This window comes from Vibrio sp. J1-1, from assembly GCF_021728395.1.
GTDB lineage: Bacteria > Pseudomonadota > Gammaproteobacteria > Enterobacterales > Vibrionaceae > Vibrio.
In genome coordinates this window covers 1-57,671 of the sequence record NZ_JAKKCM010000003.1, presented here as the reverse complement: position 1 = coordinate 57,671, position 57,671 = coordinate 1, and the positions used below count along the sequence as shown (strand labels likewise).

At 45.4% G+C, this 57,671-nt stretch carries 50 protein-coding genes (1 of these 50 running past the window's edge); 30 read left to right on the top strand and 20 right to left on the bottom strand.

Annotation, left to right across the window (positions count from 1 at the left end; all coding sequences use genetic code 11):
• Nucleotides 1-462 carry the 3' portion of an MlaA family lipoprotein gene (locus L3V31_RS05110; RefSeq protein WP_237315055.1) on the top strand. It extends 309 nt beyond the left edge of the window, so only the last 462 of its 771 coding nucleotides appear in the window; its start codon lies off the left edge, out of view; its stop codon occupies nucleotides 460-462.
• A 76-nt stretch (nucleotides 463-538) separates the two neighbouring features.
• On the opposite strand, the gene L3V31_RS05105 is transcribed toward L3V31_RS05110, so the two are convergent.
• From L3V31_RS05105 to L3V31_RS05090, 4 genes are all read right to left on the bottom strand, one after another.
• Nucleotides 539-1,834, bottom strand: a complete 1,296-nt coding sequence (locus L3V31_RS05105; RefSeq protein ID WP_237315054.1) for an outer membrane protein transport protein — start codon at nucleotides 1,832-1,834, stop codon at nucleotides 539-541.
• Between the two features lie 308 nt (nucleotides 1,835-2,142).
• Nucleotides 2,143-3,405, bottom strand: a complete 1,263-nt coding sequence (locus tag L3V31_RS05100) for an outer membrane protein transport protein (RefSeq protein WP_237315053.1) — start codon at nucleotides 3,403-3,405, stop codon at nucleotides 2,143-2,145.
• 303 nt (nucleotides 3,406-3,708) lie between these two features.
• Nucleotides 3,709-4,437: a DUF3379 domain-containing protein gene (locus L3V31_RS05095; protein ID WP_237315052.1), complete on the bottom strand. Its 729-nt coding sequence runs from the start codon at nucleotides 4,435-4,437 to the stop codon at nucleotides 3,709-3,711.
• On the bottom strand, nucleotides 4,430-5,005 hold the full coding sequence (locus L3V31_RS05090; RefSeq protein WP_237315051.1) for a sigma-70 family RNA polymerase sigma factor: 576 nt from the start codon (nucleotides 5,003-5,005) through the stop codon (nucleotides 4,430-4,432). Before L3V31_RS05090 ends, L3V31_RS05095 begins: the two co-directional genes overlap by 8 nt.
• Before the next feature lie 750 nt (nucleotides 5,006-5,755).
• Between L3V31_RS05090 and fadI the strand changes: the two genes are divergently transcribed.
• Both fadI and fadJ read left to right on the top strand, forming a co-directional pair.
• The gene (gene fadI / locus L3V31_RS05085; protein ID WP_237315050.1) at nucleotides 5,756-7,063 is read left to right on the top strand and encodes an acetyl-CoA C-acyltransferase FadI; all 1,308 of its coding nucleotides are present in this window, start codon (nucleotides 5,756-5,758) and stop codon (nucleotides 7,061-7,063) included.
• Nucleotides 7,063-9,174 carry a fatty acid oxidation complex subunit alpha FadJ gene (fadJ, locus tag L3V31_RS05080; protein ID WP_237315049.1) on the top strand — a complete coding sequence of 704 codons (2,112 nt, stop codon included), beginning with the start codon at nucleotides 7,063-7,065 and terminating at the stop codon, nucleotides 9,172-9,174. Before fadI ends, fadJ begins: the two co-directional genes overlap by 1 nt.
• A gap of 73 nt (nucleotides 9,175-9,247) precedes the next feature.
• Here fadJ and L3V31_RS05075 read toward each other — a convergent pair whose 3' ends face one another.
• On the bottom strand, nucleotides 9,248-9,496 hold the full coding sequence (locus L3V31_RS05075) for a CG2 omega domain protein (RefSeq protein WP_237315048.1): 249 nt from the start codon (nucleotides 9,494-9,496) through the stop codon (nucleotides 9,248-9,250).
• Between the two features lie 124 nt (nucleotides 9,497-9,620).
• Nucleotides 9,621-12,398 (bottom strand): insulinase family protein, encoded by a 2,778-nt coding sequence (locus L3V31_RS05070; protein ID WP_237315047.1) that lies wholly within the window; start codon nucleotides 12,396-12,398, stop codon nucleotides 9,621-9,623.
• Nucleotides 12,399-12,774: 376 nt separating this feature from the next.
• Between L3V31_RS05070 and sixA the strand changes: the two genes are divergently transcribed.
• Nucleotides 12,775-13,239, top strand: a complete 465-nt coding sequence (gene sixA / locus L3V31_RS05065) for a phosphohistidine phosphatase SixA (protein WP_237315046.1) — start codon at nucleotides 12,775-12,777, stop codon at nucleotides 13,237-13,239.
• A gap of 64 nt (nucleotides 13,240-13,303) precedes the next feature.
• Here sixA and smrB read toward each other — a convergent pair whose 3' ends face one another.
• Nucleotides 13,304-13,834 (bottom strand): endonuclease SmrB, encoded by a 531-nt coding sequence (smrB, locus tag L3V31_RS05060; protein ID WP_065300027.1) that lies wholly within the window; start codon nucleotides 13,832-13,834, stop codon nucleotides 13,304-13,306.
• Between the two features lie 62 nt (nucleotides 13,835-13,896).
• On the opposite strand from smrB, the gene prmB reads away from it, so the two are divergent.
• Both prmB and aroC read left to right on the top strand, forming a co-directional pair.
• Nucleotides 13,897-14,829, top strand: a complete 933-nt coding sequence (gene prmB, locus L3V31_RS05055) for a 50S ribosomal protein L3 N(5)-glutamine methyltransferase (RefSeq protein WP_237315045.1) — start codon at nucleotides 13,897-13,899, stop codon at nucleotides 14,827-14,829.
• Nucleotides 14,830-15,021: 192 nt separating this feature from the next.
• Nucleotides 15,022-16,107: a chorismate synthase gene (gene aroC / locus L3V31_RS05050; RefSeq protein WP_237315044.1), complete on the top strand. Its 1,086-nt coding sequence runs from the start codon at nucleotides 15,022-15,024 to the stop codon at nucleotides 16,105-16,107.
• A gap of 63 nt (nucleotides 16,108-16,170) precedes the next feature.
• Here the strand turns inward: aroC and L3V31_RS05045 are convergent, their stop codons facing one another.
• Nucleotides 16,171-16,794, bottom strand: coding sequence for a trimeric intracellular cation channel family protein (locus tag L3V31_RS05045; RefSeq protein ID WP_237315043.1), 624 nt, complete (start codon nucleotides 16,792-16,794; stop codon nucleotides 16,171-16,173).
• A gap of 263 nt (nucleotides 16,795-17,057) precedes the next feature.
• On the opposite strand from L3V31_RS05045, the gene L3V31_RS05040 reads away from it, so the two are divergent.
• From L3V31_RS05040 to L3V31_RS05030, 3 genes are all read left to right on the top strand, one after another.
• Entirely contained in the window at nucleotides 17,058-17,588 is a 531-nt protein-coding gene (locus tag L3V31_RS05040; RefSeq protein ID WP_237315389.1) for an elongation factor P hydroxylase, read from the top strand.
• Between the two features lie 15 nt (nucleotides 17,589-17,603).
• Nucleotides 17,604-17,867: a YfcL family protein gene (locus tag L3V31_RS05035; RefSeq protein WP_237315042.1), complete on the top strand. Its 264-nt coding sequence runs from the start codon at nucleotides 17,604-17,606 to the stop codon at nucleotides 17,865-17,867.
• A 149-nt stretch (nucleotides 17,868-18,016) separates the two neighbouring features.
• On the top strand, nucleotides 18,017-18,541 hold the full coding sequence (locus L3V31_RS05030) for an NADPH-dependent FMN reductase (RefSeq protein ID WP_237315041.1): 525 nt from the start codon (nucleotides 18,017-18,019) through the stop codon (nucleotides 18,539-18,541).
• A 187-nt stretch (nucleotides 18,542-18,728) separates the two neighbouring features.
• On the opposite strand, the gene mnmC is transcribed toward L3V31_RS05030, so the two are convergent.
• A complete protein-coding gene (gene mnmC / locus L3V31_RS05025; protein WP_237315040.1) occupies nucleotides 18,729-20,747 on the bottom strand; it encodes a bifunctional tRNA (5-methylaminomethyl-2-thiouridine)(34)-methyltransferase MnmD/FAD-dependent 5-carboxymethylaminomethyl-2-thiouridine(34) oxidoreductase MnmC in 2,019 nt (672 codons plus the stop codon).
• Between the two features lie 129 nt (nucleotides 20,748-20,876).
• Between mnmC and fabB the strand changes: the two genes are divergently transcribed.
• The 10 genes from fabB to purF all read left to right on the top strand — a co-directional run bounded on the left by fabB (nucleotide 20,877) and on the right by purF (nucleotide 34,952).
• Nucleotides 20,877-22,088 (top strand): beta-ketoacyl-ACP synthase I, encoded by a 1,212-nt coding sequence (gene fabB, locus L3V31_RS05020; RefSeq protein WP_237315039.1) that lies wholly within the window; start codon nucleotides 20,877-20,879, stop codon nucleotides 22,086-22,088.
• 340 nt (nucleotides 22,089-22,428) lie between these two features.
• Nucleotides 22,429-23,562, top strand: coding sequence for a 4-phosphoerythronate dehydrogenase (locus L3V31_RS05015; RefSeq protein ID WP_237315038.1), 1,134 nt, complete (start codon nucleotides 22,429-22,431; stop codon nucleotides 23,560-23,562).
• Complete coding sequence (locus tag L3V31_RS05010; protein WP_237315037.1) at nucleotides 23,559-24,572, top strand: aspartate-semialdehyde dehydrogenase; 1,014 nt, start codon at nucleotides 23,559-23,561, stop codon at nucleotides 24,570-24,572. Before L3V31_RS05015 ends, L3V31_RS05010 begins: the two co-directional genes overlap by 4 nt.
• A 218-nt stretch (nucleotides 24,573-24,790) precedes the next feature.
• The gene (locus tag L3V31_RS05005; protein WP_237315036.1) at nucleotides 24,791-28,885 is read left to right on the top strand and encodes a FimV/HubP family polar landmark protein; all 4,095 of its coding nucleotides are present in this window, start codon (nucleotides 24,791-24,793) and stop codon (nucleotides 28,883-28,885) included.
• 124 nt (nucleotides 28,886-29,009) lie between these two features.
• Nucleotides 29,010-29,804: a tRNA pseudouridine(38-40) synthase TruA gene (truA, locus tag L3V31_RS05000; RefSeq protein ID WP_237315035.1), complete on the top strand. Its 795-nt coding sequence runs from the start codon at nucleotides 29,010-29,012 to the stop codon at nucleotides 29,802-29,804.
• Between the two features lie 195 nt (nucleotides 29,805-29,999).
• The gene (gene accD, locus L3V31_RS04995; protein ID WP_237315034.1) at nucleotides 30,000-30,926 is read left to right on the top strand and encodes an acetyl-CoA carboxylase, carboxyltransferase subunit beta; all 927 of its coding nucleotides are present in this window, start codon (nucleotides 30,000-30,002) and stop codon (nucleotides 30,924-30,926) included.
• Between the two features lie 45 nt (nucleotides 30,927-30,971).
• Nucleotides 30,972-32,234 carry a bifunctional tetrahydrofolate synthase/dihydrofolate synthase gene (gene folC / locus L3V31_RS04990; protein WP_237315033.1) on the top strand — a complete coding sequence of 421 codons (1,263 nt, stop codon included), beginning with the start codon at nucleotides 30,972-30,974 and terminating at the stop codon, nucleotides 32,232-32,234.
• Between the two features lie 14 nt (nucleotides 32,235-32,248).
• Complete coding sequence (locus L3V31_RS04985; RefSeq protein WP_237315032.1) at nucleotides 32,249-32,848, top strand: SPOR domain-containing protein; 600 nt, start codon at nucleotides 32,249-32,251, stop codon at nucleotides 32,846-32,848.
• A 61-nt stretch (nucleotides 32,849-32,909) separates the two neighbouring features.
• Complete coding sequence (locus tag L3V31_RS04980) at nucleotides 32,910-33,401, top strand: CvpA family protein (protein ID WP_237315031.1); 492 nt, start codon at nucleotides 32,910-32,912, stop codon at nucleotides 33,399-33,401.
• A 36-nt stretch (nucleotides 33,402-33,437) separates the two neighbouring features.
• Complete coding sequence (gene purF, locus L3V31_RS04975) at nucleotides 33,438-34,952, top strand: amidophosphoribosyltransferase (protein ID WP_237315030.1); 1,515 nt, start codon at nucleotides 33,438-33,440, stop codon at nucleotides 34,950-34,952.
• 174 nt (nucleotides 34,953-35,126) lie between these two features.
• On the opposite strand, the gene L3V31_RS04970 is transcribed toward purF, so the two are convergent.
• The gene (locus tag L3V31_RS04970; RefSeq protein WP_237315029.1) at nucleotides 35,127-35,438 is read right to left on the bottom strand and encodes a hypothetical protein; all 312 of its coding nucleotides are present in this window, start codon (nucleotides 35,436-35,438) and stop codon (nucleotides 35,127-35,129) included.
• 357 nt (nucleotides 35,439-35,795) lie between these two features.
• Between L3V31_RS04970 and L3V31_RS04965 the strand changes: the two genes are divergently transcribed.
• The gene (locus L3V31_RS04965; protein WP_237315028.1) at nucleotides 35,796-38,699 is read left to right on the top strand and encodes a polysaccharide lyase family 8 super-sandwich domain-containing protein; all 2,904 of its coding nucleotides are present in this window, start codon (nucleotides 35,796-35,798) and stop codon (nucleotides 38,697-38,699) included.
• A 110-nt stretch (nucleotides 38,700-38,809) separates the two neighbouring features.
• Here the strand turns inward: L3V31_RS04965 and L3V31_RS04960 are convergent, their stop codons facing one another.
• A complete protein-coding gene (locus L3V31_RS04960; protein WP_237315027.1) occupies nucleotides 38,810-39,685 on the bottom strand; it encodes a LysR family transcriptional regulator in 876 nt (291 codons plus the stop codon).
• Between the two features lie 297 nt (nucleotides 39,686-39,982).
• On the opposite strand from L3V31_RS04960, the gene L3V31_RS04955 reads away from it, so the two are divergent.
• From L3V31_RS04955 to recR, 7 genes are all read left to right on the top strand, one after another.
• Nucleotides 39,983-41,080, top strand: a complete 1,098-nt coding sequence (locus L3V31_RS04955; RefSeq protein ID WP_237315026.1) for a response regulator — start codon at nucleotides 39,983-39,985, stop codon at nucleotides 41,078-41,080.
• A gap of 230 nt (nucleotides 41,081-41,310) precedes the next feature.
• Nucleotides 41,311-41,439, top strand: a complete 129-nt coding sequence (locus tag L3V31_RS22020) for a hypothetical protein (RefSeq protein WP_267135896.1) — start codon at nucleotides 41,311-41,313, stop codon at nucleotides 41,437-41,439.
• A 35-nt stretch (nucleotides 41,440-41,474) separates the two neighbouring features.
• A complete protein-coding gene (locus L3V31_RS04950) occupies nucleotides 41,475-41,861 on the top strand; it encodes a YbaN family protein (protein ID WP_237315025.1) in 387 nt (128 codons plus the stop codon).
• A gap of 163 nt (nucleotides 41,862-42,024) precedes the next feature.
• Entirely contained in the window at nucleotides 42,025-42,570 is a 546-nt protein-coding gene (gene apt, locus L3V31_RS04945; RefSeq protein WP_237315024.1) for an adenine phosphoribosyltransferase, read from the top strand.
• An 8-nt stretch (nucleotides 42,571-42,578) separates the two neighbouring features.
• Complete coding sequence (dnaX, locus tag L3V31_RS04940; RefSeq protein ID WP_237315023.1) at nucleotides 42,579-44,738, top strand: DNA polymerase III subunit gamma/tau; 2,160 nt, start codon at nucleotides 42,579-42,581, stop codon at nucleotides 44,736-44,738.
• Nucleotides 44,739-44,998: 260 nt separating this feature from the next.
• Nucleotides 44,999-45,328: a YbaB/EbfC family nucleoid-associated protein gene (locus tag L3V31_RS04935; protein ID WP_237315022.1), complete on the top strand. Its 330-nt coding sequence runs from the start codon at nucleotides 44,999-45,001 to the stop codon at nucleotides 45,326-45,328.
• 30 nt (nucleotides 45,329-45,358) lie between these two features.
• Nucleotides 45,359-45,958: a recombination mediator RecR gene (gene recR / locus L3V31_RS04930; protein WP_237315021.1), complete on the top strand. Its 600-nt coding sequence runs from the start codon at nucleotides 45,359-45,361 to the stop codon at nucleotides 45,956-45,958.
• A gap of 81 nt (nucleotides 45,959-46,039) precedes the next feature.
• Here the strand turns inward: recR and aqpZ are convergent, their stop codons facing one another.
• From aqpZ to L3V31_RS04915, 3 genes are all read right to left on the bottom strand, one after another.
• On the bottom strand, nucleotides 46,040-46,738 hold the full coding sequence (aqpZ, locus tag L3V31_RS04925) for an aquaporin Z (protein WP_237315020.1): 699 nt from the start codon (nucleotides 46,736-46,738) through the stop codon (nucleotides 46,040-46,042).
• 180 nt (nucleotides 46,739-46,918) lie between these two features.
• A complete protein-coding gene (locus L3V31_RS04920; RefSeq protein WP_014232593.1) occupies nucleotides 46,919-47,167 on the bottom strand; it encodes a YkgJ family cysteine cluster protein in 249 nt (82 codons plus the stop codon).
• 125 nt (nucleotides 47,168-47,292) lie between these two features.
• The gene (locus L3V31_RS04915; RefSeq protein ID WP_237315019.1) at nucleotides 47,293-47,541 is read right to left on the bottom strand and encodes a GlsB/YeaQ/YmgE family stress response membrane protein; all 249 of its coding nucleotides are present in this window, start codon (nucleotides 47,539-47,541) and stop codon (nucleotides 47,293-47,295) included.
• Nucleotides 47,542-47,727: 186 nt separating this feature from the next.
• Here L3V31_RS04915 and L3V31_RS04910 point away from each other — a divergent pair, with 186 nt between their 5' ends.
• A complete protein-coding gene (locus tag L3V31_RS04910; RefSeq protein WP_237315018.1) occupies nucleotides 47,728-48,168 on the top strand; it encodes a YcgN family cysteine cluster protein in 441 nt (146 codons plus the stop codon).
• Between the two features lie 363 nt (nucleotides 48,169-48,531).
• A complete protein-coding gene (locus L3V31_RS04905; protein ID WP_237315017.1) occupies nucleotides 48,532-50,211 on the top strand; it encodes a mechanosensitive ion channel domain-containing protein in 1,680 nt (559 codons plus the stop codon).
• Nucleotides 50,212-50,273: 62 nt separating this feature from the next.
• Here L3V31_RS04905 and L3V31_RS04900 read toward each other — a convergent pair whose 3' ends face one another.
• The 6 genes from L3V31_RS04900 to gap all read right to left on the bottom strand — a co-directional run bounded on the left by L3V31_RS04900 (nucleotide 50,274) and on the right by gap (nucleotide 56,695).
• Nucleotides 50,274-51,851, bottom strand: a complete 1,578-nt coding sequence (locus L3V31_RS04900; protein WP_237315016.1) for an alkaline phosphatase — start codon at nucleotides 51,849-51,851, stop codon at nucleotides 50,274-50,276.
• A 148-nt stretch (nucleotides 51,852-51,999) separates the two neighbouring features.
• Nucleotides 52,000-52,359: a hypothetical protein gene (locus L3V31_RS04895; protein ID WP_237315015.1), complete on the bottom strand. Its 360-nt coding sequence runs from the start codon at nucleotides 52,357-52,359 to the stop codon at nucleotides 52,000-52,002.
• A 239-nt stretch (nucleotides 52,360-52,598) separates the two neighbouring features.
• Nucleotides 52,599-53,546 carry a ChaN family lipoprotein gene (locus tag L3V31_RS04890; protein WP_237315014.1) on the bottom strand — a complete coding sequence of 316 codons (948 nt, stop codon included), beginning with the start codon at nucleotides 53,544-53,546 and terminating at the stop codon, nucleotides 52,599-52,601.
• 97 nt (nucleotides 53,547-53,643) lie between these two features.
• Nucleotides 53,644-54,468: a 23S rRNA (guanine(745)-N(1))-methyltransferase gene (rlmA, locus tag L3V31_RS04885; RefSeq protein ID WP_237315013.1), complete on the bottom strand. Its 825-nt coding sequence runs from the start codon at nucleotides 54,466-54,468 to the stop codon at nucleotides 53,644-53,646.
• Nucleotides 54,469-54,667: 199 nt separating this feature from the next.
• The gene (locus L3V31_RS04880; RefSeq protein WP_237315012.1) at nucleotides 54,668-55,552 is read right to left on the bottom strand and encodes a D-hexose-6-phosphate mutarotase; all 885 of its coding nucleotides are present in this window, start codon (nucleotides 55,550-55,552) and stop codon (nucleotides 54,668-54,670) included.
• Nucleotides 55,553-55,699: 147 nt separating this feature from the next.
• On the bottom strand, nucleotides 55,700-56,695 hold the full coding sequence (gap, locus tag L3V31_RS04875; protein ID WP_237315011.1) for a type I glyceraldehyde-3-phosphate dehydrogenase: 996 nt from the start codon (nucleotides 56,693-56,695) through the stop codon (nucleotides 55,700-55,702).
• 358 nt (nucleotides 56,696-57,053) lie between these two features.
• Between gap and msrB the strand changes: the two genes are divergently transcribed.
• Nucleotides 57,054-57,443 (top strand): peptide-methionine (R)-S-oxide reductase MsrB, encoded by a 390-nt coding sequence (gene msrB / locus L3V31_RS04870; RefSeq protein WP_237315010.1) that lies wholly within the window; start codon nucleotides 57,054-57,056, stop codon nucleotides 57,441-57,443.
• The last annotated feature ends 228 nt before the right edge of the window (nucleotides 57,444-57,671 follow it).

Here is a 57,671-nt window from a genome sequence, read left to right as displayed (position 1 = left end):
GGCGGTAAGGCTGTGGATCACTTTAACCGATTCTGGCTTAACTCCACATTTGGTCTCCTCGGTCTGGTTGACGTTGCAACCGCCGCCGGGATTACAAAATACGATGAAAAAGTTTTCAGCGACGCTGTCGGCCATTACGGTGTAGGCAACGGTCCTTATTTTATGGTTCCGGGATACGGTCCTTATACACTACGTGAAGTCACCGATACGGTAGACAGTATGTATGTACCACTAACCTACCTAAACATTTGGGCGAGTCTTGGTAAATGGGCTTTCGAAGGTATGGAAAAACGCGCGTTGCTTGTTTCTCAGGAAGCGCAGTTAGACAACTCGCCGGACCCTTATGTTTTGACTCGTGATATTTATATCCAGCGCCAAAACTTTAAAGCAGAAGTGGAGACTGTCAAAGAAGTCAACGCAGAAGAAGAAGCTTATTTGGACGAATATTTAGAAGACTTTTAAATCTCTTTAAGTTTAAACAACAGATACGAAAAAGGCTTAGCAACTGCTAAGCCTTTTTCTTCAATGATGTATTCGATTAGAAACGGTAGTTTGCCTGAAGACCAATCAACCACACATTACCGGTTGTTTCACCCACGAACTGACCTCCAACTTGCTCCGCAGCATCGTCAGAATCATAACCACGTGACTCTTTAATAGAGGCATCTTTCGCGATGATGTAGGTGAAGCCTGCATCTAAGCTGAAATCTTTTGTCCAGTCATACGTTGCACCGATGCTCAGCCAGGTACGATCGGTTTCTGGAATAGTGATGGTACGGTTTTTATCGCTAACGGCTGATGTGTCGTACGCCATACCTGTTCTTAACGCCAGTTTTGGCTGAAGCTGGTAAGTCGCACCTAGAGCAAAGCGGTAGTTATCTTCCCAGTTTTCCACTTTAACCATGTGCGTACCTGCGGTAGCAAGGTGCGCTTCTAACTTCTCGAATGAGCTCCAGTCAGTCCAGTTAAAGCTTGCGTGCAGGGCAAGCTGCTCAGTAACCTGGTGATAACTGGCCAGTTCCGCAGTCGCTGGAAGTGTCAGGTACATGTAACCGTTGTCGCGAGTTTGCGGTAACTGAGTACCGAAGCCAAAACCAATGCCTTCAGCATGGCCCTGAAGCTTCAGTTCTACTTCTGATTTGTATGCGAAGCCTAAGCGGTGGTCGTCGTTGATCTGCCATGCAGTACCTACCTGCCAGCCCCAAGCCGTATCATCACCTTCCATGTATTTCAGCGTAGTATCTTGAGGAAGACCCAATGCGTTATTTGCTGGTGTTGTTGCGCCAAAGCTACCTTCACCAAGAATATAGCGAACGCCACCGCCAATACTTACAGCTTCGTTAATCTTGTAGGCTGCATTGAGGTTTGCTTCCATTGTGGTCACGCTGGCTTCGTTACCGAAGTGTGACGCCGCAAAGCCAGTACCAAGATCCGTTTCCATGCCGTAGTTTGTTCCTAGTGCCAAGCCGACCGCGAACTTATCGCTGTAACGATGCGATAAGTAGAAGTTCGGAATGATGGCATCGTGAGCGAAGTCATCTGAAGACGCTGGAATATTCTTACCATAGAAATCGACGTCACCGTCTACATCAAGATTTGGATTCACATAGATAGCACCAACAGAGACTTGTGTGCCTTCCAAGTAAGTGAGCATCGCTGGGTTTCGCCACTGTGCACTCGCATTATCTGCCATTGCTGCTTCACCGGCGTAGGCACGGCCTAAGCCTGTTGCAGAGAACTCCGCAAGTTGGAAACCGGCTGCATGAGTTGCGCTTGCTGTGCCCAGTAGGCTGAGTGCTACTGTCATAGAAAGAAGGGTCTTGTTGGTTTTCATTTTTTGTTCGCTGAATTATTTAAAACGTGGGGTGAAATTTTAAAGATAGAGCTTTTACTTTAGAAATGAAAATCCGGAATAGGTACGCTTTTAGTATTAAATTCTAATGAAGTCTTTAATGGAAGGTTAAAAGTCTGGCTGTAAAAGAGTCGTGAAAGATGCTCAGCGTACAGTTGTGCGTCCTAATGTCGGTATTTAGATACACGTGTTCACTGAAATAGAGCGTAGAATAAATCGTAGGCAAGAAAAAAGGCTGGAAATCCAGCCTTTTATATAGAAAGTGTTTGCAATAGCGACTAGTGCGTCAATTAGAAGCTACGGCTATATTGTAAGCCGACTAGAATCGCGTCTGCGTGAGTTGTTGCACTTACACCCGTAGACAGCATGCCAGGGACGATAGTAGTGCTCTCGTTCACTTTGATATCGTCACCCAGTAGGTAGGTGAAACCAAAGTCGATATTAGCCTTGTTGTCAAGATGGTACGTGAAACCAGTCGAGAACCACTGACGATCGGAATCTGGTACAGAAATAGATGTCACATTATCTTGTGCACTGGTGTCGTACATGTAACCAGCACGAAGCGTCCAGTCATTGTTTAGGAAGTAGGTACCACCAATCGCGTAGTGCCAGCCGTCTTGCCACTGGTAGTTTTTAGCGTAGCTACCAGTGATCATTCCTTGGTCTAGATTTTTAAAATCAATCTGGTCAAAGTCTTTCCAACCAATGTATTGCACGCTGTAGTGCACAGCAAATTGGGTGTCTTTGACTTTGTGGTAGCCAGAGAACTCAGCCATATCTGGTAGCGGTAGAGTGATCTTTTGGCCTTTGTCGTCTTTTGCTTCAAACTCTGGGCTGTAGTGGTATGCAAAACCAAAACGGTTGTTTTCGTCTAACTCGTAAACCGTGCCTACGTTGAAACCAAGGGCCCAGCCGTCAGCAGAATCTACATCGAGAAGCGTTGCACCGCCTAGAGCCGGGTTTACTGCAGCAAGCGCAGCGCTTGTTACGCGCTTCATTGTGCCTTTACCGTAAACTACATCAAGGCCAGCACCAAAGCTCCATTGATCATTCAGGCGGTAAGAACCAGCCAAACCAAAGTTAGCACTCTTTACGTCAGTCAGGCCGCCGTATTCAGCCGCTACGTAGCTGTCAGAGAATTCAGTCTTTGTACCGAAGTTAGAGTAGGCATTGACACCCCAAGCAAACTTGTCGTTTACCGGTACAATCAGGTGAATGTTTGGTGCGATAGCTGTGTCACCTACGTCGTCAACGTCTCCAACAGAGAAGCTATTGCCGTTAATGTTGTAAGTTGCATCTTTCACTTCAATCAGTGAAGTAATGGTTTCAAAACCTACAGACAGTTCCATTCTATCAAACAGCGCCATTGCTGCTGGGTTACGCGCCATTACTGATGCGTTGTCAGCGATTACAGCATCACCTGCAAAAGCGCGGCCAAGGCCTGTAGCCGATTGGGCATTAATTTGGAAACCTGCTGCCATCGATTGACCTGAGGCAAAAGCTACCGTTACTGCTAAGAGAGTCTTTTTGAACAGACGCTTATTATAAGTCATGTTTTTTCCTTATTAGATTCGTCTCTTTGGACGATAATTCGAGCTTTTGCTCAGTGGCGCAGATAGTAGTCACAAGAGTGTTTTTAACAAATCCGACCATTGGATAAAATATAGGAAAAATTATAGAAATGATGCGAAATGCAGGGAAATGACATCTAAATTGTAATATTTAGAGTTTATGCTCTAATCTGGCTTGAGCGGAGTGTAGGAGGTAAACGTTTGCGTTCTACAAATGCCAAATGCCGCTTATTGAGCCCACTAGGCGGCAGTTGGCGGATGTTAAGTTAATTCTGTTTCAATTTATTACATAGGCTGGATAAGAGGAGTTAGTTCACTGGCGATAGCGTTAATATCCTCGCCTTGTTGACCCACCAAGATCATACTTGCGCTACCAATAGGTTGAACGGTACCACTCATGCCTTCTTTGTTGAAGTCGACGGCTTGCTCGCTTGGGATTCTGGTAATGAACATGGTGACTTTACCTTTTACACCCTGAAAAACCATATGCACGGCATTAGACTCTCCGAATCCACAGTGATTTAAGTAATAGACGTGGTAAGGAAAGTTTTTGTTAAACTGAAAATTCAGCGGAGACATTTTGGCGTTAATGAATGTGCTTGGCACATCTTCATTCAAGTGGCGAACAAAAGGCTCTTCATCTATGACGTGTTGGATTGCTGTATCCGCCAACGTAGCATGTGCTGGTGAGACGATGATATTGCTCCAGTTGATTTGACCAACCAACAAACCAGCAGTAAATGCCACCGATGCGGCCAAAGCCATTACTTTTCTGGCAAAGGTTGGACGAACAACGTTTTGTTCCAGTGAGCTTGAGCTTTGACTGAACAAAATTTTATCAGCTAGAGCTTCAGGCACCTCGACATTCATAGCCTGCTTAATTTTTTCATCGAGATCCAAAACGTCTTCAACAAACTTATGGTTGGCGCTATTCTCGGCCAAAGCTTGCAGTATCTCTTCATCCTTCTGTTTTGGATCCGACAAAATACGACGACGAAATTCTAAATCATCCATTTTTTTGTCCTCTCTTTGTATTTTGAGAATCCAACATCTCTTTAAGTTGATTACGAGCACGAAATAGTCGTGTCATTACGGTGTTTTTATTCAGTTCCAATATGTCGCCGATCTCTTCTCCACTGAAACCGCCTACGACTTGTAGAAATAAAGGTTCACGATATTCGACGTCTAGTTTCATGATCTGTGCCTGAAGCCACTCTTGCTGGTGATGGGGGTCGTCGCTGACCTTCGCATCATTGCCGTAGTCATCGATATCAACTAAATCAAATTGTTTACGTTCGAACCGGCGTGCATTTTCTCGTCTTAATATGGTAATAAGCCAAGACTTAGCCGCTTTTTCGTCCAATAGGCTATCCAGAGATTTCCATGCGCGAAGACAGGTTTCTTGAACCAAATCTTCAGCAACGGCTTTATCTTTACTTAGCCAGTAAGCATAGCGATATAAATCACGATGGTAGCCCCGAACGAGCGATTCATATTTTCTTTGTTTGTCCATATCAGAGTTGACCGGACTGTTGGAATTTTTCTTTCCAAACATTTTTAACATGGCTGCAAGAGCCTCCATTTTTATTAAACTAGTACAGTGTGAACATTTGGATAGACATACAGAGTTTAGCAGCATCAAGTATTCAATCGCGATTTAGTTAATAACAGAGCTAAGGTTTAAGAACCCAATAGAAAAACTGGAGAAAATCAGTAGCCACGCTATTTATTTAGGTGATTGAAGAAAATAGATCGCTTGATAAGCGTTAAATCAAACTAAAATTGATCTATTTCAAAAACTCGATCAGTGAAGCAGTTATAGTTACTCCTGTCATCTCGTTAGTCCTTGTGACTAACATGTTGAGCAAGATGACACTTCCTTTTGAAGGCTGACTTTACTTTCTCCTAATCAGGAAACTGATTAATGTTCAATTGGCGTAAGTTAATTGTTTTATAGATATTCCGACCACACAGTTCTGTGTGGTTTTTTTTTTGCCTCAATTTCGCTTTTCTAACCTGGTTATTATTCAGCTATGTTCATAGTCAGTTAATAGCGCAGTCAGCATAATGTATTTCATACCAATCAAAGCCAAAGACCAATATTTATCTGGGCATCAAGTGTTTAATCAATCTTTATTACAACTAGCTAAAAGTTTACTTAAATCCATACATTAGGTGACCTAAAGTTAGTGTAACGTCTTAAAATCGCTATTGGTGATCGTTTAGAGTAATTGATCTACTTGCTTCACGTTTATCTAAATGCACCTTTGATAAATTTAACAAGTTGATTACAATGCATCAGGTCAGACCTCTTATTAATTAAGGAGAAACAATGGGCAAGCAGGAAGTAAAGACGCGTCATGGTGAACGCGTTGCTATTGTCGCGGGGCTTCGAACTCCCTTTGCTCGTCAAAGCACGGAATTTAGCCAAGTGCCAGCAGTCGATTTAGGGAAGATGGTAGTAAGCGAAATGCTTGCTCGAACCGATCTGGATCCGAAATTAATACAACAAGTGGTATTTGGACAGGTTGTACAAATGCCTGAAGCTCCCAATATCGCCCGCGAAATTGTATTGGGGACGGGAATGAGTGTCCATACCGATGCCTACAGCGTGACGCGTGCATGTGCCACTAGTTTTCAGGCCGCCGTTAACGTTGCGGAAAGTATTATGGCTGGCACGATTGATATCGGTATTGCTGGTGGCGCTGATTCATCATCGGTACTGCCGATCGGCGTTTCTAAAAAACTGGCAGCCAACCTTCTGGCCCTGAGCAAGACCAAAACCCTCGGTCAGAAGCTCGGTATTCTCAAAAACATCAGTTTCAAAGATTTAATGCCAGTTCCTCCTGCCGTTGCAGAGTATTCTACTGGTTTGTCGATGGGACAAACAGCGGAACAGATGGCGAAAACTCACGGCATTTCGCGTGCAGAGCAAGATGCACTTGCACATCGTTCCCATACTCTAGCGTCGCAGGCGTGGAAAGAAGGCAAGATTCAAGGCGAAGTCATGACCGCTTTCCCTGAACCATACAAAAAGTGGATTTCAGAAGACAATAACGTGCGCCATGATTCAACGCTAGAGGGGTACGCAAAACTTCGTCCGGCATTTGATCGCCAATATGGCAGTGTGACGGCAGCAAACAGTACGCCCCTGACTGATGGTGGCGCGGCTGTAATGTTAATGCGCGAAGGTAAAGCGAAAGAGCTTGGAATGGAAATCCTGGGCTACATTCGTGGCTATGCTTTCTCTGCTATTGGCGTAGAGACCGACATGTTAATGGGCCCTTCTTACGCGACGGCAAAGGTTCTGGAAAATACAGGGCTGGAATTGTCGGATCTGACTCTGATTGATATGCATGAAGCGTTTGCAGCACAAGCATTGGCTAATGTGAAAATGTTTGCTTCTGATAAGTTTGCTCAAGAAAACCTGGGCCGTTCGAAAGCCATAGGTGAAATCGACATGGATAAGTTCAACGTACTTGGTGGTTCAATTGCGTATGGTCACCCGTTCGCGGCGACTGGCGCACGTATGATGACGCAGACTCTGCGAGAGCTAAAACGTCGAGGTGGTGGTATTGCATTGAACACTGCATGTGCGGCAGGTGGTCTTGGTGCGGCAATGATTCTGGAGGTTGAGTAATGAGCGAGCAAAAAGCATTTAGTCTGAAGATTGACGAGCAGAACATCGCTTGGTTAGCCATCGATGTGCCTAATGAAAAGATGAATACGCTACAGGCGGCTTTTGTTGAAGATATGAAGGAAATCTTCACTCAGTTAGAAGACTCAACTGGCGTGAAAGGGATGATTATCCATTCCCTAAAGCCTGATAACTTTGTTGCGGGTGCGGATGTACGCATGCTTGACGCATGTACTACTGCAAGTGAAGCGGAAGCGTTGGCAAAACAAGGCCAAGAACTCTTTCAACAATTGTCTGAGCTACCTTATCCGGTAGTCGCTGCTATTCATGGTCCATGTTTAGGTGGCGGTTTAGAGTTGGCTCTGGCGTGTGATTACCGTGTTTGTACAGAAGCAGACATCACACGTTTAGGTCTACCAGAAGTGCAATTGGGGTTGCTTCCTGGTTCTGGCGGTACTCAGCGCTTGCCTCGTTTAATTGGCTTATTGCCATCACTCGATTTGATTTTAACGGGTAAACAGCTCCGCGCTAAAAAAGCCAAGAAACTGGGCGTTGTAGATGCTTGTGTCCCTGAAACTATTTTGCTTGATGTCGCTAAACAGTTTATCGACAAAGGTAAAAATAAAGGCAAGAAAAAGCTGTCGACCAAAGAAAAGCTGATGTCGGGCAGCGGGTTAGGGCGCAAGTTTGTGTTTGAGCAAGCAGCGAAAAAAACCAACGAAAAAACCCGAGGTAATTACCCGGCCGCAGTGGCGATTCTGGAGGTGATTCAGAATGGTCTGGAGAAGGGGGTCGTTAAAGGTCAGGAGTTAGAAGCGAAGCGCTTCGGTGAGCTGGTAATGAGCCCAGAATCGAAAGCGCTGCGTTCAATCTTCTTTGCGACCACGGAAATGAAGAAAGAACACGGCACTGATGCCAAACCAGCCGCTGTGAAAAAGGTCGGTGTACTTGGTGGCGGCTTAATGGGCGCTGGTATCAGCCACGTATCCGTTGCGAAAGCCAAAGTGCCTGTTCGCATTAAAGATGTCAGCAATGACGGTGTCTTAAATGCGTTGAACTACAACTACAAGTTGTTCGACAAGCAACGTAAGCGTCGCATTCTCTCTAAAGCGGATCTTCAGGCTAAAATGATGCAGCTTTCGGGTGGCGTAGACTTCACCAGTTTCAACCAGATTGATGTGGTCATTGAGGCGGTTTTTGAAGATCTCGATTTGAAACAGCAGATGGTTGCGGATATAGAAGCAAACGCGAAACCAGATACTATTTTTGCAACCAACACGTCGTCGCTGCCAATCCATAAAATTGCAGAAAAAGCAGAACGTCCTGAGAATATTGTCGGCCTGCACTATTTCAGCCCAGTAGAGAAGATGCCGCTGGTGGAGGTCATCCCCCATGAAACCACGTCAGATGAGACAATTTCTACAGTGGTGGCGTTAGCCAAGAAACAGGGTAAAACGCCAATTGTAGTCAAGGACAAAGCTGGCTTTTATGTAAACCGCATTCTTGCCCCTTATATGAATGAAGCGGCGCATATCTTGTTAGCAAACGAACCGATAGAAAAGATAGATAACGCGTTACTTGATTTTGGTTTCCCGGTTGGACCGATCACACTGCTTGATGAAGTAGGCGTGGATATTGGCGCTAAAATCATGCCGATTCTGGTCAATGAGCTGGGCGAGCGATTCAAAGGTCCGGATGTATTCGATACTCTGCTGAACGACGGTCGTAAAGGTCGTAAGAGTGGTAAAGGTTTTTACACATACAAAGGCAAAAACAAAGAAGTCGATAAGTCTGTCTATAAGCTATTGAAACTTGAACCTGAGTCTAAGCTCAGCGATAACGATATAGCACTGCGCTGTGTGCTGCCAATGTTGAATGAAGCTGTGCGCTGTTTAGATGACGGTATTATTCGTTCACCACGCGATGGTGATATTGGTGCGATTTTTGGTATTGGCTTCCCACCATTCTTGGGTGGTCCTTTCCGTTATATGGATCAGTATGGTTTGAAAGAACTGGTCGAGAAAATGAATGAATTTGCATCTAAATATGGTGATCGATTTGCACCTTGTGACGGCTTACTGACTCGAGCGGGTGAAGAGAGTACCTTTTATTAATACTAAGTTCTGAAGTTAGTTGAAACTAAAAAGGCTTGCATCTCGCAAGCCTTTCTCAATTGAGCAGAAGAGGTTATTTCTTCTTGTCTTTTTTATCTTTATGACCTTGACCTGGGTTGTCATCGCCGTGAACGCTGGCGTTACCTTTCTTGTCTTTGTCCCAATTCTTAGAAGAACAATCATCTGACTTGATAGAGACATTATCACCGCTTAAGCGAACACAGTCTTTACTTAGCTCAAAATCATCACCTTTAACGGTGATTTCTGCGTGAGCTGATGCGAATGGCAGTAGAACCGCAGCAATTAATAGAAATTTTTTCATAGGTGCCTCATATGCAAGTTGTTGTAATTTGAGTATAAGCCAATTAGAGCATAAGCTAATTAGAGCATAAGCTGCAATCACGTTATTTCAAATTTCTGCCAATTTTACTCGATACCAAAGTCTTTTATCCTAATCCGCAATCTTTTGGTCGTAGCTGAAACTCTTCAATTGAGCCAATTTCTTGACCTAAGTGAATGCGCGGCTCATCGATGTGAGACAGACCTTGTGAATGCATAACCAAACGATTTGCTGTTCTAGGTTTTAGCTCATTTACAACGAAACGGATCATATCTGCACGAGTGAGTTTCTTGAGCTCTGCCAGTACTTTTTCTCGCTGATTAAATTCGGTGTCTTTATTACCTATCGCTACCCAAAGACGTTGAGCGCGACCACGCAGCGTAGTGTCCGGTGTGGCAATTTGATTCCATAAGCCGCGTTTACTGGCGTGCCACTGATAATCGTTGAGCTCTAAAAGTACCATATAAAAGGCATTTAAAAATTCATCAATAGAAGTAACGAGCTCAGCAGGTGCTGCATTTGGCGACTGAACATAAAGTACGATGCCAGGGTGGCGGTTAAGCGGCATGTTCCCGGTGCCGACCATGTAGCCTAATTGCTGCTTGGTACGGATTTCGTGAAAAAACGTTGCCGACATCAAATGGTTTGCCAAAGAGTAAAGCGCAATATTACGTGGCTCAATATCCTCACATTGATGATAAATGACGACTGCAGAATCCTGTTGGTTACAATGCACCTCACGTTGAAAGCTGCCGTTTTTACCTAGCATCACCAACGGCCGTAGTGCTTCTTCATAACGCTGCTCTTTTACCCGCAGAGCGTCTTTCAGTGTAGTAGCCATGTCGTGCGCCTGCTGACGTTGCCAGTCGCCATAGACGAACATTTCTATATGCAGTTCGGCGAGAATCGACTCTACGAACACTGATAATTCGTCGACTTCAATCTGCTCAAGAGCTTCAGCAAGCGTCGCAAACGGTGGATTGTTAGGCTGTAGTAAACCAGTTAATGAGTTGAACAGTTGTGAAATAGGACGATCTTGCGCTGAGTTTCGCCAATTCCTGAGTAGCTGTTGTTTGATAGTTTCAAATCGCGCGTGGCTGAACTCACGAGCGGCGAAGCGGCGCAAAATCATTTCTAATAGCTGGGGAAGTTTTTGGCTAAACCCGGATAAAGTGAGCGTCACGCCACCTTGATGGGCATACATGTTGTAACCCATGCCTGCTATTTCTGCCTGATAAGTTTCTTGCGCGAGTGAGTCGAGAAACATCTCTACGCAGAGACGAGTCTTGACGATGTTTTTTGGTGAAGCGACGGCATGCGAACTGTCTATCGCCACGTATAATACGCCCTTAGGAACTCGGAATTCATCATCTTGTAAATGCCAAAGGCGGAAACCTTCCAAGTCTTCAATTAACTCGGGGAGGGAGCTGCCATGTTCTAGAGGCATAGGATCAAGGTTGTAGCATATATACGGGTTCTTCTCGGGCAGTACAAACTGCCAACGCGGATCAATTTGATGGAAGAAGCGTTTTTGTTCGCTGGTAAATGGCGTCACTGAGTAAGGAGTGAAATACCATTCTGCGGTACGATCATAGTCTAACCCTTTGGCAATGAGCGTCACTCTTACATTGTCGATGCTCAAGTAATTCAACAGATCACGTTGCAGCGCTTCGTCGTAGCCCGCCATTTTGTAATCGCCGTAAATGGTATCGTCTGGCTGATAGTGCTGCATATTGACGACAAGGTGGCTGACAAAATCAAGCGGTCTTGATGGTTCCTGAAAACGAAATGCAGATTCGAGCACCGCCTGTTTCTCTAGGTAGCGCCATTCATCCATTCCTTCTTGTCGAATCAAGGCTAAATATTGGAACACCGCCTGAACGATATCATCGACGTGGTCCAGGCCTGTTGGTGTGAGTGTACAGCTAACGGTAAAATCACGGTAATTGCTGCCGCTTGCACCGCCTCCAGCAGAAAGAGAAGTGATCCATCCCTTACTCTTAAGCTGAAGCATTAAGCTACCTTCCCCTTCATAACCCAGTAAATGGGCAAAATAGGAGAGGGGTTTAGTGCCGTAATACTCGTCCATTCCTGGCATTGGAAAGGTCAAAATTAACTTGCGGAACTCTTTAATAGGTTCGATCTGCACAAATATCCCGGTGCTGTTCTCCGTGCCAATTGGTACATCAATCGATTTGTCTTTCAATTGATGATTAGGGATATCCGCAAACATGCGCTCTACCCATGATTGCTGTTCATCAAGGGACTGAGGACCAAACAGCGTCAGCGTCATTAAATCAGCCGAATAGTTAGAATGATGAAACTCGACGATTTCATCACGAATAGACTTGCCGTTTCTGTCGCCGAGCGTATCAAGATTACCAACAGAAAATTTTGAAAATGGGTGCTCGGTATTGATGACTTCTTTATTAACCTGATACAGGCGACGAGAATCATCATTCAGTTTTAGCTTGTATTCTGAATCGACCGCCTGACGCTCTTTGTCTAATGCTTCCTCGTTAAACAGAGGTGCGGTAAAGAATTGGCTGAAGCGGTCTAGCGCGTTTTCAAAGGCATTTGGAGTGACGTCGAAAAAGAAACATGTGTGCTCTGTTCCTGTCCAAGCGTTATTTGTACCACCATGTTGGCTAATATAGCTTTGAAATTCGCCTACTTTAGGGTATTTTTCCGTACCCAAAAAAAGCATGTGTTCTAAATAGTGTGCTAAACCTTGGCGATCATCAGGATCGTCAAAGTGTCCGACGTTCACTGCTAGAGCGGCAGCAGACTGTTGAGCTGTATCGGAATGAATCATCAACACACGCAAATCATTACTTAGTGTAATGTAGCGGTATTGATTTGAATCGTTAGGACTTAGGTGCACGATGCGTCTCCAGATTTCGCATTACAGTAATTATGAACCCTGTGTGGGGCAGCGCAAATGTTGCGCGTCGACAAATACTGCTCCCTGCGTTTTTGTTATTCGTAAGACTACTGCATAGGCCCATCGCTTTTGCGTATGGGGTAGGACTGTTTGAAGGAATGCACTGAGTTCATGGCATAGCCAAAGCGGTGATGAACTGAGTATATTCTTTTTTAATAGATTGTTAAGAAAGTCGCTATCTTTGGCAAGCTAATTGGTATAATGAACAGATAATTATATCAGTATTTATGTTTCGACATTATTAAAATTAGCCCCGAATATCTTATAAAGATAGCAGTCAACCTTTTGGTAGCGTTAGCTATCCATAGGAAATAACATGAAAATATTCATTATGCGTCATGGCGAAGCCGAACACTTTGCGGATTCTGACGCAGCTAGGCAACTGACCCAAAGAGGCAGAGATGAGTCACAAGCTGTCGCTCGAGCGTGCAAAGAACAAGGTTGTGCTCAATTCGACAAAGTACTCGTGAGCCCGTACGTTCGTGCTCAACAAACCTGGCAAGAAGTCAGCGAACACTTTTCGGCCCAAAGTATTGAAACGTTCGAAGAGATCACGCCTTACGGTCAATCTGAATGCGTGTACGACTATGCCAATGCACTCATTGAAGTCGAAAAGCTTGAGTCGTTACTCTTTGTTTCCCATTTACCGTTAGTCGGATATTTAACGGCAGAATTTGTAAGAGACATGGCACCACCAATGTTCCCGACATCCGGATTGGTTTGTGTCGAATACGATCCTCAAACCCAGCAGGGTGAGGTGTTGTGGAATATCACGCCATAAGCGTTGAACCAAATTTAAGTAAAAGGCAGGGTTATCCTGCCTTTGTTGTTATAGAAAGAATCTTTTACTTCTCGGGAATAGAGAGAAGGACGAGCAGCGCGCCGTCACCCCCAAACTCTAAAGGCGCTTGGTGAAAGGCCATCACATCAGGGTGTTGAGCCAGCCATAGTGGCGTTTTTTGTTTGAGGATATGCTTGCCAATACCGTGCTGTACACAAGCACAGTGAATTTCGTTCTTTACGCAGTAAGCGATCATCGCGCCTAATTCGCGCTTTGCTTCCTGCTGAGTCATACCATGCATGTCGAGGAAGACGTCAGGCACATAGACGCCGCGACGCAGACGTTTTACCTCATAGGTGGAAACGTCGTCACGTGCATAGCGAGTCGGCCCTTCTTCATTGAGAAGAGGGACAAACTCATCAGAAAAGTAAAATTCTGAATCACTCGCTTCGCGGTTTGAGCGTTTGATTTCTTTTTGCTTAGTATTTTTTTTTGGTTGCTGGATTATGGTATCCTGTCGCAACTTTTTTACGCCCTGTACTGCTTCCTGAAACAAGGCGAAATCGTCATCGTGTTCGGTGTCTTTTTTGCTCATTAGGTAAACAAATTCATTAATAAATGTTATTAGCAGTATTGTAGCGCTTTTCGGAGGCAATTTTGGATAAGATTTTTGTAGAAGAAGCGGTATCTGAGCTACATACCCTTCAAGATATGATTCGTTGGACGGTAAGCCGCTTTAATGCAGCAAACCTGTTTTACGGTCATGGTACTGATAACGCGTGGGACGAAGCCGTGCAGCTTATCCTGCCAACGTTATACTTGCCGATCGATGTGCCTCCACACGTATTGAACTCTCGCCTGACAACCAGCGAGCGTATGCGCATTGTTGAGCGTGTAGTAAAACGCATCAACGAGCGCACACCTACCGCGTACCTAACTAACAAAGCATGGTTCTGCGGCCTTGAGTTCTTCGTGGATGAACGTGTACTTGTGCCGCGTTCTCCAATCGGTGAACTGATTCAAGCAGAATTCCAACCTTGGTTAGTGGAAGAGCCTGTTCGTATCATGGACATGTGTACTGGTAGTGGTTGTATCGCGATTGCTTGTGCTCACGCATTCCCAGATGCAGAAGTCGACGCTATCGATATTTCGACTGACGCACTGCAAGTGGCTGAGCAAAACGTTCAGGATCACGGCATGGAACAGCAAGTATTCCCAATGCGCTCGGATTTGTTCCGTGACTTGCCGAAAGAGAAATACAACCTGATCGTGTCAAACCCTCCATACGTGGACGAAGAAGACATGAACAGCCTGCCAGACGAGTTCACGCATGAGCCAGAGCTTGGCCTTGCTGCGGGTACTGACGGCCTGAAACTGGTTCGTCGCATTCTGGCTAATGCGCCTAATTACCTAACAGACAATGGAATCCTGATTTGTGAAGTTGGTAACTCAATGATTCATATGATGGAACAATACCCACAGATTCCATTTACTTGGATTGAGTTTGAAAACGGTGGCCACGGCGTATTTATGCTTACTCGTGATCAATTGGTTGAGTGTGCGGAAGAGTTCAAACTGTACAAAGACTAAGATAATCCCCGCAATAAACCTTTAAAACACCGAGCTTAGTGCTCGGTGTTTTTTTATGCGTAATTCATCAGGATTAAGTGAATATTTACTCTTTACATCAAAACGTAATAGAGCCACTATGAATCCACGAAGAATTGATAAGCAGTTGCGCCTCGATTTGATAAGGCGTGGCGACAATAACTTGAGGAAGTAATGGCAGGAAACAGTATCGGACAACATTTCCGAGTGACGACATTCGGGGAAAGTCACGGTATCGCACTGGGATGTATCGTTGACGGGTGCCCGCCGGGGTTAGAGATTACAGAAGCAGATCTGCAAATCGATCTAGACCGTCGTCGTCCTGGCACATCACGTTACACTACGCAGCGTCGTGAGCCGGATGAAGTAAAAATTCTTTCAGGCGTGTTTGAAGGTAAAACAACAGGCACATCAATCGGTCTGTTGATCGAAAACACAGATCAACGCTCGAAAGATTATTCTGAGATCAAAGATAAGTTCCGTCCAGGGCACGCAGATTACACTTACCATCAGAAATATGGCATTCGCGATTACCGTGGTGGCGGCCGTTCGTCAGCTCGTGAAACCGCAATGCGTGTTGCGGCAGGTGCGATTGCGAAAAAATACCTGAAGGACGAATTCGGCGTAGAAATCCGCGCTTACCTATCACAAATGGGTGATGTGTCTATCGACAAAGTGGACTGGGATGAAATTGAAAACAACGCATTCTTCTGTCCTGATGTTGATAAAGTTGAGGCGTTTGACCAGCTTATCCGTGATCTGAAAAAAGAAGGCGACTCCATTGGTGCGAAGATTCAGGTTGTCGCAACCAATGTGCCTGTTGGTCTTGGTGAGCCAGTCTTTGATCGTTTGGATGCCGATATTGCGCATGCGCTGATGAGCATTAACGCAGTGAAAGGCGTTGAAGTTGGTGATGGTTTTGATGTCGTAAACCAACGCGGCAGCCAGCACCGTGACACGCTTTCTCCACAAGGTTTTGGTAGTAACCATGCTGGCGGTATTCTTGGTGGTATTTCTACAGGCCAAGATATTGTGGCAAATATTGCGCTTAAGCCAACCTCAAGTATCACGGTCCCGGGTGATACAATCACCAAACAAGGCGAGCCAACTCAGTTGATCACCAAAGGTCGTCATGACCCATGTGTTGGTATCCGTGCGGTACCGATTGCTGAAGCGATGCTGGCGATTGTTGTGATGGATCATTTGCTTCGTCACCGTGGTCAGAACTTTGGTGTGACGACAGAGACGCCAAATATTTAACCATTGTTTTGAATACAAAAAGGTTGCCTTATTGGGCAACCTTTTCTTTTTAATCTTGCATGTTTAGTGAAGCGAGCTTTCGGTTTCCAAATGGAAGGATGGCAAGCGCCATTTAAATCGAACCGCTGCCATACGTAACACATAGCCAATCACCAGCGTAACGATGGTTGCAGTAACATCCGGCACGTTAAACTCTAATAATACTAAGTACAGCCCTGAAGCAATTAAGGCTACTGATGCATAAAGCTCTTCATGCAGCACTAACGGAGTCTGACGGCAAATCAGGTCACGAAGTAGCCCGCCAAATACGCCAGTTACTAATGCAGACACCATACAGATACCAGGGTGCAGCCCCATATCTAGCGCGATTTTAGTTCCGATGATACTAAAGACGATCAAGCCTAGCGCATCGAGACGAATAAAAAGACCTTTTAACTTGATCACCCACTTCGCTAGCCCTGTCGTTAGGATCCCAGCAAGACAAGTGATGGCAAGAAACTCTGGGTTTTTTACCCAGCCGAGCGGATAGTGCCCAAGCAAGATGTCACGCACGGTACCGCCACCGATTGCAGTTGCACTCGCAACCAACATAACTCCAAACCAATCCATTTTTCTTCGTCCGGCACTTAACGCACCAGTCATGGCTTCAGCCGTGATACCAATGACATACAACACACTTAGCAGCATAAGGGACACTCAACATCAAATACAACAAGGTTTGAAACGATGGGAAAGTGCAACAAACCTATCACTATGCTCTAATCATCTGAGAGCATAAAATATTGCGAGAGTGTAGTGGGAAATGTGATCTGTGGCGAATGAGAAATTGTATGGAGTAGCATGGTTTCAGATTAATCCAGCTAATAACCAAAGCTGTTGTGTGGCTTTACGAGCTGGATAAAAATAGCGACAATACGCAGCGTATCCCCGGATGAACAACAGAATCGATGATGACCCACGACTATCAAGACCTTATCACCTTATTTAACAACACATTCCTTGCGTCTTTTAATACGAAACTAGAGCTGGGTGGTGATGAGCCAATTTACCTTCCTGCTGATAACGATCACCCGCACCATCGGATTATTTTTGCTCGTGGTTTCTATGCGTCTGCACTTCATGAAATCTCGCATTGGTGTGTGGCGGGTCCTGAGCGTCGTTTGTTGGAAGATTTTGGTTATTGGTACGAGCCGGATGGCCGAACTGCTGAGGTTCAGGCTGCGTTTGAGAAAGTAGAAGTCCGTCCTCAGGCATACGAGTGGATATTGTCTAAAAGTGCTGGCTTCCCTTTTACCGTCAGTTGTGACAATCTACACGGCGATTTTGAACCAGATAGACTGGGTTTTATGCATAAAGTGCATAACGAAGTGTTAGGTATTCTGGAAACAGGGTTGCCGCTACGAGTGAAAATGCTATCTGACGCATTACGCTCTTTTTATCAAACTAAGCCGCTGGAAGCGTCTGACTTTATCGTTAAATAACCTCAGAGATACACCATGATTATTGAATTTGAAGAAAAACTACTGGAACTGATTGATGCTCGAGTTGAAACAGCATCAGATGACGAGCTGTTTGCTGGTGGTTATCTGCGTGGTCACATCTCTCTATCTGCAGCATCGTGTGAAGACAAAGGCATCAATGATATTGAAGAGCTGAAAGCTCGCATCGCCAACAGTTTAGAAGAAGCCCGTACTGAGCTAAGCCCATCAGATCGCATTATTGTTAACGATCTATGGCAAGAGTTACAGGCTCAAGCTTAATTATTCCCACCCCATTTCTATTTGTTTCGAAGTAGGCTGGCGTATCTACTTCGAAAAATTTGAATCTCTGCGTAAAATTTTTGTGGTTGTTGGCAAACTGTTTAACTTTTATTCTGATTGGCATAAAGAGTGAACAAAAGGATACAACCATGAAAATTGTCGCATTTGGTGCTTCTACCAGCTCAACGTCAATCAATAAAGTACTTGCTACTTACGCCGCCAAACAAGTCGAAGGCGCACAGGTCAATGTATTGGACCTAAACAACTTTCAAGTTCCGATGTTTAGCGAAGACACAGAGAAAGAGATCGGTCAGGCAGAGGGCGCAATTGCTTTCCTTAGAGAACTAGAACAAGCGGATGCCATCGTCGTTTCATTCGCTGAGCACAATGGTTCATATACTGCAGCGTATAAAAACCTGTTTGACTGGGCTACGCGTATCGAGCGTAATGTATTTCAAAATAAGCCAGTTGTTTATCTAGCCACATCCCCGGGCCCTGGTGGCGCGCAAAGCGTACTGGCTGCGGCGACAGGTTCTGCTCAGTTCTTTGGTGCAGACGTGAAAGCGTCTTTGTCAGTGCCAAGCTTCTACGATAATTTTGACCCAGAAACGGGTGTAAGCCTAAATGCAGAAATCGCAGAGCAAGTGAAACACGCTGTTGCTCAATTGGCATAAAGCCGCCTAGGTCTCTGTTACGATTTTAGTCATTCTCGGAATGACACTCGTGTTTGGTGAGTGGTATGAGCTCCCACAGCTCGTTAAGCACGGTCATTCCTATCAGATAGCGTGGTCAGGTAGTCTCTAATAACACGTCGTTATTATAAGCTCCCTGACCACGCTTTTTGTCTCTACCACCACTTAACTAAAGTTCGGTAATCGCCTTACCTTTACGCAGTTTACGAACCCACATCCGACTTGGATGCAATTCAGCTAACACGTCCACAGGCAATGGCAGTGGGTCACCACAAATTTGTGAAGCCAGCAGTTCAGCCATCAGTGGTGCAGAGCTTAGCCCGCGAGAGCCTAATCCCAAGAAGCAGAACAGGTTAGGGTAGTGGTGAATCGCTTCGACTTCTTCTTCCTTCTTACCTTGCAAGTCTGTGTACTGCTTTTTGATCGCCTCAAAATCTCCCACGTTCCCTATGAATGGCAGATGATCACGACTTACACAACGAATACCTTGGCGTGAAAAGTTGCCAGTTGTGTCGACGTCGTTTACCCATGTCTGATTGGGTACGCATTTGATTATCTTGCCGGCATTGTCTTGCTGCGCTTGGGGATCAAACTCGTAATCCAAGTGGCTGCGATCGTAACTCGCTCCAATACAAAGTTGTTGATTGTTTGGATTTACAGGTGTCATGTAGCCGTCGTAACAAAGCACGGTTTTCAGTTTAGATAGCGTTTCTGTTGCTGGCGCGTGGCTTACCTGGCCTTTAACTTGTCCCAGCGGCAGATCGGCAGTTTGGCTCAAAGTCTGGAACTCATGACCATTGGCAATCACGACTGTCGAATGCTCAAACGTTTGACCATTTGATGTCAGTGTCCAGCTTTGGCTCTCGTCACTCCACGTGAGAGCTTCTATTTTGTGCTCAAACTTGGCTTCGAAGTTGCCAGTTTTTTCTAGCTGTGCGATCAGTCCACGCGTTAACTCGGCAGGACAAAGCCAACCTCCCAAGGGGTAGTGCACTGACGGCATATCGATAGGTAAGCCAATGGTTTCAGACGTTTCTTCTGCTGAAAGCTTGTGGATGAGATCGGGCGTGAAGCTGCCTTCTAATATCCTTTCTAACTTGGCAGTGGATTTTTCATCCCACATCAGTTGGGTAACACCGCACCAATTATGGTCAAAACTGACTTCTTCCGCCGCTTGTTCTATAAACTGACGCGCGAACAGAAATGCCGGCGCAAAAACACGAGAAACGCCGGTATGGGGACCATTAAGTAGTGGATAAACAGCGCCTTGGCGGTTGCCCGATGCACCTTCTGCTGGTCGAGCATCTTGGCAATACAGTGTGACGTTTTGACCACGACGGCTCAATGTTTTTGCCATGGCTGCACTTGCAATGCCACCACCAATGATCGCAATTGAATCAGATTTGCTTGCCGCCGTTCGGTTAAACCATGGTAAGTGATTTGAGTGCGCTTGACGCTGTTCCATTGCGCCAGCAATCATTTCGCGCTTGGTACCAAAACCTTTTACTTTCGACATGGTAAAGCCAGCTTCGATCAAGCCGCGACGTACAAAACCTGCTGCAGTAAAGGTCGCAACAGTACAATCTTGTTTAGCCAGTTTTGCCATGCCGTTGAATAAATTCTGATTCCACATCTCAGGGTTTTTACTTGGTGCAAAACCGTCCAGGAACCAAGCGTCAACTAAGCCAGTTTCACCATAAGGCACTTGTGGTATGCAGTCTTTGATATCACCAAACCAAAGGTCGAGAGTGATTGCGCCATCTTCTAATACGATTCGGTGACACTCCGGTACCGCTGCTGGGTAATGCTTTTGCAGCTTCTCGGCATACTCTGCCAGTTCTGGCCAAGCTTGGTGGGCTTTTTGAAGATCAGCTTGGCTGAGAGGATATTTTTCAAAGCTGACAAAATGCAGTTCTTTTAACGTCGCTTCAGGGTTTTCACGACGAAATTCATTAAACCACTGCCATAGCGCTAGAAAGTTTAATCCAGTGCCAAATCCGGTTTCGCCGATGACAAAGCGTCTTTGGTCAAACTCCTGCCATCTTTCTGGGAGATGATTTTTTTTGAGGAAAACGTAGCGTGTCTCTTCAAGACCGTTTACGTTAGAGAAGTAAACATCATCAAATTGGTCAGAAACTGGCGTACCAGATTCGTTCCAACCCAGTTCTGCGTTTTTTATTGAAGTCATATTGGTTGTAATTCTGTGATTTGGCGCGGTAACAATAGGACGATTGTACGAATTTATAGGAAAGCTGACCACTTTTGTTGACTATCTTAGTTATTATCTAGCGGATTTTTGAATTATAGGAATGTCATAATGAAACGAGTCGTAATCACCGGTATGGGTATTGTTTCAAGTATCGGTAACAACGTCGAAGAAGTTCTAGCGTCTCTTAAAGCGGGCAAATCTGGCATCACTGCATCTGAGCAGTTCAAAGAACACGGTCTTCGTTCGCAAGTATGGGGTGATCTGAAGATCAACCCTGCGGAACACATCGACCGTAAACAGATGCGCTTTATGGGTGATGCGGCTGCTTATGCATACCTATCAATGCAGCAGGCAATTGAAGACGCTGGCCTATCTGACGATCAGGTTTCAAACGATCGTACTGGTATTGTTGCTGGTTCTGGTGGTGCTTCTGCGTTAAACCAAACACTAGCAACAGATACAATGCGTGAGAAAGGCGTGAAGCGTATTGGTCCATACATGGTTCCACGTACTATGTCTTCTACTGTTTCTGCATGTCTGGCTACGCCATTTAAGATTCGTGGTGTGAACTACACAATGAGTTCAGCTTGTGCGACTTCTGCACACTGTATCGGCCACGCTATGGAGCTTATCCAGCTTGGTAAACAAGACATCGTATTTGCAGGTGGTGGCGAAGAGCTAGATTGGTCTCAAACTATGATGTTTGATGCAATGGGCGCACTGTCTACCAAGTACAATGAGACACCAGAAAAAGCCTCTCGTACTTACGATGCGGATCGTGACGGTTTCGTTATCTCTGGTGGTGGCGGTATGCTGGTTATTGAAGAGCTAGAGCATGCACTAGCACGTGGCGCGAAAATCTACGGTGAGATCGTAGGTTACGGTGCGACTTCTGATGGCTACGACATGGTAGCACCATCAGGTGAAGGTGCTGTTCGTTGTATGAAGATGGCAATGCAAGACGTTGACCATATCGATTACATCAACACACACGGTACATCTACACCAGTTGGTGACGTGAAAGAGCTTGGTGCGATTCAACAGCTATTTGGTGAAAGCAGCCCTGCCATCTCTGCGACAAAAGCGATGACTGGTCACGCACTGGGTGCGGCTGGTGTTCACGAAGCGATCTACTCAACGCTAATGCTAGACAACAACTTCATTGCTCCAAGCATTAACATTGAAAACTTGGACGAAGCAGCGAAAGGTCTGGATATCGTGACTGAAGCTCGTGATGCAGAGATCGATACGGTAATGTCAAACAGCTTTGGCTTTGGCGGTACTAACGCAACGCTAGTTATCAAGAAATACCAAGGTTAGTCAGAACACAACTAATCGAAATTGTTGGGGCCTTTCGTCAGAAGAAGTTATGTCCCAACAAACCAGTTTCCAGAGCTTGATCAGTTTAACTGGTCGAACAGACGCAGACTTTATCCCAAGGAGAGCGGGATAAGATCCTTTTGTTCTGGAACTTTGCCCGGCTTAATGCCGGGCTTTTTATTTTATGCTCAAACAACGACGAGACGTTTAGTTCTGAGAACTCGGGTAGTACCTCCTGCGAGGAGGCTTGAAGTCATTTGGGTATATTTCTTGAGATTTCTCGGGAAAAAGGCACAATCACTGCAATTTTTAAAAAATGGATCTTAATAACGCTGGCGCTATGAAAATTATTGTTGATGAAAACATGCCGTACGCTGAAGAACTGTTCAGCCAGATCGGTGAAGTGACTCTAAAATCGGGCCGTTCACTGACGGCTGATGATCTGATTGATGTCGATGCACTCATGATTCGCTCAGTGACCAAGGTCAATGCTGAGTTGATCAGTAAAGCAAATAAACTGAAATTTGTTGGTACCGCGACTGCGGGTATGGATCATGTTGATCAATCACTTCTAAAAGAAAAAGGTATTTTCTTTACTGCAGCGCCGGGCTGTAACAAAGTGGGTGTTGCAGAGTATGCGTTCAGCGTAATGATGGTATTGGCGCAGCAACAAGGTTTCTCTGTCTTTGATAAAACCGTAGGGATTATCGGAGCAGGGCAGGTTGGAAGCTACCTGGAAAAATGCTTAAAAGGCATGGGCATCAACGTGTTGCTTAATGATCCCTTCAAGCAGGAAGAGGGTGACCCGCGTAGTTTTACGCCACTTGAAGAGCTGATTGCAACATCCGATATCATCACCGTGCATACGCCAATTACTAAAGCTGGCAAGTATCCAACACATCATATGTTTGATGAAGCCGTATTAAACGGTTTACGAGCGGATCAAATTCTTATCAATGCCGCGCGAGGTCCAATTGTTGACAACAGCGCATTAAAGCGTCGATTAGAGAAAAATGATGGCTTCACCGCGGCTCTGGATGTCTTTGAATTTGAGCCAGAGGTTGATATGGAGCTTCTGCCTCTGCTAGCATTCGCCACCCCTCACGTTGCAGGCTATGGTCTGGAAGGGAAAGCTCGCGGTACAACAATGATTTTCAATAGCTACTGTGAGTTCTTAAATAACGAATTACGTGCGCATGCCAGCGATTTATTGCCAACCGCGCCAGTGCCAACCATGATGTTGGACAGAGCATGGGATGAAGCAACACTGCATAACATCACACAGTTAATCTATGATGTGCGTAAAGATGACGCACTTTTCCGTCGCGAAATCGGTAAGCCGGGTGCTTTTGACCTGATGCGCAAAAATTACTGGGATCGCCGCGAATACAGCGCTGTCACTCTAATGGGTAATGAATCTTGCAATCTTGCACCATTAGCAGAACTAGGTTTTCAGATTGAGGTAAGTCAATGAGTCAACAATACAATGTTGCCATTTTAGGCGCGACCGGTGCGGTCGGTGAAACAATTTTAGAAGTGCTTCAAGAGCGCAAATTCCCAGTAGGTGAACTGTACCTTTTGGCGAGTGAGCGTAGCGAAGGCAAGACTTACCGCTTTAATGGTAAAACCATACGCGTACAAAACGTAGAAGAGTTTGATTGGTCGCAAGCACACATCGGTTTATTCTCTGCTGGTGGTGACCTATCAGCAAAATGGGCGCCAATTGCCGCTGATGAAGGTGTTATCGTTATCGATAACACATCGCACTTCCGTTACGAGTACGATATTCCATTAGTGGTTCCAGAAGTAAACCCGGAAGCCATTGCAGAGTTCCGCAACCGCAACATCATTGCGAACCCAAACTGTTCTACTATCCAAATGTTGGTAGCACTAAAACCAATCCATGATGCTGTGGGTATAGAGCGTATTAACGTTTCTACTTACCAATCCGTGTCAGGTGCTGGTAAAGCGGGTATTGATGAGCTTGCAGGTCAAACCGCTAAACTACTGAATGGTGTACCAGCTGAAACCAAACAGTTTTCACAGCAGATCGCGTTTAACTGTATTCCACAGATCGACCAGATGACGGATAACGGCTACACCAAAGAAGAAATGAAAATGGTGTGGGAAACGCAAAAAATCTTCAATGATCCAAGTATTACCGTAAACCCAACGTGTGTTCGTGTGCCAGTGTTTTACGGTCACGCGGAAGCACTGCACATTGAAACTCGTTCGCCAATCGATGCGCAAGAAGTGATTAATCTTCTTGAGCAAACTGAGGGTGTTGAAGTATTCCACGGTGAAGACTTCCCAACTCAAGTTCGTGATGCGGGTGGTAAGGACCACGTTATGGTTGGTCGTATTCGTAACGATATCAGCCATCACAGCGGGATTAACTTATGGGTGGTTGCGGATAACGTACGCAAAGGCGCAGCAACGAACGCAGTACAAATCGCAGAAGTACTTATTCGCGATTACTACTAAGCTCTGGGAGTTTTATCCCTCCTGATATGGGTTGACACTAAGGCCTCGCATCATGCGGGGCTTTTTTTGTTCTATTAGTGAGTAATTGTGTGAGATTAGTACGAATATGGTCAATGCCACACATTTTTTACGCCTAAAGCTATAGTTTTGCTTGGTATATCCGATATATTTAACTGATCACCATTTCAAATTGTATCAAGCACAAAACTGAGCCTTCTATGCGCCAAATTTATAAGCGTTTGTTAACAACCTTAGTGTTAATAAGCGCGACTCAGACATCGTCAGTGGTTCAAGCCGAAGGAATTCGTCTTGTTGGACCTTCAGGTGAAGTGCAATCATCTCCTAGCTATGCCGAAGAGATTGAAAGAGCATTACCCGCTCCTCCTGCAAATTCTCAGCCTTCTCGTTTTATCGGGCCTACAGGTGAAAATCAAACCTTGTGGTCGATCGCGTCTCAAGTACGGCCATCTCGCAATGTGACCGTTCAACAAACGTTGCTTGCTATTTATCGGATCAACCCTCAGGCATTTGAAAATCAAAATATTCACGAACTGATACCGGGAAGCAGGCTTCGTCTTCCTTCCTTGGAGCAAGTTCAAAGTGCGAGCACACAGCAAGCCGTCGCTATCATGAAGGCGCATGAGGCAAAACTCAAACAGGCCAAGTCTGTCAGTAAGCCAACAGCGGTTGAGCGCGTAAAGCAGCAACCAACAAGCCCGCAAGTTAAGCAACAACCAGTTTCATCTCAACCAGGCACGGGCACGCCTGTTAAAGCTGAGCCTGTTAAGGCAAGTGAACCAATTGCTGCTGTTCCGCCAGTCAATACGTCTGCAAAAGGTGAGCTGCAGGTCACTGAACTAAAGAGCAAACTGCAAGGTTCTCAGAGTGACCTTACATCGCTGGAAGAGAAAAATCATCGTTTACGTCTGATGCTGTCAGAAGTACAAAGCGAAGTTGAGACGCTGAAAAATGAACTTAACGATGAAGAGCGTATCCGCTCCGAAGTTGAAAAACTGTTGGCAGAAGAGCGTCAGCGTTCTGATGAGCAGCAGCGCATGCAGCCATCTGCATTAGACAAATTTTTATCTAATGGCTGGCTTGTGGGACTAGCGGCTCTTATTCCGGGGGCGTTACTTGCGTTCTTAGTGGTCATGCTACTTGGTCGTCGAAACAAAGAACAAGAAGAGCCAGTTGCACAGCAGCAACCACCAGCGGTTGATCCACTAGCGGCACCAATCGGTTTGGCCGCAGCGGATGAGCTCGAAGAAGAATTGAATCTGGATGACGATCTCTTTGCTGATGATGAGAGCGACAGTTCTTCTAAGAAAGAACGTGCTCCTGAACTAGAAGACGATGTTTTTGCTGGCCTCGAGGATGAAGATCTTGATTTCAATCTAGAAGGTGATGATGGTAAAGACCCATTCGCTGGAATCGGTGACGATGGCGACCTTGATGTCGGCTTTGACGAGTTTGATTCATCGACAAACGGAATAAAAGTCAATGGCGAAGAGAAAGCGCTTAGTCTTGAAGAAATGGAGCGAGCGTTAGACGAAACGTCGCCGGAACTTGAAGTCCTTGATGAACCTGACTTTGATCTGTCGGAAGGTGGCAGTGAGGAGTTTGAAAAAGAGGATGTCTTCGCAGAATTATTAGCCGACGACACATCGGAAGACGAAGCTGGTAGCGCGCAAATAGACCAAGCGACACTAGACGAGCTCTTCGCTGAACTCGATAGTAATGATCTTGACCTAGATACTGATTCACCAACGGCGGCTGAAGATGCCTTTGCAGCCGGTGAAGCATCTGATGATGAAATTGACAATCTGCTCGCTCAATATGAGCAGTCCGACGCGCAAACGCCTGATCCCGCAGTGGAACCGTCGCTTGAGCCCAATGAGCAGGAGAGCAAGACAAAGATCGATGAGGTTGGTTCTTCTAAGGTAGACGACAGTAGTTTTGATTTGTCTGATAGCACTACCGATATTGATGAGAGCAGCACGGACTTGTTGGATGAACTTATCGATTTTGATGACGAAGAGTCAGAGGATGAGTTTGACCCACTTAACGAACTGGAATCATTGTCAGGCTTTGGTGATGAGGAGTTCGAAGAGTTAGACGCTGACAGTGTCGACTTACTCGATGAGTTGATCGACGATGAGGTTAATCTTGAGTTAGAAGATGAAGTCGCTAGTGAACTCGATCCGTTTGATGACCTAATTCGTGAGGATGAAGCGCCAGAAAATGAGCTTAACCAGAGAGAAGAGGACGATTTACTCGCATCACTGGGTTTCGATGACTTAGATGATTCGCCATCAGACAATGCTCAGGACCAGCCGTTACCACCTACGCAAGCCGCTCCAGAGCAACCTGTTGAGTCTGATGTTGGGCTTGAATCGGACTTAGATATTGATGCACTTCTTAATGAACATCAGCCAGAGCTTGTGCAAGAATCTGAGAATCAAGAGCCTGCCGAGCCAGAGAGTGAAGCATCTGTTAGCGATGAATTGCTAGAAGATATTGAAGATATCTCTCTCGAATACGATCCTTTGATGCGTGAGTTGGATGAGCTTTTTGAGTCAAGTCACGATGACTTGAGCTCCGAAGGTCAAGACATCAAGGCTGAGTCTTCTGATCTGGATTTGTTGACTGGTGAGCAAGATGAATCGCTAAATACTGAAGAAAAGGAATCTGAGCCCGAATTTACACCAACACCGAATGCCGTTGAAAATGAATTTGGAATGCCGCTCGAAGAGGACTGGTTGCTGGATGAAACCGAGCCTGAGTCCGAAACAATACAGGAACTAGAGCCTGTTGGTGCAACTTCCGAAGAAAGTGATGACGACGAAGTTCTATTTGATGAATTAGAGCTGCCAGAGTTCAGCGAAGAAGACGCCTTGGCTTCCATGGCGGATGAGCCGGAGCTAGCAGAATCTGAAAGCGAATTACCTGCAGCGAGCTCAGAAACTGACGATGAGTTTGAATTTGATGAATTAGAGCTGCCAGAGTTCAGCGAAGAAGACGCCTTGGCTTCCATGGCGGATGAACCGGAGCTAGCAGAATCTGAAAGCGAATTACCTGCAGCGAGCTCAGAAACTGACGATGAGTTTGAATTTGATGAATTAGAGCCGCCAGAGTTCAGTGAAGATGACGCCTTGGCTTCCATAGCAGATGAGCCGGAGCTAACAGAATCTGAAAGCGAACTACCTGCAGCAAGTTCAGAAGATGACAATGAGTTTGAAATTGATGAATTAGAATTGCCAGAGTTCAGCGAAGAAGACGCCTTGGCATCCATGGCGGATGAGCCGGAGCTAACAGAATCTGAAAGCGAACTACCTGCAGCAAGTTCAGAAGATGACAATGAGTTTGAAATTGATGAATTAGAATTGCCAGAGTTCAGCGAAGAAGACGCCTTGGCTTCCATGGCGGATGAGCCGGAGCTAACTGAATCTGAAAGCGAACTACCTGCAGCGAGTGCTGAAGCTGACGATGAGTTTGAAATTGATGAATTAGAACTGCCAGAGTTCACTGAAGATGACGCTCTTGCTTCTATGTCTGATAGTACGGCGCAAGATTCAAAAACCCCCGTCAGCCCTAAAATTACGCTGAAAGCAGACAACGATCATGATGCATTGTTTGAGGTGTTTGCTCAGCAGGGTAGTTTTGAAGAAGAACCAGAGCCGACTCAAGCTATTCAAGAACCAAGCAATGCTGGTTTGGCTGAGTCTGATATGGAAAGTCTGTTATCTGAAAAGGGCGAATCTGAAGCTTTTGAAGGCCAGTTAGATCGCGACACGATAGACAGTGCAGGTATGGACTTCGAGACCATGTTTGATATCGGTGACGATTGGGAAGGCTTTAAAGCACCGATTGATAATACCGTGACCGAAGCGGAGGACGTACCTGAAGATCAGCGAGATATTTGGGACTCAGAAGAGGCTCTGAGCCAACCCGAAATCGCTGAAGAAAACTGGGAACAGCAAACGCCCCTAGACGATTTTGATCCTAAGAAAAGTCAGTTCATGACCATTGATGAACTAATGGCGCAGGTCGATAACGAAAGTGCGGAGTTTGAAGAAGAAGAATTGAAGCTGGATGTCGGGTTAAACGAGTTTCCTGATGTGATTGGTGACATCACTGATGCGGATGTTGACTCCAATGCAGAAGGCGCAGGGAAACTGGATTTGGCTAAGATATATCTAGAAATGAACGATCCTAAAGGGGCAATTAAATTGCTAGAAGAGGCCATTGTATACGGTGAAGATGACATTCGCCGTGAAGCTAAGAACCTCATCGATACCATTAATGGTCGATAAATCAATAGGGGTGGCGCGAGCCGCCCTTTTTGTCTCTGTTAGCTAAGTCATTCTTGCTGAAACTGGCAACTAGAGGTGAGTTGGGTATATACTTCCCGCCCCATTTTAGAGTTCGAAGGTTAAGATGAGAATCGCATTAGGTATCGAGTATAACGGTACAAACTACTTTGGTTGGCAACGGCAGAGAGACGTAAAAAGCGTCCAAGAAGAGCTAGAAAAAGCATTGTCTATCGTTGCAAACCACCCTGTAGAAGTGCAATGTGCAGGTCGTACTGATGCAGGTGTACACGGCACTGGACAAGTTGTCCACTTTGATACCAACGTAAATCGAAAAATGGTGGCTTGGACGATGGGCGCAAACGCGAACATGCCAGGTGATATCGCAGTTCGCTGGGCAAAGGAAGTATCAGACGATTTCCATGCTCGATTCTCAGCGACAGCGCGTCGTTACCGCTACATCATTTTCAATCACGCGTTACGTCCGGGGATCTTAAATTCGGGTGTCAGTCACTATCATGGTGCGCTGGATGAGAAAAAAATGCACCAAGCAGGGCAGTTTTTGTTGGGAGAAAATGATTTTTCATCATTCCGAGCTGCTCACTGCCAGTCTCTCAGTCCGTTCCGCAATATGATGCATTTGAACGTGACTCGACATGGTGATTATGTTGTCATTGATATTAAAGCGAACGCTTTTGTTCATCATATGGTGCGCAATATTACAGGCAGTCTGATAAAAGTTGGACGTGGCGAAGAAAACCCCGAGTGGATTAAGTGGTTGTTAGAGGCAAAAGACCGCAAACTTGCCGGCGCGACCGCAAAAGCAGAAGGCTTATATTTGGTCGATGTTGATTATCCGCAAGAGTTTGATTTACCTCGTGTACCGATCGGCCCGTTATTTTTACCAGATAATTTGAACTAAATTTACAAACTTGCTTCAAAATATCGGTAGTTTACACTGAAAGTGTACGGAAACTATGCGCTATTTATGATAACAAAAATAGGTACAACCAGTTTTTTATCTACAGTAGCTGCAAGATATGGTTTAATCCGTCGGTGTTATTTCGAATTTATATCTTTCGCAATGAAGCGGAAGAGTTGAGAGAAAAGGTCTTCCATGAGTTGGCTTGAAAAGATTTTAGAAAAAAGCAATCTTGTAAGTTCACGTAAAGCTTCTATCCCAGAAGGTGTGTGGACGAAATGTACCTCTTGTGAGCAGGTTCTTTACCATGCTGAACTGGAGCGTAACTTAGAAGTATGTCCTAAGTGTAACCATCACATGCGTATGAAAGCGCGTCGTCGTTTGGAAACATTCTTGGACGAAGGTAACCGTGTTGAACTTGGTTCTGAGCTTGAGCCTCAAGACAAGCTGAAGTTTAAAGACTCGAAGCGTTACAAAGAGCGTATTTCAGCAGCTCAAAAGAGCAGCGGTGAGAAAGACGCATTGGTTGTAATGCAGGGTGAACTACTAGGTATGCCTCTGGTAGCTTGTGCGTTTGAGTTCTCTTTCATGGGTGGCTCAATGGGCTCTGTAGTGGGGGCTCGCTTTGTTAAAGCGGTAGAAGCTGCAATCGAGAACAACTGTGCACTTGTTTGTTTCTCAGCAAGTGGTGGCGCACGTATGCAAGAGGCATTGATGTCTCTAATGCAAATGGCGAAAACCAGTGCAGCACTTGAGCGTCTATCTGAAAAAGGTCTGCCGTTCTTCTCGATCCTAACCGACCCAACAATGGGTGGTGTATCAGCAAGTTTGGCAATGTTGGGCGACATCAACATTGGTGAGCCTAAAGCCTTGATTGGTTTCGCTGGTCGTCGCGTAATCGAGCAAACTGTACGTGAAGACCTTCCAGAAGGTTTCCAACGCAGCGAGTTCCTGCTTGATCACGGTGCTATTGATATGATCGTTGATCGTCGTGAAATGCGTCAGCGAGTGGGTGGTCTTATTGCTAAGATGACTAACCACAAGTCTCCTTTGGTTGTTTCGGTTAACGAATCTCCAAATGAAGAGTCATATTCTGTACCAGAAGCGGACGAAAAAGGGTAAAGTAACAACTAACATAAAACCAAAGAAATTAATGGTTAAAGTTAGATGACCCAAAACCCAATTCCTCAAGCCACATCCTCTCTAGAGATGTGGCTTGATTATTTAGCAAATATTCATTCCTCAGCAATCGACCTTGGCTTAGACCGTGTTCAAGCGGTAGCAAATAAAGCCAACCTCACTAAACCTGCTCCGACGGTTATCACTGTTGCCGGAACCAATGGTAAAGGCTCAACGTGTGCGTTAATGGAAGCGATTTTATTAGATGCCGGCTATTCAGTAGGTGTTTACAGTTCTCCCCACCTGATTCGTTATAACGAGCGTGTACGCATTAATGGCGTAGACGTAGAAGACGCGAAACATTGTCAAGCGCTTGACTATGTAGAAAAGCAGCGCGGTGATATCACGTTAAGTCTATTTGAGTTCGGAACCCTTGCCGCATTACGTATCTTTCAGACAGAAAAGGTAGATGTTGTCCTGCTGGAAGTTGGTTTAGGCGGCCGTTTGGATGCAACCAACGTTGTAGACCACGACGTCTCTGTTATCACCAGCTTAGCTGTTGACCATGTAGACTGGCTTGGTGATGACATCAATGTGATCGGATTTGAAAAAGCGGGCATCTACCGCTCAGGTAAGCCTGCCATCTGTGGTCAGCCTTTACCTCCTGCAACTGTGGCAGCGCACGCGGACGATATCGGTGCAGAGTTTTTCCAGGTTGGAATCCAGTTCGATTATCAACTGACCGAGAAAGGCTGGAAGTGGACAAGTGGTGCATTTGACCTTGAAGACTTACCTGTCCCGTCACTGCCTTTGCCAAACGCGGCAACCGCACTCATGGCGCTGGGCGCTTCAGAATTGCAAATCACTGACATAAACCTCGTCAATGGCTTGAATAATGCTCGACTCGCAGGTCGAATGCAGGTGTTACAGAGCGAGCCAGAAATCGTACTTGATGTTGCTCACAATCCACATTCTGCTGAATATTTAGTAGAAAAAGTGAAGCATCAGTATGCGGGTAAGCACATCCATGTCGTGATTGCTATGCTGCACGATAAGGACATAAAAGCCACCATTGAAGCACTGGCACCTATTGCCACTCAATGGTACCCAGCATCGCTTACCGGCCCTCGTGCTGCGACCGCAGAGGAATTGTGTCAATACTTACCTCAAGGGCAGGTTCAGTTCCAGGCACCCGTAGAAGCGTTTGAAAGTGCGAAAACGAGCGCACAACCGGACGACGTTATTTTGGTGGTTGGCTCTTTCCATACCGTGGGTGAGGTGTTGGAGCATTGGCAAGCAAGTAATAAATAACCAAAGGTAATTTGATGGCAAGTAAATTTCAGAGTCGTTTAGTCGGCACTATCATTCTGGTGGCAGTGGGAGTGATTGTGCTCCCAGATGTACTAGATGGTAAAAAACTTCACTACAAGGAAGAATTTGCCAGCATTCCTATCAAACCTGAGCTTGATAGTGATGTGGAAAATTTCGAAATACTCGAGCCTGTCGAAGATGACATTGTACTGCCTGACTCTCCGGTAGAAGCAGTGGTGCAGGAGTCAGAAGAACCTCAGGTTGCCGTTTCAAAACCGCAATCTGTCCCTGAACCGGTAGCTCAGCCAGAAGAGACTCAACAACCAGAGCAAGTTGAAGTGGCTCCTCGTCCGGTTGTTGAGAAAAATCAATATGAAGATTCTGCATGGATCATTCAATTGATGGCGCTGAAGAATCATGACAATGCGGTAGCGTTAGTTGCCGATTTACAAAAGCGTGGTTATCAAGCTCACACGAAACAAGAAAATGAATTTACGCGTGTCATTGTTGGCCCTGATGTGTCAAAAAGTAAACTGGAACGACAAGTTCAAGAATTACAAAAAATTACTGGCTCAAAAGGTCAATTGCTTAAATTTAAGCCGTTAAATCCATAAGAAAACGTTTGCGTCAGCATTTTTTCTGTTAAAATGCGCGCCAACTTAAGATGAAGAAAATATGAATTGGTTAGATTTTGTCATTTTAGGGGTGATCGGCTTTTCAGCTTTGATCAGTTTAGTTCGTGGCTTTGCTAAAGAAGCGTTGTCTTTGGTGATTTGGTTTGGAGCGTTTTTTATCTCCAGTAACTACTACACCAAATTGGCGGTTTATTTCTCCAATATCGAAGACGACATGTTCCGTAACGGAGCGGCGATAGCGGCATTATTTGTCGCAACATTAATTGTTGGTGCAGTGGTGAATTATGTCATTGGCCAACTGGTACAAAAAACAGGACTATCAGGTACCGACCGAATTCTTGGTATGGTATTTGGTGGTTTACGCGGAGTTTTGATTGTTTCTGCGGTGCTGTTTTTTATGGATGCGTTTACCGCATTCCCAAGCTCGGATTGGTGGAAAGCGTCACAGTTAGTTCCTGAGTTCAAACGTGTGATCGCTCCCTTCTTTGAGCATTTACAAGCAACGTCAAGTTTTCTTTCTGGCACTATCTAGTAGTGCCAGCTACTGTCGCAAATCGAGGATTAGGACATGTGTGGTATTGTTGGAATCGTGGGCACAACCCCTGTAAACCAGTCTATTTATGACGCGTTAACGGTGTTACAGCATCGTGGCCAAGATGCAGCGGGTATTTGTACCATAGAAAGCAATCGTTTTCGTCTGCGTAAGGCGAACGGTTTAGTCAAGGATGTGTTCGAAGCAAAACACATGCAGCGCTTGCAAGGTGAAGTGGGTATCGGTCATGTTCGCTACCCAACTGCTGGCAGTTCAAGCTCTTCAGAAGCTCAGCCTTTCTACGTAAACTCTCCTTTCGGTATTACACTTGCCCACAACGGTAACTTAACCAACGCTCACGAAGTTCGCCAAAAGCTGTTTGAAAAAGACCGCCGCCACATCAACACGACATCAGACTCAGAAGTGTTGCTGAACGTGCTTGCCCACGAAATCGATTCGGTTAAAGGCAATGTAACCACAGAAGACGTATTCCGCGCGGTTACCAACGTTCATCGCACGATTCGCGGCGCATACGCCGTAACCGCAATGATCATTGGCCACGGTATGATTGCGTTCCGTGACCCGAATGGCATCCGCCCTCTTTGTTTGGGTAAACGTGAAGCAAATGGTCGTACTGAATACATGGTGGCATCGGAGTCTGTTGCTCTTGATGCGGTAGGTTTTGACTTTGTTCGAGATGTTGCGCCGGGTGAAGCGGTTTACGCGACTTTCGACGGTGAGTTATTCACTAAGCAATGTGCGGATAATCCGAAGTTAAACCCATGTATCTTTGAGTTTGTTTACTTTGCACGTCCTGATTCATTCATCGACAAAATCTCTGTCTACAGCGCTCGCGTTGAAATGGGTAAAAAGCTAGGTGAACGCATCAGTGAAGACTACGCTGATCTGGATATCGACGTTGTTATCCCAATTCCAGAAACCTCGTGCGACATTGCGCTGCAAATTGCACAAGCGATCGACAAGCCATACCGTCAAGGCTTTGTGAAAAACCGCTATGTAGGCCGCACGTTTATCATGCCGGGTCAACAACAGCGTAAGAAGTCTGTGCGCCGTAAACTGAATGCGATTCGTTCTGAATTTAAAGACAAGAATGTACTTTTGGTTGATGATTCTATCGTTCGTGGTACTACATCTGAGCAGATCATTGAGATGGCTCGTGACTCTGGTGCGAAGCGAGTATACATGGTTTCAGCAGCTCCAGAAGTTCGTTTCCCGAACGTTTACGGCATCGACATGCCAAGCGCTACCGAGTTAATTGCGCACGGTCGTGACAACGAGACTATCTGTAAGCATATTGGCGCAGATGCATTGATCTACCAAAAGCTTGAGGATTTAGTGGAAGCCGTTGGCCTTGGTAACCAAGACATTACACAGTTTGATACATCGGTATTTAACGGTGAGTATGTGACGGGTGACATCGACCAGCAGTATCTGGATTTCCTTGATGGCTTGCGTAACGATGATGCAAAAACTCAACGTGAGATTCAGCAAGATTTAGCGAACCTAGAACTTCATAACGAAGGCGCATAACGTCCAGTGATCATCCGGGATAAATCCGGTTGATCCTAAATGAATACAGCTAACATATATTAAGCACTGAACGTGAATACGTTCAGTGTTTGTTTATTTGGAGCATAAAAATATCCCCACCAAATGTACGACAGGGCTATTACGTATTCAGTTGGTGGTGAATATTAAGCCGATTTAAAAACCTCGTACGGACTCCAGCCACCCATCATAGTAAATATGGTCCAAAACATTTAGACGCAGGGTTTGTGCAAACGTAAAAGCAAAATCAAAACTACAGCCCAATCCTTTATCGGCAATAAACTGGCCATCCGTTACCACTTTAGCATCGACGTAAATGCCTTCTTCAACCAGACCTTCCTGCCCGCAGCTGGCAACAAAATGTTTTCCTTTTAGTAATCCGTGTCGACCAAGTATCCTCACTGGAGAAGACTCTAGGACACAGAGGTATTTACCATTGTCGATATGACCCGTAGTGAATTCCAGCACCTGAGGGTTGGCCGAAAGGTTATCGGTCTGAGTCGGCTACCCGGCATCATGATCGCGTCATAACCTTGCTCGAGCTTGTCGCCGAGCATGTAAGCTCTCTCGATACGAAGCTGACATTGAAGAGAGAAGAATGGTAATTAATCTTGTTAAACCGTTTCTTATTAATGCCTTACACAAATTAAACAATTGACCATTAAATAATAAAACAAGATTTTATTATTATTTTTTTGTTTTTGATGTTGATCTCAACGTTACTAAAACGACGTTTCATTAATGTTGTTATCCTTTCTATTATTAGTGGCGCAATAAGCGATACAGCGATGAAACGCTGTGTGTAATAACTAGAAAGGAATGAACGTGAGAACATTTAAATACTCGCTATTAGCTATGTCACTGATGGCGGTGACTGGTTGTTTAGAAAATACCTCGTCCCCTAGCAATAACCAAGCATCACAAGAAGCGGTTCAGGAAGCAGTCCAGGCAACAGCTGAAGACTTTGAAACCCTGAAAAACCGCGTAATCCCTGATTTCGTTGCCAGTGCAAAATCTACAGCAACGAAAAAGGGAACGACCCTAGAAGCATTGGCAGCAGAATATCTTCAGCTCGAGAGAGAAATTGAGCAGGAAGATGGCACCAATGTGAAAGAGAAGTTTTGGAACCCAGAAGGTTACTGGCATGATGTCAATTACAAGCAGATAGAAAAACCAGGCTGGTCGCCAAAAGAGCATCTGGATCGCTTGGTTATTCTGGCAGCGACATACAATGAAAACCCGGATTCTGAGCTGGGTACTGCGATCAGTAACGCTCTGATCTATTGGTTAGATGCGGATCCGCAAAGCTGGAACTGGTGGTGGCATGATATCGGGATTCCGAAACGAATCGGTTACAGTGCCGTAATGGCAAAAGATGCGCTGAGTGAAGCATTAAGTAAGAGAGTAGCTGCTTATCTGCCGAGCGTTCCGAATTACTCTCCGAACAACCCGAACAGCCCGATTCCAAAAGCGGCAAACCGTACTGATATCGCATTGGCAGTATTGAATCACGGTATATTGGCGGATGATGCTGAGATGGTCGGTAAAGCGATTGCTGACATCGAAGCGACCATTGGGGTCAGTACCGGAGCTGGCGTTCAGCACGATTATTCATTCCATCAGCACGGTCCTCAGTTGTATACCTCGGGCTATGGACCGGTGTGGTTTAGTTCAGCGGCTAAATGGGCCAACTTTGTTGAGGGTCTGCCTTGGGCGTTCGGCCCGGATAAAATCGATGTTCTGGTTGCTTATATGTTGGATGGCCAGCGCTGGTCAAAACGTCATGGTCAATGGGACTACAATACCATGAGCCGCGGGATCAGCCGCACTAAGAACACCGAGTTTACACCTAATAATACGGACACACTGCCGGAAAACACGCCGATAGATATTGTTGCTGGGTGGGCTCCAGAACGAGCTGAAGAGGCAGAGGCATTTAAACGCCATGAGTTTGGTGGTGCAGGCTCGGGTCTGAACGGCTTTAAGCACTTCTGGCGCAGTGATTATTCAGTGAAAGCCGCGGACGGCCATATGTTCAGTATTGGTATGAACTCCCAACGAGTGGAGCCAGCGGAAGCGGGTAATGGTGAGAACCTGAAAGGCTTCTGGCTTAGTTTCGGCAGCACCTTCCTGCTACAGCGTGGTAACGAGTACCATAACATCTTCCCGGTATGGGACTGGAAACTGGTTCCGGGCGTTACTGCACCTGAATATGTAGCTCAGGGTGCGAATTGGGGACGTATTATGCAGCAGGATGTTTCGTTCGTTGGTGGTGTAACCAACGATCGCTACGGTGTTTCTGTTATGGATCTGGATATCAGTATCCGCCACTCGCAAACCGCTCACTCTACTAAGCCGGGTTTCTATGAATACGGTGAAGGTAAAGGTCGAACCCAGGCTAAGAAAGCGTGGTTCAGCTTTGCAGATGAAGTTGTGGCGCTGGGTGCGGGTATCAACTCTACCCACCATGAACTGGTTAATACTTCGGTGAACCAAGTACTGCTTAATGGAGAGGTGACCGTTGATGGCCAGGTAGTTCAGATGGGTAGCCGTTCAGTAACGGACGCTAAGTGGATACACCATGATAATGTGGGTTATGTATTCCCGGACAGCTGGCAGGGTACTGTATCCAACCAGACCCAAACGGGGACTTGGAAATCGATCCGTCGAACTAGTGGTGCGGAAGAGGTCAGTAAGGATGTATTTACGCTGTCTATGGCGCATGGCTCACAGCCTAACGGGGCTAAGTACCAGTATGTGATTGCACCGGGTAAGAGCGCCGAACAAACCGCGGAATACGCGAAGGTATTGCCGGTAGAAGTATTGCAGAACAACAATCAAGTTCAGGCGGTACGTCATAGCGAGTTGAGCGTGACAGGTATTGTATTCCATGAAGCGGGCAGCATTAAGCTTGGCGGTGATGTAATGATTACAGTTAACCTGCCGAGTGTTGTTTTGCTTGATGAAAGCGGTAAGCAGCCAACAGTCAGTGTTTCTACTCCTGGAGCAGAATATGCTGACCTAGAGCTGGTGTTACAGTCGGCTACTCATGGCAACGTGACTCACCGAGTGCTTACGCCGGGTGGTGCAGCTGAGCTGGGTAAGAGTGTGACGTTTAACTGGAACGAAGGACCAGATAACAGTGAACGAGAGGCTGCACAGGAAGCACAGAAGCAGGCTGAACAGGAAGCTGCGAGTCAGCCGGAACTGACACTGCTGGCAGTAGCGGATACTGAGCTACAGGGCGGCAAATACGCTGATGAAAACTTCGACGTTGTATCACGTTGGGATCTGTGGGCTGGTCAGATTGCTGATAAAGAAGCAACTGAAGCAGGCGTGACTAAAACAGTGAAATCGGTGCTGAAGTTTGACCTGAGCCAACTGAGCGATACGGCCGCAGAGAAAGCAACTCTGAAGCTGCATGTGCGCAATGTCGGGGGTGATTCGTCACAGACGGTTAATGTATCCGTACTGGCAGACAATGACTGGAGTGAAACTGGTATTACCTGGAATACGTTACCAGCCAGCACGCCTAGCAACGCTGAATTTACGGTTAGCAGTCAGCAGAAGAAGCAGTGGGTTGAGCTGGATGTAACAGAGTTGGTTAACAATGCTCGTCCTGAAGGCGCTATTAGCTTGCTGTTGGAAAACTCAGGCCAGGGTTTTGTCGCGTTCGGCTCTGATGAAACCGATCAGATTCCTGAGTTGGATATCAAACGTGCACTCTAATGGTGGGTGAATCCTGAATAAATTAGCTCGTTAATACTCAACGGCGACCGTATCGGGTCGCCGTTTTTTATTAATGAAGAACCTAAACTGAGCTAAAGGTACTGGATGGCTTAGTGAATGTTGTATGCGATCACGTAGTCAATGAAAAGGCGTACCTTTTCTGGCAAATGGTCTTTATGGTTGTAAAGCATGTAAATGTCACGAGGGTTGGCGCTCCAGTCTGGTAGGACGCGAATTAAATCACCACGTTCAATGTATTCTTTGATCATGACATTCGGCATCAAGGTAATACCTAGCCCTTCAGAACAGCTACTACGAACCACATTTAGGGCATTGGCCTGAAAGCGACCACGTTCAACGTTGACTACAGACTCACCTTTACTGTTATTTAGCGTCCACTTTATTAACGGGTAGCCTTTTAGTAAAGAGTGCTTAGAGAGCTCTTCAGCGTGCTCTGGAGCCGGGTTTGCCTTCAGGTAACCAGGACTGGCCACTAAAATATCTTTTACCTCGCCAACCTTGCGAGCAATCAAGCTGGAGTCACGTTGCGGACCAACGCGGAAGATGACGTCCCATTCCGTTGGATCAAGTTTATCCGCATTATTCTCTGTTGTTAGCTCAATATTGATATCCGGGTACTGCTTCATAAAGCCATTGAACATCGGCATCATCATACGTTTAGTCAGATTGTATGGAGCTGATATTTTGATTCGCCCGGATGCGCCACGACAGTCGTCAGTGATTTCCTCGGCGGTAGATGTCAGGCTTTGCAGTAGTGGTGAGCATTCTTTGTAAAAACGTTCACCAGCTTCGGTGAGAGAAAGCTTACGTGCATGACGGTTCAGTAGTCTAAGATTGACGGAGTCTTCTAGCGCTTGAATGCGTCGGGTGATGGTTGCAACTGGAATCATAGTTTTCCGTGAAGTTGCTGTATAGCTCCCATTTTCGACAACCAATCGAAATAGGTTTAAATCATCTAATTTCATATTTCCAGACACATTAAGTTACTAATCAACGCTAATTTATAATTAACTTTGGTATTAAAGATTGCTTTAAGTCAACATGTTGCACTATTTGACCACAGCAGGTCACTATGAGCAAACATTGATATAGCAACGTTATATCAACGAATATTTGTATAAACGCTTTTTTCAGACTACGTTTTATAACGAGGTGAGACCACCTAAGCCTTTAATTGGCAGGGGATCCCACGATAAAAGCACAATAATAATAACGACTTAATAAAAACTTGTTTTTGACTGACCAATGTGAGGTGTAAAGGTATGCTTAAGGCTCACAGTCAAACGGCAATGGTCTCGGCGGAAGAAGCGGTTAATCATAAACTTATTATGTTAGTGGATGATGACGCAATTTTTCGTAACGTAACCAATGCTTATTTAGAAAGTCAGGGTTTTGAGGTAGTAGAAGCTGAAAATGGCTTAGACGCACTTCAACAACTTAGGGAACGCCAACCCGATCTTGTCTTATGTGATTTATCTATGCCGTTATTAGATGGTATAGAGTTCGTCGAAGAAGTCAGCCTGGAATATCCATCGCTGCCGCTCATAGTGGTATCTGGCACTGATGAAATGTCAGATGTCGCAAAGGCTTTGCGTTTTGGTATTAAAGACTTTCTTCCCAAACCGATAGGTAACTATAAACATTTATCACAAGCCATCGATAATACGCTTGAGGATTGCGACTGTCATTTTTCTGAACAACGTGACTTTTCAAGTCAGTGGTTCAGAGTTGATGATGGTGGAGAAATACCAGATGAACAAGAGCTTCACTGGCATTTAGAATACTTGCAAGAAAACCCGAGTGCGGCAAGAGATTTGCTTCATGCGTTATTACCGGATAAAGACGCTTCTCAAGGAGACTGGCGATGCTCGTACCGTTTACTTCAATCGACGGACGTCATGCCATTAGTGTTTGACTATCGATGGTTGATGAATGGGCAGTTTGCTTTCTACTTGGTTGATTCCGCTTCCCAGGATAAATGTGGAGTAGGGACAACATTACTCATCAGGGCTCTATTTGATGATTACTTACGTAACTTAAAGAGTTTCAGTGCAGACCTTAAAGACATCGTAGGTATTCTGGAGAAAGGCATTGAATGCTCTGAATGTGCTGGGCCAGTTAATGCTGTATTTGGTATTGCGGACCTGGCTTCGTCAACCGTTTCCATCTTGCCAGCAGGCTTGGATAGTCAATGGTCAAATGGTGTTTCTAACCAGCATATCGCGGCTGGAAATAGCCTGGGTGATGGCAGTTTGAAAAACTTCATTACGCGAGACTTACCGTTAAGTACAACCGGACAACTATCCATTGGGTGTCTCGGCTCTTCAAGCTTTAGCCTTAACATTACTCGTCACAGTTGATAAATCAAATCCCTACCTATCAATAAAAAAGCAGCTGAGAAAGCTGCTTTTTTTCTGCGGGTTTAGATCAAATAAAACAAGTTGAGGAGGAATAACCTTACTTTTTGCTTGTGTTTATCATTGGCTGTATAAGGTATAGTCAGCGCCTAAACAATAATGACCCATTTGTGTAACGTGCGCTTAACGTTGCGGCATGGGAGAAGCAAAGTCAAATAGTGAGAAGAAGCATCATGGCAGACAAAGAGTTTAAAGAGCCTTATAATATTTTTTACTTTTTAGGTTTCGTTGCAGTACTTATGATCCCAACATTACCTGCAACGCTAACATGGCTGCGCGTGCTTAACGGTTACGCGGGCTAATGAACTAGCTATCGTATTCTGGAGTCCACCATCGTATGAAACGTTACTTTTTCAATACCGTTGGTGGGCTCTGCATTTTGCTCGGCATCGCCGGGATTGCCCTTCCTCTCTTACCAACTACTCCGTTTATCTTGCTTGCCAGCGCGTGTTTTATGCGAGGGAGCCCAGCATTCCACCATTGGTTACATCATCACAAAACTTTTGGTCCTATTCTGTATAACTGGAATCAAAATAAAGCCGTCGAGTCCAAAGTAAAACAGCGTGGCGCGATTTTTATTGTACTCAGTTTTACCATTTCGATCGTCGTTGTTCCTGTTGTTTGGGTAAAAATTGTACTTTTAGTAATGGCAATCGTTTTACTTAGCTGGTTTATGCGTCTACCTGTGATTGAGTTGGTTGCTGACCGAGAAGAAAATCACTAAGATTGTAGGGAATAGTGTGCCCGCTCTTCGAGTGGGCGTTTGTATTTTCAGCGCCTGTGAGTTTTACGGATATATGCACACAGCGATGAAAACCTATTGTTCGTTGCCCTCGTGATACTGAGATAGCGAGAGGGTGATGAGCCAATCTAAGTAAATCGGTATTATGACTACAGAAACAATTTCACTGATCAAATCTAGCATCAAAAGCATCCAAGATTACCCAAAACCTGGCATCCTTTTCCGCGACGTAACCAGCCTTTTAGAAGACGCAAAAGCGTATCAGGCGACGATAGGTTTATTGGTAGAACGTTACAAAGAAATGGGATTCACAAAAGTTGTGGGAACAGAAGCACGAGGTTTTCTGTTTGGTGCACCATTAGCGCTTGAGCTAGGTGTTGGTTTTGTTCCAGTGCGTAAGCCAGGCAAACTGCCACGCCCAACGATTGCTCAGTCCTATGAGTTAGAGTACGGAATGGATACATTAGAAATCCATACTGACGCGATCGTAGCCGGTGACAAAGTACTTGTTGTCGACGATTTGCTAGCCACTGGCGGTACTATCGAAGCAACAACGAAACTGATTCGCCAGCTAGGTGGGGAAGTTGAGCATGCGGCATTCGTTATCAATCTACCTGAAATCGGTGGTGACAAGCGTTTAGAAGCCTTAGGTCTAAATGTGTACAGCATCTGCGATTTCGAAGGACATTAATACATTCAATGAGTTATTTAGCTTTAGCGCGAAAATGGCGTCCTAATAAGTTTGACCAAGTCGTGGGACAAAAACATGTTCTTACGGCATTGGAGAATGCGTTAGCGCAAAATCGCCTCCATCATGCGTATTTGTTTAGTGGTACTCGTGGTGTTGGTAAGACGAGTATCGGCCGTTTGTTCGCCAAAGGGCTGAACTGTGAAACCGGAATTACCGCAACACCTTGTGGTCAGTGCGATACTTGCCGCGAAATCGATGAGGGTCGATTTGTTGACCTGCTAGAAATCGATGCGGCTTCACGTACTAAAGTTGAAGACACTCGAGAACTGTTAGACAACGTTCAGTATAAACCAGCTCGCGGGCGCTTTAAGGTGTATCTCATCGATGAGGTACACATGCTGTCACGTCACTCTTTCAATGCGCTGTTGAAAACATTGGAAGAGCCACCGGAATACGTCAAGTTCTTATTGGCGACAACCGATCCGCAAAAGCTGCCTGTGACGATTTTGTCTCGTTGTCTGCAGTTTCATCTGAAGCCAATCAGTGTTGATGAGATTCACCAGCAGCTTGATTATATCCTTGAGCAAGAGCAGGTTTCAGCAGACTCTAAAGCTTTGGGTATGATCTCCCATGCGGCTGATGGCAGTATGCGTGATGCACTGAGTCTGACGGATCAAGCGATTGCTTTAGGCAATGGTGTGGTACAAGTGGATACCGTTAGCCATATGCTCGGCACGATCGACACCGATCAGGCTATTCACTTACTTGAGTCGATCAGTAGCAAGCAGCCTCAACAAGCCTTAGAGAAAATCCAACAACTGGCGTCAAATGGTGTCGAGTGGGACGGCTTGTTGCAACAGTTGGCTTCCCAATTACATCGAATTGCCATGTATCAAGCTTTGCCATCTACCTTAGATCAAGCTCAGCCAGATGCAGAAAAAATAGAATTATTAAGTAAAGCGCTCAGTCCACAAGATGTGCAGCTTTATTATCAGGTTGCGATAAAAGGTCGTGAAGACCTCGCGTTGTCGCCAAACGGCCGCGTTGGCATGGAAATGATCGTATTGCGTATGATGGCTTTTCGCCCGTCAGCAAATAACGGTGCCAACATTATTTCTACTGCTACTCAATCTCAATCGGCGTCGGCGCCAAGTTCTGGTCAGGTAAATGTTGCGCCAGTACAAGCAACACCAAATCAGCAAACGTCGGTTCAACAACCGCAGCAGCGCCCAGCGCATATGCCGCCACAGCAGCCGGTTTCTCAACCAGCTAGCCAGAACAATCCAGCTCCGATGCAGGAAGAGCCTCAGTACCAGCCTGAATATCAACCAGCCGAGTACGAAACGCCACCAGCACAATATGACATGGCGCCACCAATGAGTGAGAACCCAGCACCGCAGCATCAGGAACCGCCTCAACAAGCCTCAGAGCGTGCTCCAGCAGCCCCTGCTCGTGGAGGGTTAAGTGGCTTGCGTCATCAACTCCGCTCTCAGCGTCAGGGCTTACAACAAAACGCCCCGCAGCAAAGTGGTGGTCCAAAAAAGCCTAAAGCGACATCTGCTAAACCAGAGTCGGTTCTTGATCGTGTAGCGCAAAGACACGGCAGTTCCGCGCAGGTGTCGCCAAGCTCTATGTCTCAAGCTGAAGAGCAAGTCGTTGAAGAAGCGTATCGCTGGCGTCCAAGTAAACCTACTGAGACAAAAGTTAATACGAAACTGACACCTACGCAGCTCAAGCAAGCGCTTGAGCATGAGAAAACACCTGAAATGGCGCAAAAGCTGGTTGATGAATCTCTAGAGCAAAATGAGTGGGCAAAGCTAATCAGTCTAATGAATATGCCTAAGCTGGTGGAGCAACTTGCGCTAAACTCACATTATAGTAAAGAAGGTTCCACGGTTTCTTTGCAACTGAGAAGTAGCCAGGCACACTTAAATACAGATAGAGCACAAGGTGAATTGCTCAAAGCCCTAAATACACTTTTGTGTGAAGATTGCCATTTAACTGTGGAAATCAGTGATGCTGGTGAGACACCTTTAGAATTGCGAGATCGACTCTATCAAGAAAAGTTACAACAAGCGCTGAATAGTCTGGAAAACGATCCAAACGTTCATTTTATCGAACGTCGATTTGCTGCAGAGCTTGTGAAAGATAGCGTGCGTCCTATCTAATAATCGAACGGAGTGGGGTTGAAAACGTGAAGTCATAACCCCATTAATTGATGCAACACCTCATAGCAATCACAGTAAATAAGTGAGCAGAAATAGCGCAGGAAAAATGCTTGAGGACAAGGCGCAATTTTTCGATAAGTAGTTATTCTACAATCAACTTACTTTTGAAACGAAAAGTGCAACGATGTCATCGAGTATTTTCACAAGCTAGAATGACCAGTTATTTACTACGATTGGTATCACAAACCAGAGAGATAAACATGTTTGGTAAAGGCGGTATGGGCAACCTAATGAAGCAAGCCCAGCAAATGCAAGATCGCATGCAAAAGCTTCAAGAAGAAATTGCGAATATGGAAGTAACTGGCGAGTCTGGTGCTGGTCTAGTTAAAATTACAATCACTGGTAGCCACAGTGTACGTCGTGTTGACATCGATGAAAGCTTGATGGAAGACGACAAAGAAATGCTGGAAGATTTGATTGCGGCGGCATTCAACGATGCGGCTCGTCGCGTTGAAGAAACTCAAAAAGAGAAAATGGCAGAAGTCACTGGCGGTATGCAACTACCACCAGGTATGAAGATGCCATTTTAACCTGCTGAAATTTAACTAAGCGGACTTTCAATGCGTACCAGTCATATGCTGGAACAGTTGATGGAGGCCTTACGTTGTCTACCTGGGGTTGGCCCCAAGTCGGCGCAGCGTATGGCCTTTCATTTGTTACAGCGAGATAGAAAAGGCGGCTTACAACTCGCCGATGCACTTAGTCAGGCAATGACGGAAATTGGCCATTGTTCCGAGTGTCGTACTTTTACTGAAGAAGAAGTTTGCCACATTTGTACTAACCCAAAACGCCAGGAAAATGGCCAAATTTGCGTGGTAGAAAGCCCGGCAGACATTGCAGCGGTAGAGGCGACGGGCCAGTACTCTGGGCGATACTTTGTATTGATGGGACATTTATCTCCGCTTGATGGTATCGGTCCAAGTGATATTGGTTTAGATGTACTCGATTATCGTCTTCGTAGAGGTGATATCGCTGAAGTGATTCTTGCTACCAACCCAACGGTAGAAGGGGAAGCAACAGCACATTACATTGCGGAATTGTGTAGAGAGCATCAAGTCGAGGCAAGCCGAATCGCACATGGCGTTCCGGTCGGCGGTGAACTTGAGCTTGTCGATGGCACCACGTTGTCACACTCACTCTTAGGTCGACACAAGTTATAATGGAAAGCCGCTGAATTCAGCGGCTTTTTCTGTTTATTTATCGATTGATACTATTGTCTTATTTATGGCTCAGTAAGACGGTTAGTTGTCCAAGTCTGAAGCCAATAAGTTTTTATAGATAACCGCACCCAAAACGCCACCAATGATTGGCGCAATCCAGAAAAGCCATAATTGAGAGATAGCCCAGTCACCGACATAAATAGCCACCGCAGTACTACGTGCAGGGTTCACCGAAGTGTTAGTAACAGGGATACTGATTAAATGAATAAGCGTTAAGCACAAACCGATAGCAATAGGCCCAAACCCTTCAGGTGCACGTTTGTCGGTTGCACCCATAATGACAATCAAGAACATCATGGTCATGACAATCTCTGTTACTAAAGCAGCCAACATAGAGTACTGGCCTGGTGAGTGTTCACCGTAACCGTTAGATGCAAATCCTGAGGCGACAATATCAAAGCCCATTTGGCCCGATGCAATCACATAAAGTGTGCCACCCGCAATTAAACCGCCGACAACCTGAGCGATGATGTAAGGCAAAACTTCTTTTATGTCAAAACGACCACCTGTCCAAAGGCCAATTGTCACGGCAGGGTTCAAGTGGCAGCCAGAAATATGGCCAATAGCAAAAGCCATGGTAAGAACGGTTAAACCAAATGCCAGCGCCACACCTAACAGTCCGATGCCGACTTCAGGAAACCCTGCTGCTAATACTGCACTGCCACAACCGCCTAGTACTAACCAGAACGTACCAAAAGCCTCAGCCAAATACTTATTCATATAATTTCCTATTTTGTATTCAATAACCTGCTGAACATAGTTGAGGATTGTCAGCTAAGTGTGAGGCAAAATACGAAACTATAAGAGTAGGATTGGTATGTGCGACAGTGTCTCAGAGATGCAACCGAAAGAGCAAAGATTGCGCAATAGAGCCGTGGGGATAAAAGACAGGTGTAAGGGCTACGTTAACTGCTCTAATTCAGTAATATTCGTCAGCGCTTCTTGGTTGGTCTTTCCACACACAACCGGGCATGGTTTGAAATCATGGCACACTTTTGGGCGCTCTGGCTGACCAAAAAGTTTACAAAGGTTGTCATCGTTAAGTTGTACGCAACGAACACCAGCGGGCTTACCGTTTGGCATGCCGGGTATCGGTGAAGAGATACTTGGGGCGATACAACATGCGCCACAGCCTAGTCGACAATCCATAATGTAAACCTCTTAGAAATTGAGGTGGCAATTATGGTCATTTTGGCGAGGATTGGAAGGGGGGAAGCAAATAAAAAGTACAAGTAGATCCAAAGCACTTGTACTCTTTCACCTCGCTGAAATGATCACTTCAGAAAGCGGTTATAGACAAACAAGATGACGAATGCGCCCAGAGTGGCGGTAATAATGCTACCGACGTTGATACCTGCTGCGCCACCTTGTCCCAGAAAACTTCCTAAGAAGCCACCAACAAATGCACCAGCAATTCCCAAAAACATTGTGGCAATCCAACCACCAGCGTCATTACCTGGCATTAACCACTTTGCTAATGCTCCTGCGATCAAACCTAAGATTATCCAAGATATGATGCCCATAAGTGATTCTCCCTCTTATCAATATTTAAACCACCTTACACTGGTTTAAGAATAGAGCATGCCACCAGAAAGTCGCTTAATGTCGTTAACGGATAAATTCGCTAACACGATAATTGCTGAATACTTGAACTTTTGTGGTGAGACAGGTATAAATCGCCCCCTATTTCCTTTGGTGAGACCGAAACTATGAGCACTCCATTTTGGCAAAGTAAAACGTTAGAGCAGATGACCGAAGAGGAGTGGGAGTCTCTGTGTGATGGATGTGGTAAATGCTGTCTTCACAAGCTCATGGACGAAGACTCTGACGAAATTTATTACACTAACGTGGCATGTAGCTGGTTAAACAGCAAAACTTGCTCATGCAAAGATTATCCAAATCGCTTCACGTCTGGTGAAGAATGTACAAAGCTAACCCGTGAAGACATAGATGACTTTACTTGGTTACCCCATACTTGCGCGTATCGCCTTTTAGCTGAAGGCCAATCGTTACCAGAATGGCACCCACTTATCACTGGCTCAAAGTCAGCGATGCACGCAGCAGGTGAAAGTGTACGTAATAAAGTGGTGTACGAAATCGATGTTGTCGACTGGGAAGACCACATTTTAAACCATCCCCACAGAGCCTAAATGTATACGTACATGCTCGTAAAATCTGTCGCCACATCATCACCATTTTGTGGTGACAAATGGGCGCAGATTTGCTGGCTATTGGTACGCCAATTTCAGGTTTAGTCTAGGGGGTTTTCATGAGCCAGTTCCCTATTTACCGAATGAGTAATGGCATTAATGATAGGCTTGGGCTGCTCTTAAAGTGAGGGTCAACATACTCACCTAAGATCATTTACACACTTTTGGTGTGTGCCTTACCTCACTTTTACATCTAACCGCCTCTTTTGACACGTACTTATCTTTGCGTGATGTAAAATAAACAAAGGTGATGTTCTCGCCTGTGCTCTTATCTGATCGATTCCAGTTTTTTACGAGGTAAAAATGACGTTTAGTTTTCCGCTGAAAAATCGCTTGGCACCTTGGGTTGCGTTACTCTCTCTTTTCATTGTGATGATGAACCCTGGGTTTGTAAACGCTGCTGAGAAACAAGAAGAGCCGGCCGTATCAGCGGCTGAAGCATCCATTGATAACTTGAACATCGATATCATCGATTTAACGCAGAGTTTAAATCAGCAAAATGGTGATGAGCGTGATGCACTTCAGTTACAGCTCTTTCAAAAAAACCAACAACTACGCGCCCAGTTAGCGACCGCAATTGCAAAAGAATCTATCCCGCACGACAAACTGATTCAATTAGTCAAAACGCAACAAAAGTATGTGGAAGATGCAACGGATTACCTGGCATCGAAGACCAAGTCAGTGACAGAAAAACTGAACACGGCTAAGGATGAGGAAAAGCTGTCGATAGTGAATGACTATCGTGAAATACAGCATTATCTAGACGTAGTTTTTGAGGCTAGATGGCAAAACTTAGTCTGGTTAGAGCAACTGAATGAACAAAATAAGCGTGCTGAGGCAGAATTCAAGGAACAGGTAGATAAGCGTATTCGCTTATTGTCGGCATCCGTGCAGTACCTGAGTCAGCAAAGTGAAGTTATCGGTGGACAACTTTCTTCTAGTCCAGAATCGGAAAAAGCAACGCAGCAACTGAGCCAGATGATCATCAAGCAAAGGCTGGAGATTGCAACAGAAAGCCTGCGTAACTTGATGTCAATTGGTGACAAAATTGGTATTGAAACCTCAGAGTATAAACGCCAAATATTCGAAGTTACTGGCAGCATCACTCATGATCTGCTGAATAGCAAAGTTGTCTGGTCCATCATTAGCCACTGGTCAAACTCTGCCGTGGATTGGTTAGCCGGAAATGCACCACAGCACCTATTTCAACTGTTTATTTTCGTGTTAATTTTGGCCATTGCTCGTGCATTAGCAAAAATAACTCGTAAAGTGATGCGTAAGGCGGTTGCGTCTAGAAACTTAAAACTCTCCCATCTGATGCAGGATTTCTTTGTTTCGATGTCCGGCAAATTCGTATGGGTGATTGGTATCATGGTTGGTTTGTCTCAGATAGGCTTGAACCTCGCGCCAATCCTGACCGGTTTCGGTATTGCCGGTGTGATCATTGGTTTCGCATTGCAAGATACGCTATCGAACTTCGCTGCAGGTATGATGCTCTTAATCTACCGTCCATTTGATGTCGGTGACTTCGTTTATGCGGGTGGTGTGGATGGTAAAGTGAGTCATATGAGCTTAGTCAACACCACGATTCGTACCTTCGACAACCAGATCATCATTGTACCGAATAGCAAAATCTGGGGTGATGTGATTAAAAACGTAACGCACGAGCGCATTCGTCGCGTGGATATGGTTTTTGGTATTGGCTACGCTGATGACTTGTTAAAGGCAGAATCGGTACTGAGCGATATCATTACCTCTCATCCAGCAGTACTGCGCACTCCAGAGCCAATGATCAAAGTGCATACACTGAATACTTCTTCGGTGGACTTTATTGTTCGCCCTTGGGTGAAAACGGATGATTACTGGGATGTTTATTGGGATGTCACCAAGGAGGTGAAACTTCGCTTTGATCGTGAAGGTATCTCCATCCCATTCCCTCAGCAGGATGTACATCTGCATATGGTTGAGAAAAAAGATGCATAAAAAAACGCTCTAGTGGGAGAGCGCTTGAAAAACCACAAAGTGGTTAAGTAAGTGCAAAGTGATTACTTGATTTGCTGCTTTAGGTATTCGCCCAGCTCTGAGTGATGCATGATCTTGGACACCGGGATAATTTTATCAGCAGGGCCCCAAGCAAACACATTCACAGGAGTATGTGTATGTGTACCTGTGCCCCAAACCGTGTTTTGGCCCGTAGCGTGCTCACGCGCAATCAAGTTTGTGCGGTCATTATATGGGAAGAACGCATCAAAATCGTGAATGGCTGGTACTTGCTCTTGTGCTAGGTAGCTATGACCTTCTACATGATATGGGTTTGGCTTGTCTTGCATAATGTGTGCTGCCTGACCGGCCGTGATTGGGAACTCGCTATTCTCATTGATGATCTTAGCTAAGTTTTCCGCTGTTCTATCTGCTTCAGGTAATGCGGCGAATTTATCCAGCATACCGTAGTAACTGGCTTTTTGATTGTACAGTCCATCAAGGATAGAGAAATCACCGAAGTTAAAGTTAGGCGCGTAGTCTCTGTTTTTGAACGCTTCGCCGCTACGCTTCTCTGGTTTTGGTAGATTCGCTGATGAATAACTGAAACCAAAAGAGCCAGTTTCATGGTCAGCCGTCACGACGATAAGTGTGTCATCGCGTCCCTTGGCCCATTCGTAAACCGAATTCACGGCTTCATCAAACTTAATCATTTCGTGAAGCATGGTTCCCGCGTCGTTACTGTGTCCAGCCCAGTCGATTTGTCCGCCTTCAACCATTAAGAAAAAGCCGTCTTTATCTTTTGATAGAACATCCAATGCTTTTACGGTCATCTCTTTAAGAGAAGGCTGTGTGCGTTTTGGGTCATTTTTACTTTGGCTGTACGTGATGCCGTCGGCCATACCAGAGTTAGCAAAAAGCCCGAGCAATTTGTCACCTTTAGCTTGTTCTAGCATATCTCGGCTGAACGCCAGGCTGTAGCCTTGTTCTTGAGCTTCAGTCAGCAAGTTACGTTCATCTTTACGCTTAGACTTAAGGGCAACATTACCTTGAGTGAGTTTTTCAAGCTGATTGTAAGTGTCGCCTTTGTCATTCGCTGAACTTGGGATCCAGTGACGAAGGCCGCCAGAAAGCAGAACATCTACTTCTGTTTCTAGCATATCGACAGCAATGTTGTTCTCTAGTGAACGGTGAGGTTGGTGAGCTGCAAACGCCGCTGGTGTGGCGTGCGTCATACGGGTATCAGAAACCAAGCCGGTGGCTTTCCCGATACTTTTGGCTTTTTCCAAAATGGTTTCAACATGATTGCCTTGACTATCGATGCCGATGACTTCTGACGCGGTAGGTTTTCCAGTCGCTAGCATGGTTGCAGAGCAAGCCGAGTCCACCACAATCGCATCTTCCGGATTAGTCAAAGAAGAGCCAATCACACCTTCTTTTGCCAATTTGTACAAGGCGGTGGTTTCACCTTTATAAATTGAGTGCGGAGCATGGTTTGCGTAGGTTTCAAGTAGGCCTACTTGCTGAGGGCCCATACCATCACCAATCATCAAAATGACGTTTTTTATCTCTGCTGAAAGGGCGTTAAAAGAGAGTGTTGAGGCAGCGAGAGCGGTAACTACAGGAAATGCTAAGCGCTTCATTATATTTTCCTTATCGATTAAAAGCGCAGGCATTAAAGCAACAAAACATGACACTTTTGTGTAAGTCATGGAATGTTAACCAGATTGTCATATTTACTTACTAGCAAGTTGCCCTTAGAGCCAATAAGTCAGGACCGTTCTTGGGCTATTATGCAAGCGCGAGAATAATGCCACCAACACTCAAAGCAGCAGAGAGATACTGTCCCGCAGAGTAGGAGCTGTCTTCCTTTTCCTCTATTTTATCAGGGCGATCCATTCCCAAAGCGCCATGTGTGAATGATTCCACCTTTTCACCCACGGTTTTGTTTTCTGCTGCCGCTTTTTTACTTTCGTGGTCGATTTCTTGTAGTGCGCTAAGCAGCGCCTTACCTTCAGGAGATAGTGTCACTTTGTTTTTTTCTATTTTTAGTGGTGACACATTGATGTCTTCTGTGCCTTTCGCTGTTGAAGACACCGTGGGCTGCAAATTCGCATAAGTATTAACAGGATTGCTTCCTACTGGGTTCATCGAATACTCCTTGAAAATCGACACTCGCTCATTGAGTGTGGGTAAAAAGCAGTTATGGACTTTATCGGCAACGTTTGGCAATTCTTAAATAGTTCAAAAAACAGGCCTGTTTTTGCCGCCTCTCATGAATATCTAGAGGCTAAAGCAAAAAACAGACCTACATGATTTATTTCACGTTATAGATTGCCTGTAGAGACCTCAATAAAAATGCGATTTGCGATCTTAAACGCGTCAGCGGTTTATTGGCACTCGAGATCAGTGTTGCGCTTGATAAGGTGATTAAAGGATTTCATACGATTGCTATCCTGGACGTAGCGAACCGGTGGCGCTAACACTTCAAGCTGATAATCCGAGCTATCTGTGGTGACATCGGTGACTGGTGTTACAACTACAACGTTTAAGCGTGGATTGCGATTCAGAATCGAAGTGGCCGTGCCTAGTCTACCTTCGGTGTGGAACTTTCCTGCCACATGTAGCATTTGAGTTCCCGGATGCGTAGTGAGGTAATCGACAATCGACTCTGCCATGGTCTCGTCCCAAGTCATTTGCGCCGAGTATTGCTTTTCTGTTTGCTCTGGCTTGCCGTGATGCATGGAAGCCATAAATTTTTCCTTATACAGACTGTCATCGGTATTGATGGTCTCAGCGACAAAACGACGCTCTTTGCTGTCGAGCTTGTTGAGGTACTCGACACCTTGGCGTCCTATGCAACGTACAATCTTTTTCGGTGCGTTAGCCGCGATAACCGGAATATCTGCACGTTTTGCAAACTCGATAAGGGGACGATAGTCACTCTCATAGTTTGGCCAGGCGTTGCTTTGTTTGATGAAGGCTTGTTCACCAATCTGGCTATTTAAATACTCGTCTAATACGTCTTGTTTGTCGCGAGTGATTTGCTCCATTGAAAGGGCAATCGGCCGTTTTCCGCTCGATAACTGTTTCAGCATATCTGTCTGGAAACGGTGTATACCTGCATGTGTGTGCCATTCACCAATCATGATCACGTCCGCTTGCAGTAGCTCAGGAGTCAAGTCAGTGAGGGAAACAGCAGAGCCTGAAGGGGAGTACAGCTTGTAATCGTAAAAGCTGGTCACGTCAGGCGAAGAGGGAGTATAAGTTGTCGCTGTGGTCGAGACACAACCTGTCAGCAAAATTGCAAACGCAAGACCTAAAATAGAAAAGCGCATGGGTAGCCTCCAAAAATGTCTAGAGATATTCGTGGAGGCGACAAGATAAATTTAAGTCAACGAGTGACATGTTCACTTGCTTTGCGCTTGAGCTGTATCAATGCGTGGATTTGCGATAGACACGCAGCATAAAATCGGCCTCACATTGGAAAAGTGTAGCGGATTTTAGCTCTTCACGGAGTTCATCAGAGGCTTTCCAAGCGAATGGTGTCATCTGTAACAAGTCAAATGCGTCGCCGTCCTTTAAGTCCATCACATAGTTAAGCTGGTGTTGTTGCTCTAGTTCGTAGCCGTCGATGGTTTCAGGGGTTTCATCGTGTAGGCGTACGTCTTGATAAATGCGCTCTCGAAGTTGGTAAAGATGGCGGCCTGCTGGCGTGACGGTAATCACGACACCATTGTCTTTCACGACGCGTTTAAGCTCTTCTGCTTTACATGGCGCGTAGATTCGCAGGACAGCATCCAAAGATTGATCCGCGAATGGAAGTCGATGGCTTGAGGCAACACTAAAATGACAATCTGGGTAGCGTTTGGCCGCATAGCGAATCGCTATCTTTGAAATATCTAAGGCATAGGTGACGGCTTGCTCATCTTGCGCCTGCAATGATTTTTGTACTTGATCGGTGTAATAGCCTTCGCCACAGCCAATATCTAACAGCTGGTGAGTGGTTCCCTGGGAGTACTCAGTACAAATACGGGCGACTTCTTGACGCATCGGGTCGTAATACTTTCCTTCCAGAAAGCGACGACGTGCTTGCATCATTTCCTTGTTATCGCCGGGATCTTTAGAACGTTTATGATGTGCCGGCATCAGGTTCACGTAGCCTTCTTTTGCCATGTCGAATTGATGGTTATTTTCACACTTAAACGTCTTTACGCTTAAGGTAAGAGGTTGGTGACACAGAGGGCATTGATAGTTCATGACGATCTCGGACTAAAAGTAAGGCGCCAAATTCTATCAAAAAGTACGACTTTAAGTGAAACAAAAACCGCTAAACAGCTGCGTAGCGAGCCAGTTAGAACTAGAGAGTTCAAAGAACAGGTATTGTTGTAGATGGATGGGAGAGAGGATGATTTAGGGTTGCCTGGAAAAAAGCCGGCTTAAACCGGCTGTGACGTCGTTATTGTGCGGAAATAACGGTAACCAGTTCGTAGCTTTCACCTGGTTGCAAGGTTTTACCTTGATCAAGATTGGAAGCATGCAGAGCGGACTCGACGCATAGCATGGTTTGGTAACCATTATCAGCCATGTCCCCCATTGATTGGGCACCTTCTGCCCAAGGGTTCCACAATACAGCCGAGTTGTGACCGTGGTTTTCTACACTTAGAGTGCGTCCAAATACAGGGTCTTTGACCAAGATCTTCGCTTCAGGCTGTGTGTATACACGGTCTATTATGTCGGTCAGTTGCAGAATTTCGCCTCCTTGACATACCTCATCGTCTTTCAAGCTATCGATGTACTCGCTACCCATGCCTGAGGTTTGGGCTTGTAAAACATCACCGACGTTAAGGTAAGTATGCAGAGCACCAGAAAACGTCCATGCATCGTCATCGATATTCTGTACTTTTAAGGTTAATTTGAGTTCATCGCCGACTTCTACCAAAAGGCGAGCCTCAAACATATGCGGCCAGATTTGGTGTGTCTCTTCGCTTGGGAATAGGGCAAGTTCTACGATGACACCATGGTCACTTTCACGGTGTTCAACCAGTTCCCATTCTGTTGTGCGAGCAAAGCCATGGGCTGGTGCAGCAATACGACCAAACCACGGCCAGCATACTGGAATACCACCACGCAAAGCGGCTTTGCCATCGAATATGGCTTTTTCACTCATCCAAACAAGGTCTTCTTGACCTGCTGGCTTATATGACACCACATGACCACCGTGTAAAGATATACCAGCGGTTGCTTTATCGTGAATGATACGAACAACTTTGACCTGATCAACTTCTACTACGGTGACATTGTCAGAAAGGACGGTTAGGGCAGGAAGGGTGTTTAAATCCATCTGGTTATTTTCCTATCGCTGGGAGAGATGAGTATTTAGTTCGCGAGCGCGTGGCACTCAAATACAGCTCTCAAATTCCAGATACAAAAAAGGCGACTATAAAGCCGCCTCTTTTCAACTCAGTTAAGAGCTAATCACTGTTTCTAATTACTTAGAGATGTGTGCGATTAGGTCTAGAACTTTGTTTGAGTAACCGATTTCGTTGTCGTACCAAGATACAACTTTAACGAATTTGTCAGTTAGAGCGATACCAGCTTTAGCATCGAATACTGAAGTGCAAACTTCACCGATGAAGTCTTGAGATACTACTGCATCTTCAGTGTAACCTAGAACGCCTTTTAGAGCGCCTTCAGAAGCTTCTTTCATTGCTGCACAGATAGCTTCGTAAGATGCGCCGTTTACTAGGTTAACAGTTAGGTCAACTACAGAAACGTTAGCAGTTGGTACGCGGAAAGCCATACCAGTTAGTTTGCCGTTTACTTCTGGAAGTACAACGCCTACAGCTTTAGCAGCACCAGTTGAAGATGGGATGATGTTCTGAGAAGCACCACGACCACCACGCCAGTCTTTAGCAGAAGGACCGTCAACAGTTTTTTGAGTTGCTGTTGTAGCGTGAACTGTAGTCATAAGACCAGATTCGATACCGAACTTGTCGTTAAGAACTTTAGCGATAGGTGCTAGACAGTTAGTAGTACAAGAAGCGTTAGAAACGATGTCTTGACCAGCGTAAGTGTCGAAGTTTACGCCGTTAACGAACATTGGAGTCGCGTCTTTTGAAGGACCAGTTAGTACAACTTTCTTCGCGCCAGCAGTGATGTGCTTACGTGCAGTCTCGTCAGTTAGGAAAAGACCAGTTGCTTCAGCTACAACGTCAACACCGATTTCGTCCCATTTTAGGTCTTCAGGGTTGCGCTCTGCAGTTACACGTACAGTTTTGCCGTTAACGATTAGGTTACCGCCTTCAACTTCAACAGTACCGTTGAAACGGCCGTGAGTTGAGTCGTACTTAAGCATGTATGCCATGTAATCTACGTCGATAAGATCGTTGATACCTACAACTTCGATGTCGTTACGCTCTTGCGCTGCACGGAAAACGAAACGGCCGATACGGCCAAAACCGTTAATACCTACTTTGATAGTCATTATAGTTGCTCCACAACTTAATTTCTGATTAAAGATAACTGGTAGTAAAATTACAGAATCCAGTAAACATCTGCAACAGATAATCGGACTTAACTTGTTTAAAGTCAAAAAAAAGCGACGCTTTTTTTAACAATTCTTTGCAAATGTTCGTTTTTTAAACTTTTTACTGCTTTTACTCTAGCTCAGTTGGCGTAATATAACCTGTGAGATGAGTGCTCGTATCAAATTAATTACACATGGTGCTCTGGTGAGAAAGTATGTGCTACAACTGTTGCGAGAATCAAGTTTTTTGCTAAAAAAGTCATTGCTAAAAACTAGAAATAAGGATCTAAAATTAGTGGAACAAAGCGGAGGAAAAATGACGAAGTCCGATGAATATTGGCGTGAGCGTCTATCTGATGAAGAGTTTCGTGTGTGTAGAGAGCAGGGAACTGAGCCACCGTTCAGTGGTAAGTTATTGCATAATAAGGAAACTGGTATATATAGCTGTACTTGCTGTAATGCCCCTCTTTTTGTCTCTGATAACAAGTACGATTCAGGATGTGGCTGGCCGAGTTTTGATGCTCCGATTAATGACCAAGCGGTGCGCTATTTAGATGATCTAAGTCACGGAATGGTGCGTACTGAAATTCGCTGTGCGACATGTGATAGCCATTTGGGGCACGTTTTTGAAGACGGACCACAAACAACAGGCGAACGTTACTGTGTTAATTCAGTGTCGTTAATTTTCAACAAATCTGAAGATTAAAGTCAAAATTGCAGTTAAGAGTGTTTCATCCTTTCAGAAGTGTATCGGTGAACATATAAAGGACTGATAACTCGAATGAAGAAAAAACTCCCGACTTGCGGGCAATGTAGATCAGATAAGGATCGGTTGACCGATCCTTCTGATGAGAGACAATCGGAAATCTGTTTATAGGTTTCCGATTTTTTTATGTCTATCCAAAACTGTTTTGCCGACTTTCTGGAAGAGAGT

What these genes read in the sequence shown, in the direction of transcription:
- aroC (WP_237315044.1), top strand. Translation starts at nt 15,022, where the DNA reads ATGGCAGGAAACAGTATCGGACAACATTTCCGAGTGACGACATTCGGG.
- L3V31_RS04920 (WP_014232593.1), bottom strand. Translation starts at nt 47,167, where the DNA reads ATGGATTGTCGACTAGGCTGTGGCGCATGTTGTATCGCCCCAAGTATC.
- apt (WP_237315024.1), top strand. Translation starts at nt 42,025, where the DNA reads ATGACTACAGAAACAATTTCACTGATCAAATCTAGCATCAAAAGCATC.
- L3V31_RS04910 (WP_237315018.1), top strand. Translation starts at nt 47,728, where the DNA reads ATGAGCACTCCATTTTGGCAAAGTAAAACGTTAGAGCAGATGACCGAA.
- L3V31_RS04985 (WP_237315032.1), top strand. Translation starts at nt 32,249, where the DNA reads ATGGCAAGTAAATTTCAGAGTCGTTTAGTCGGCACTATCATTCTGGTG.
- fabB (WP_237315039.1), top strand. Translation starts at nt 20,877, where the DNA reads ATGAAACGAGTCGTAATCACCGGTATGGGTATTGTTTCAAGTATCGGT.
- mnmC (WP_237315040.1), bottom strand. Translation starts at nt 20,747, where the DNA reads ATGACTTCAATAAAAAACGCAGAACTGGGTTGGAACGAATCTGGTACG.
- L3V31_RS05005 (WP_237315036.1), top strand. Translation starts at nt 24,791, where the DNA reads ATGCGCCAAATTTATAAGCGTTTGTTAACAACCTTAGTGTTAATAAGC.
- L3V31_RS05075 (WP_237315048.1), bottom strand. Translation starts at nt 9,496, where the DNA reads ATGAAAAAATTTCTATTAATTGCTGCGGTTCTACTGCCATTCGCATCA.
- L3V31_RS04980 (WP_237315031.1), top strand. Translation starts at nt 32,910, where the DNA reads ATGAATTGGTTAGATTTTGTCATTTTAGGGGTGATCGGCTTTTCAGCT.
- L3V31_RS05035 (WP_237315042.1), top strand. Translation starts at nt 17,604, where the DNA reads ATGATTATTGAATTTGAAGAAAAACTACTGGAACTGATTGATGCTCGA.
- accD (WP_237315034.1), top strand. Translation starts at nt 30,000, where the DNA reads ATGAGTTGGCTTGAAAAGATTTTAGAAAAAAGCAATCTTGTAAGTTCA.
- recR (WP_237315021.1), top strand. Translation starts at nt 45,359, where the DNA reads ATGCGTACCAGTCATATGCTGGAACAGTTGATGGAGGCCTTACGTTGT.
- L3V31_RS05095 (WP_237315052.1), bottom strand. Translation starts at nt 4,437, where the DNA reads ATGGATGATTTAGAATTTCGTCGTCGTATTTTGTCGGATCCAAAACAG.
- L3V31_RS05010 (WP_237315037.1), top strand. Translation starts at nt 23,559, where the DNA reads ATGAGTCAACAATACAATGTTGCCATTTTAGGCGCGACCGGTGCGGTC.
- aqpZ (WP_237315020.1), bottom strand. Translation starts at nt 46,738, where the DNA reads ATGAATAAGTATTTGGCTGAGGCTTTTGGTACGTTCTGGTTAGTACTA.
- L3V31_RS04900 (WP_237315016.1), bottom strand. Translation starts at nt 51,851, where the DNA reads ATGAAGCGCTTAGCATTTCCTGTAGTTACCGCTCTCGCTGCCTCAACA.
- L3V31_RS04935 (WP_237315022.1), top strand. Translation starts at nt 44,999, where the DNA reads ATGTTTGGTAAAGGCGGTATGGGCAACCTAATGAAGCAAGCCCAGCAA.
- truA (WP_237315035.1), top strand. Translation starts at nt 29,010, where the DNA reads ATGAGAATCGCATTAGGTATCGAGTATAACGGTACAAACTACTTTGGT.
- L3V31_RS05100 (WP_237315053.1), bottom strand. Translation starts at nt 3,405, where the DNA reads ATGACTTATAATAAGCGTCTGTTCAAAAAGACTCTCTTAGCAGTAACG.
- L3V31_RS04950 (WP_237315025.1), top strand. Translation starts at nt 41,475, where the DNA reads ATGAAACGTTACTTTTTCAATACCGTTGGTGGGCTCTGCATTTTGCTC.
- gap (WP_237315011.1), bottom strand. Translation starts at nt 56,695, where the DNA reads ATGACTATCAAAGTAGGTATTAACGGTTTTGGCCGTATCGGCCGTTTC.
- L3V31_RS04905 (WP_237315017.1), top strand. Translation starts at nt 48,532, where the DNA reads ATGACGTTTAGTTTTCCGCTGAAAAATCGCTTGGCACCTTGGGTTGCG.
- dnaX (WP_237315023.1), top strand. Translation starts at nt 42,579, where the DNA reads ATGAGTTATTTAGCTTTAGCGCGAAAATGGCGTCCTAATAAGTTTGAC.
- L3V31_RS05015 (WP_237315038.1), top strand. Translation starts at nt 22,429, where the DNA reads ATGAAAATTATTGTTGATGAAAACATGCCGTACGCTGAAGAACTGTTC.
- L3V31_RS05040 (WP_237315389.1), top strand. Translation starts at nt 17,058, where the DNA reads ATGACCCACGACTATCAAGACCTTATCACCTTATTTAACAACACATTC.
- folC (WP_237315033.1), top strand. Translation starts at nt 30,972, where the DNA reads ATGACCCAAAACCCAATTCCTCAAGCCACATCCTCTCTAGAGATGTGG.
- L3V31_RS05105 (WP_237315054.1), bottom strand. Translation starts at nt 1,834, where the DNA reads ATGAAAACCAACAAGACCCTTCTTTCTATGACAGTAGCACTCAGCCTA.
- fadJ (WP_237315049.1), top strand. Translation starts at nt 7,063, where the DNA reads ATGAGCGAGCAAAAAGCATTTAGTCTGAAGATTGACGAGCAGAACATC.
- rlmA (WP_237315013.1), bottom strand. Translation starts at nt 54,468, where the DNA reads ATGAACTATCAATGCCCTCTGTGTCACCAACCTCTTACCTTAAGCGTA.
- L3V31_RS04895 (WP_237315015.1), bottom strand. Translation starts at nt 52,359, where the DNA reads ATGAACCCAGTAGGAAGCAATCCTGTTAATACTTATGCGAATTTGCAG.
- smrB (WP_065300027.1), bottom strand. Translation starts at nt 13,834, where the DNA reads ATGAGCAAAAAAGACACCGAACACGATGACGATTTCGCCTTGTTTCAG.
- purF (WP_237315030.1), top strand. Translation starts at nt 33,438, where the DNA reads ATGTGTGGTATTGTTGGAATCGTGGGCACAACCCCTGTAAACCAGTCT.
- msrB (WP_237315010.1), top strand. Translation starts at nt 57,054, where the DNA reads ATGACGAAGTCCGATGAATATTGGCGTGAGCGTCTATCTGATGAAGAG.
- L3V31_RS04955 (WP_237315026.1), top strand. Translation starts at nt 39,983, where the DNA reads ATGCTTAAGGCTCACAGTCAAACGGCAATGGTCTCGGCGGAAGAAGCG.
- L3V31_RS04880 (WP_237315012.1), bottom strand. Translation starts at nt 55,552, where the DNA reads ATGGATTTAAACACCCTTCCTGCCCTAACCGTCCTTTCTGACAATGTC.
- L3V31_RS04960 (WP_237315027.1), bottom strand. Translation starts at nt 39,685, where the DNA reads ATGAAATTAGATGATTTAAACCTATTTCGATTGGTTGTCGAAAATGGG.
- fadI (WP_237315050.1), top strand. Translation starts at nt 5,756, where the DNA reads ATGGGCAAGCAGGAAGTAAAGACGCGTCATGGTGAACGCGTTGCTATT.
- L3V31_RS05030 (WP_237315041.1), top strand. Translation starts at nt 18,017, where the DNA reads ATGAAAATTGTCGCATTTGGTGCTTCTACCAGCTCAACGTCAATCAAT.
- L3V31_RS05045 (WP_237315043.1), bottom strand. Translation starts at nt 16,794, where the DNA reads ATGCTGCTAAGTGTGTTGTATGTCATTGGTATCACGGCTGAAGCCATG.
- L3V31_RS04915 (WP_237315019.1), bottom strand. Translation starts at nt 47,541, where the DNA reads ATGGGCATCATATCTTGGATAATCTTAGGTTTGATCGCAGGAGCATTA.
- L3V31_RS05090 (WP_237315051.1), bottom strand. Translation starts at nt 5,005, where the DNA reads ATGGAGGCTCTTGCAGCCATGTTAAAAATGTTTGGAAAGAAAAATTCC.
- L3V31_RS04890 (WP_237315014.1), bottom strand. Translation starts at nt 53,546, where the DNA reads ATGCGCTTTTCTATTTTAGGTCTTGCGTTTGCAATTTTGCTGACAGGT.
- L3V31_RS22020 (WP_267135896.1), top strand. Translation starts at nt 41,311, where the DNA reads ATGGCAGACAAAGAGTTTAAAGAGCCTTATAATATTTTTTACTTTTTA.
- sixA (WP_237315046.1), top strand. Translation starts at nt 12,775, where the DNA reads ATGAAAATATTCATTATGCGTCATGGCGAAGCCGAACACTTTGCGGAT.